The sequence below is a fragment of the Modestobacter sp. VKM Ac-2985 genome (assembly GCF_026967925.1).
Taxonomy (GTDB): Bacteria; Actinomycetota; Actinomycetes; order Mycobacteriales; family Geodermatophilaceae; genus Modestobacter.
In genome coordinates this window covers 402,087-456,274 of sequence record NZ_JAPVBI010000001.1, presented here as the reverse complement: position 1 = coordinate 456,274, position 54,188 = coordinate 402,087, and the positions used below count along the sequence as shown (strand labels likewise).

At 75.5% G+C, this 54,188-nt stretch carries 60 protein-coding genes and 1 riboswitch (2 of these 61 cut by a window edge); of the genes, 36 read left to right on the top strand and 24 right to left on the bottom strand.

Annotated elements, in window-relative coordinates; all coding sequences use genetic code 11:
- Both O2V61_RS02070 and O2V61_RS02065 read left to right on the top strand, forming a co-directional pair.
- Window positions 1–224, top strand: partial view of a penicillin acylase family protein gene (locus O2V61_RS02070; RefSeq protein ID WP_269181676.1) — the end only. Its footprint begins 1,915 nt before the window's first position; the window shows 224 of its 2,139 coding nt (coding positions 1,916–2,139); the start codon falls outside the window, past its left edge; it ends in the stop codon at window positions 222–224.
- Window positions 221–820 (top strand): GNAT family N-acetyltransferase, encoded by a 600-nt coding sequence (locus tag O2V61_RS02065; protein ID WP_269181675.1) that lies wholly within the window; start codon window positions 221–223, stop codon window positions 818–820. Before O2V61_RS02070 ends, O2V61_RS02065 begins: the two co-directional genes overlap by 4 nt.
- A 10-nt stretch (window positions 821–830) precedes the next feature.
- On the opposite strand, the gene O2V61_RS02060 is transcribed toward O2V61_RS02065, so the two are convergent.
- Both O2V61_RS02060 and O2V61_RS02055 read right to left on the bottom strand, forming a co-directional pair.
- On the bottom strand, window positions 831–1,187 hold the full coding sequence (locus O2V61_RS02060) for a VanZ family protein (RefSeq protein ID WP_331254213.1): 357 nt from the start codon (window positions 1,185–1,187) through the stop codon (window positions 831–833).
- A 71-nt stretch (window positions 1,188–1,258) separates the two neighbouring features.
- Window positions 1,259–1,771 carry an FKBP-type peptidyl-prolyl cis-trans isomerase gene (locus O2V61_RS02055; RefSeq protein WP_269181673.1) on the bottom strand — a complete coding sequence of 171 codons (513 nt, stop codon included), beginning with the start codon at window positions 1,769–1,771 and terminating at the stop codon, window positions 1,259–1,261.
- Between the two features lie 188 nt (window positions 1,772–1,959).
- Between O2V61_RS02055 and O2V61_RS02050 the strand changes: the two genes are divergently transcribed.
- Together O2V61_RS02050 and O2V61_RS02045 are read left to right on the top strand one after the other, a co-directional pair.
- Entirely contained in the window at window positions 1,960–2,397 is a 438-nt protein-coding gene (locus O2V61_RS02050) for a universal stress protein (protein ID WP_269159729.1), read from the top strand.
- A complete protein-coding gene (locus O2V61_RS02045) occupies window positions 2,394–3,986 on the top strand; it encodes an alanine/glycine:cation symporter family protein (RefSeq protein ID WP_269181672.1) in 1,593 nt (530 codons plus the stop codon). The genes O2V61_RS02050 and O2V61_RS02045 overlap by 4 nt, the downstream gene beginning before the upstream one ends.
- Window positions 3,987–4,052: 66 nt before the next feature.
- Here O2V61_RS02045 and O2V61_RS02040 read toward each other — a convergent pair whose 3' ends face one another.
- Window positions 4,053–4,382: a tetratricopeptide repeat protein gene (locus tag O2V61_RS02040; RefSeq protein ID WP_269181671.1), complete on the bottom strand. Its 330-nt coding sequence runs from the start codon at window positions 4,380–4,382 to the stop codon at window positions 4,053–4,055.
- A 132-nt stretch (window positions 4,383–4,514) separates the two neighbouring features.
- Between O2V61_RS02040 and O2V61_RS02035 the strand changes: the two genes are divergently transcribed.
- The 5 genes from O2V61_RS02035 (at window position 4,515) to O2V61_RS02015 (ending at window position 9,957) form a co-directional block, all read left to right on the top strand.
- Window positions 4,515–5,228, top strand: a complete 714-nt coding sequence (locus tag O2V61_RS02035) for a DUF4383 domain-containing protein (protein WP_269181670.1) — start codon at window positions 4,515–4,517, stop codon at window positions 5,226–5,228.
- Between the two features lie 65 nt (window positions 5,229–5,293).
- On the top strand, window positions 5,294–6,487 hold the full coding sequence (gene cobG / locus O2V61_RS02030; RefSeq protein WP_269181669.1) for a precorrin-3B synthase: 1,194 nt from the start codon (window positions 5,294–5,296) through the stop codon (window positions 6,485–6,487).
- On the top strand, window positions 6,487–7,107 hold the full coding sequence (locus tag O2V61_RS02025) for a precorrin-8X methylmutase (protein WP_269181668.1): 621 nt from the start codon (window positions 6,487–6,489) through the stop codon (window positions 7,105–7,107). The genes cobG and O2V61_RS02025 overlap by 1 nt, the downstream gene beginning before the upstream one ends.
- Window positions 7,104–8,639, top strand: coding sequence for a precorrin-2 C(20)-methyltransferase (locus O2V61_RS02020; RefSeq protein WP_269181667.1), 1,536 nt, complete (start codon window positions 7,104–7,106; stop codon window positions 8,637–8,639). The genes O2V61_RS02025 and O2V61_RS02020 overlap by 4 nt, the downstream gene beginning before the upstream one ends.
- 55 nt (window positions 8,640–8,694) lie before the next feature.
- The gene (locus O2V61_RS02015; RefSeq protein WP_269181666.1) at window positions 8,695–9,957 is read left to right on the top strand and encodes an MFS transporter; all 1,263 of its coding nucleotides are present in this window, start codon (window positions 8,695–8,697) and stop codon (window positions 9,955–9,957) included.
- 74 nt (window positions 9,958–10,031) lie between these two features.
- Here the strand turns inward: O2V61_RS02015 and O2V61_RS02010 are convergent, their stop codons facing one another.
- The 4 genes from O2V61_RS02010 to O2V61_RS01995 all read right to left on the bottom strand — a co-directional run bounded on the left by O2V61_RS02010 (window position 10,032) and on the right by O2V61_RS01995 (window position 14,558).
- The gene (locus tag O2V61_RS02010; RefSeq protein ID WP_269181665.1) at window positions 10,032–11,624 is read right to left on the bottom strand and encodes a YfjP family GTPase; all 1,593 of its coding nucleotides are present in this window, start codon (window positions 11,622–11,624) and stop codon (window positions 10,032–10,034) included.
- Window positions 11,621–13,321 carry an ABC transporter gene (locus O2V61_RS02005; RefSeq protein WP_269181664.1) on the bottom strand — a complete coding sequence of 567 codons (1,701 nt, stop codon included), beginning with the start codon at window positions 13,319–13,321 and terminating at the stop codon, window positions 11,621–11,623. Before O2V61_RS02005 ends, O2V61_RS02010 begins: the two co-directional genes overlap by 4 nt.
- 56 nt (window positions 13,322–13,377) lie before the next feature.
- Entirely contained in the window at window positions 13,378–13,839 is a 462-nt protein-coding gene (locus O2V61_RS02000) for a hypothetical protein (protein WP_269181663.1), read from the bottom strand.
- A gap of 86 nt (window positions 13,840–13,925) precedes the next feature.
- Window positions 13,926–14,558, bottom strand: a complete 633-nt coding sequence (locus O2V61_RS01995) for an HAD hydrolase-like protein (RefSeq protein ID WP_269181662.1) — start codon at window positions 14,556–14,558, stop codon at window positions 13,926–13,928.
- A gap of 84 nt (window positions 14,559–14,642) precedes the next feature.
- Here O2V61_RS01995 and O2V61_RS01990 point away from each other — a divergent pair, with 84 nt between their 5' ends.
- Complete coding sequence (locus O2V61_RS01990) at window positions 14,643–15,041, top strand: hypothetical protein (protein ID WP_269181661.1); 399 nt, start codon at window positions 14,643–14,645, stop codon at window positions 15,039–15,041.
- On the opposite strand, the gene O2V61_RS01985 is transcribed toward O2V61_RS01990, so the two are convergent.
- The gene (locus O2V61_RS01985; RefSeq protein WP_269181660.1) at window positions 15,004–15,771 is read right to left on the bottom strand and encodes a cobalt-precorrin-6A reductase; all 768 of its coding nucleotides are present in this window, start codon (window positions 15,769–15,771) and stop codon (window positions 15,004–15,006) included. The genes O2V61_RS01990 and O2V61_RS01985 overlap by 38 nt on opposite strands.
- Before the next feature lie 95 nt (window positions 15,772–15,866).
- Here O2V61_RS01985 and O2V61_RS01980 point away from each other — a divergent pair, with 95 nt between their 5' ends.
- Complete coding sequence (locus O2V61_RS01980; protein ID WP_269181659.1) at window positions 15,867–16,949, top strand: cobalt-precorrin-5B (C(1))-methyltransferase; 1,083 nt, start codon at window positions 15,867–15,869, stop codon at window positions 16,947–16,949.
- An 80-nt stretch (window positions 16,950–17,029) separates the two neighbouring features.
- Here the strand turns inward: O2V61_RS01980 and cobM are convergent, their stop codons facing one another.
- From cobM to def, 3 genes are all read right to left on the bottom strand, one after another.
- Window positions 17,030–17,770 (bottom strand): precorrin-4 C(11)-methyltransferase, encoded by a 741-nt coding sequence (gene cobM / locus O2V61_RS01975; RefSeq protein WP_269181658.1) that lies wholly within the window; start codon window positions 17,768–17,770, stop codon window positions 17,030–17,032.
- Window positions 17,767–18,978, bottom strand: a complete 1,212-nt coding sequence (gene cbiE / locus O2V61_RS01970) for a precorrin-6y C5,15-methyltransferase (decarboxylating) subunit CbiE (protein ID WP_269181657.1) — start codon at window positions 18,976–18,978, stop codon at window positions 17,767–17,769. The genes cobM and cbiE overlap by 4 nt, the downstream gene beginning before the upstream one ends.
- A 160-nt stretch (window positions 18,979–19,138) precedes the next feature.
- Complete coding sequence (def, locus tag O2V61_RS01965) at window positions 19,139–19,696, bottom strand: peptide deformylase (protein WP_269181656.1); 558 nt, start codon at window positions 19,694–19,696, stop codon at window positions 19,139–19,141.
- 44 nt (window positions 19,697–19,740) lie between these two features.
- On the opposite strand from def, the gene O2V61_RS01960 reads away from it, so the two are divergent.
- The 5 genes from O2V61_RS01960 (at window position 19,741) to O2V61_RS01940 (ending at window position 25,576) form a co-directional block, all read left to right on the top strand.
- Window positions 19,741–20,694 carry a cobalamin biosynthesis protein gene (locus O2V61_RS01960; protein WP_269181655.1) on the top strand — a complete coding sequence of 318 codons (954 nt, stop codon included), beginning with the start codon at window positions 19,741–19,743 and terminating at the stop codon, window positions 20,692–20,694.
- A 263-nt stretch (window positions 20,695–20,957) separates the two neighbouring features.
- Window positions 20,958–22,403: a MocR-like transcription factor YczR gene (gene yczR / locus O2V61_RS01955; protein ID WP_269181654.1), complete on the top strand. Its 1,446-nt coding sequence runs from the start codon at window positions 20,958–20,960 to the stop codon at window positions 22,401–22,403.
- Between the two features lie 206 nt (window positions 22,404–22,609).
- Window positions 22,610–23,335 (top strand): PAS and ANTAR domain-containing protein, encoded by a 726-nt coding sequence (locus tag O2V61_RS01950; protein ID WP_269181653.1) that lies wholly within the window; start codon window positions 22,610–22,612, stop codon window positions 23,333–23,335.
- Between the two features lie 88 nt (window positions 23,336–23,423).
- Window positions 23,424–24,080: a lysophospholipid acyltransferase family protein gene (locus O2V61_RS01945; protein WP_269181652.1), complete on the top strand. Its 657-nt coding sequence runs from the start codon at window positions 23,424–23,426 to the stop codon at window positions 24,078–24,080.
- On the top strand, window positions 24,062–25,576 hold the full coding sequence (locus tag O2V61_RS01940) for a cobyric acid synthase (protein WP_331254212.1): 1,515 nt from the start codon (window positions 24,062–24,064) through the stop codon (window positions 25,574–25,576). Before O2V61_RS01945 ends, O2V61_RS01940 begins: the two co-directional genes overlap by 19 nt.
- On the opposite strand, the gene O2V61_RS01935 is transcribed toward O2V61_RS01940, so the two are convergent.
- On the bottom strand, window positions 25,563–25,952 hold the full coding sequence (locus O2V61_RS01935) for an acyl-CoA thioesterase (RefSeq protein WP_269181651.1): 390 nt from the start codon (window positions 25,950–25,952) through the stop codon (window positions 25,563–25,565). The two genes, O2V61_RS01940 and O2V61_RS01935, sit on opposite strands and share 14 nt — an antisense overlap.
- 53 nt (window positions 25,953–26,005) lie before the next feature.
- Between O2V61_RS01935 and O2V61_RS01930 the strand changes: the two genes are divergently transcribed.
- Window positions 26,006–26,620: an MSMEG_1061 family FMN-dependent PPOX-type flavoprotein gene (locus O2V61_RS01930; RefSeq protein ID WP_269181650.1), complete on the top strand. Its 615-nt coding sequence runs from the start codon at window positions 26,006–26,008 to the stop codon at window positions 26,618–26,620.
- Window positions 26,621–26,653: 33 nt separating this feature from the next.
- Entirely contained in the window at window positions 26,654–27,079 is a 426-nt protein-coding gene (locus O2V61_RS01925) for a VOC family protein (RefSeq protein WP_269181649.1), read from the top strand.
- Window positions 27,080–27,124: 45 nt separating this feature from the next.
- Here O2V61_RS01925 and O2V61_RS01920 read toward each other — a convergent pair whose 3' ends face one another.
- Entirely contained in the window at window positions 27,125–27,325 is a 201-nt protein-coding gene (locus O2V61_RS01920; protein WP_269181648.1) for a hypothetical protein, read from the bottom strand.
- A 231-nt stretch (window positions 27,326–27,556) separates the two neighbouring features.
- Between O2V61_RS01920 and O2V61_RS01915 the strand changes: the two genes are divergently transcribed.
- Window positions 27,557–28,156 (top strand): type II toxin-antitoxin system PemK/MazF family toxin, encoded by a 600-nt coding sequence (locus O2V61_RS01915; protein WP_269181647.1) that lies wholly within the window; start codon window positions 27,557–27,559, stop codon window positions 28,154–28,156.
- Between the two features lie 10 nt (window positions 28,157–28,166).
- Here O2V61_RS01915 and O2V61_RS01910 read toward each other — a convergent pair whose 3' ends face one another.
- The 7 genes from O2V61_RS01910 to O2V61_RS01880 form a co-directional block, all read right to left on the bottom strand.
- Complete coding sequence (locus O2V61_RS01910; protein ID WP_269181646.1) at window positions 28,167–28,376, bottom strand: hypothetical protein; 210 nt, start codon at window positions 28,374–28,376, stop codon at window positions 28,167–28,169.
- A 168-nt stretch (window positions 28,377–28,544) separates the two neighbouring features.
- A complete protein-coding gene (locus O2V61_RS01905) occupies window positions 28,545–29,627 on the bottom strand; it encodes an AI-2E family transporter (protein WP_269181645.1) in 1,083 nt (360 codons plus the stop codon).
- A 57-nt stretch (window positions 29,628–29,684) separates the two neighbouring features.
- Window positions 29,685–30,749 (bottom strand): AbrB family transcriptional regulator, encoded by a 1,065-nt coding sequence (locus O2V61_RS01900; protein WP_269181644.1) that lies wholly within the window; start codon window positions 30,747–30,749, stop codon window positions 29,685–29,687.
- A 72-nt stretch (window positions 30,750–30,821) separates the two neighbouring features.
- Window positions 30,822–31,115 (bottom strand): transcriptional regulator, encoded by a 294-nt coding sequence (locus O2V61_RS01895; RefSeq protein ID WP_269181643.1) that lies wholly within the window; start codon window positions 31,113–31,115, stop codon window positions 30,822–30,824.
- A complete protein-coding gene (locus O2V61_RS01890; protein ID WP_269181642.1) occupies window positions 31,112–31,612 on the bottom strand; it encodes a hypothetical protein in 501 nt (166 codons plus the stop codon). The genes O2V61_RS01895 and O2V61_RS01890 overlap by 4 nt, the downstream gene beginning before the upstream one ends.
- Window positions 31,612–32,061: a hypothetical protein gene (locus O2V61_RS01885; protein WP_269181641.1), complete on the bottom strand. Its 450-nt coding sequence runs from the start codon at window positions 32,059–32,061 to the stop codon at window positions 31,612–31,614. The genes O2V61_RS01890 and O2V61_RS01885 overlap by 1 nt, the downstream gene beginning before the upstream one ends.
- A gap of 29 nt (window positions 32,062–32,090) precedes the next feature.
- Window positions 32,091–32,537, bottom strand: coding sequence for a hypothetical protein (locus tag O2V61_RS01880; protein WP_269181640.1), 447 nt, complete (start codon window positions 32,535–32,537; stop codon window positions 32,091–32,093).
- A 78-nt stretch (window positions 32,538–32,615) separates the two neighbouring features.
- Window positions 32,616–32,727, top strand: a riboswitch (adenosylcobalamin (AdoCbl) riboswitch).
- A gap of 46 nt (window positions 32,728–32,773) precedes the next feature.
- On the opposite strand from O2V61_RS01880, the gene O2V61_RS01875 reads away from it, so the two are divergent.
- From O2V61_RS01875 to O2V61_RS01825, 11 genes are all read left to right on the top strand, one after another.
- The gene (locus tag O2V61_RS01875; protein WP_269181639.1) at window positions 32,774–34,855 is read left to right on the top strand and encodes a putative cobaltochelatase; all 2,082 of its coding nucleotides are present in this window, start codon (window positions 32,774–32,776) and stop codon (window positions 34,853–34,855) included.
- Entirely contained in the window at window positions 34,855–35,469 is a 615-nt protein-coding gene (cobO, locus tag O2V61_RS01870; RefSeq protein ID WP_269181638.1) for a cob(I)yrinic acid a,c-diamide adenosyltransferase, read from the top strand. Before O2V61_RS01875 ends, cobO begins: the two co-directional genes overlap by 1 nt.
- A 106-nt stretch (window positions 35,470–35,575) precedes the next feature.
- Window positions 35,576–36,955 carry a cobyrinate a,c-diamide synthase gene (locus O2V61_RS01865; protein ID WP_269181637.1) on the top strand — a complete coding sequence of 460 codons (1,380 nt, stop codon included), beginning with the start codon at window positions 35,576–35,578 and terminating at the stop codon, window positions 36,953–36,955.
- Entirely contained in the window at window positions 36,942–37,658 is a 717-nt protein-coding gene (locus O2V61_RS01860) for an energy-coupling factor ABC transporter permease (protein ID WP_269181636.1), read from the top strand. Before O2V61_RS01865 ends, O2V61_RS01860 begins: the two co-directional genes overlap by 14 nt.
- Window positions 37,655–38,011 carry an energy-coupling factor ABC transporter substrate-binding protein gene (locus O2V61_RS01855; protein WP_269181635.1) on the top strand — a complete coding sequence of 119 codons (357 nt, stop codon included), beginning with the start codon at window positions 37,655–37,657 and terminating at the stop codon, window positions 38,009–38,011. The genes O2V61_RS01860 and O2V61_RS01855 overlap by 4 nt, the downstream gene beginning before the upstream one ends.
- Window positions 38,008–38,742: a cobalt ECF transporter T component CbiQ gene (gene cbiQ / locus O2V61_RS01850; protein WP_269181634.1), complete on the top strand. Its 735-nt coding sequence runs from the start codon at window positions 38,008–38,010 to the stop codon at window positions 38,740–38,742. The genes O2V61_RS01855 and cbiQ overlap by 4 nt, the downstream gene beginning before the upstream one ends.
- Window positions 38,739–39,584: an energy-coupling factor ABC transporter ATP-binding protein gene (locus O2V61_RS01845; RefSeq protein WP_269181633.1), complete on the top strand. Its 846-nt coding sequence runs from the start codon at window positions 38,739–38,741 to the stop codon at window positions 39,582–39,584. Before cbiQ ends, O2V61_RS01845 begins: the two co-directional genes overlap by 4 nt.
- Complete coding sequence (cobC, locus tag O2V61_RS01840) at window positions 39,581–41,053, top strand: Rv2231c family pyridoxal phosphate-dependent protein CobC (protein ID WP_269181632.1); 1,473 nt, start codon at window positions 39,581–39,583, stop codon at window positions 41,051–41,053. The genes O2V61_RS01845 and cobC overlap by 4 nt, the downstream gene beginning before the upstream one ends.
- Window positions 41,050–42,138 (top strand): nicotinate-nucleotide--dimethylbenzimidazole phosphoribosyltransferase, encoded by a 1,089-nt coding sequence (cobT, locus tag O2V61_RS01835; RefSeq protein ID WP_269182982.1) that lies wholly within the window; start codon window positions 41,050–41,052, stop codon window positions 42,136–42,138. Before cobC ends, cobT begins: the two co-directional genes overlap by 4 nt.
- On the top strand, window positions 42,135–43,367 hold the full coding sequence (gene cobA / locus O2V61_RS01830) for a uroporphyrinogen-III C-methyltransferase (protein WP_269181631.1): 1,233 nt from the start codon (window positions 42,135–42,137) through the stop codon (window positions 43,365–43,367). The genes cobT and cobA overlap by 4 nt, the downstream gene beginning before the upstream one ends.
- A 42-nt stretch (window positions 43,368–43,409) precedes the next feature.
- Entirely contained in the window at window positions 43,410–44,276 is an 867-nt protein-coding gene (locus tag O2V61_RS01825) for an alpha/beta fold hydrolase (protein WP_269181630.1), read from the top strand.
- Window positions 44,277–44,306: 30 nt separating this feature from the next.
- Here O2V61_RS01825 and O2V61_RS01820 read toward each other — a convergent pair whose 3' ends face one another.
- Entirely contained in the window at window positions 44,307–45,284 is a 978-nt protein-coding gene (locus O2V61_RS01820) for an EamA family transporter (protein ID WP_269181629.1), read from the bottom strand.
- A gap of 78 nt (window positions 45,285–45,362) precedes the next feature.
- Between O2V61_RS01820 and O2V61_RS01815 the strand changes: the two genes are divergently transcribed.
- Window positions 45,363–45,911: a CGNR zinc finger domain-containing protein gene (locus O2V61_RS01815; RefSeq protein WP_269181628.1), complete on the top strand. Its 549-nt coding sequence runs from the start codon at window positions 45,363–45,365 to the stop codon at window positions 45,909–45,911.
- Between the two features lie 59 nt (window positions 45,912–45,970).
- Entirely contained in the window at window positions 45,971–47,302 is a 1,332-nt protein-coding gene (locus tag O2V61_RS01810) for an esterase (RefSeq protein ID WP_269181627.1), read from the top strand.
- 55 nt (window positions 47,303–47,357) lie between these two features.
- Here O2V61_RS01810 and O2V61_RS01805 read toward each other — a convergent pair whose 3' ends face one another.
- Complete coding sequence (locus O2V61_RS01805; protein WP_269181626.1) at window positions 47,358–48,083, bottom strand: (2Fe-2S)-binding protein; 726 nt, start codon at window positions 48,081–48,083, stop codon at window positions 47,358–47,360.
- 128 nt (window positions 48,084–48,211) lie between these two features.
- On the opposite strand from O2V61_RS01805, the gene acs reads away from it, so the two are divergent.
- From acs to O2V61_RS01785, 4 genes are all read left to right on the top strand, one after another.
- Window positions 48,212–50,179 (top strand): acetate--CoA ligase, encoded by a 1,968-nt coding sequence (gene acs / locus O2V61_RS01800; RefSeq protein ID WP_269181625.1) that lies wholly within the window; start codon window positions 48,212–48,214, stop codon window positions 50,177–50,179.
- Between the two features lie 277 nt (window positions 50,180–50,456).
- Window positions 50,457–51,191: a helix-turn-helix domain-containing protein gene (locus O2V61_RS01795; RefSeq protein ID WP_269181624.1), complete on the top strand. Its 735-nt coding sequence runs from the start codon at window positions 50,457–50,459 to the stop codon at window positions 51,189–51,191.
- 37 nt (window positions 51,192–51,228) lie between these two features.
- Window positions 51,229–51,840, top strand: a complete 612-nt coding sequence (locus tag O2V61_RS01790) for a phage holin family protein (RefSeq protein WP_331254200.1) — start codon at window positions 51,229–51,231, stop codon at window positions 51,838–51,840.
- A gap of 74 nt (window positions 51,841–51,914) precedes the next feature.
- The gene (locus O2V61_RS01785; RefSeq protein ID WP_269181622.1) at window positions 51,915–52,838 is read left to right on the top strand and encodes an alpha/beta fold hydrolase; all 924 of its coding nucleotides are present in this window, start codon (window positions 51,915–51,917) and stop codon (window positions 52,836–52,838) included.
- Window positions 52,839–52,931: 93 nt separating this feature from the next.
- Here O2V61_RS01785 and O2V61_RS01780 read toward each other — a convergent pair whose 3' ends face one another.
- Both O2V61_RS01780 and O2V61_RS01775 read right to left on the bottom strand, forming a co-directional pair.
- On the bottom strand, window positions 52,932–54,113 hold the full coding sequence (locus O2V61_RS01780) for a MarP family serine protease (RefSeq protein ID WP_269181621.1): 1,182 nt from the start codon (window positions 54,111–54,113) through the stop codon (window positions 52,932–52,934).
- 47 nt (window positions 54,114–54,160) lie between these two features.
- A protein-coding gene (locus O2V61_RS01775; RefSeq protein ID WP_269181620.1) for a plastocyanin/azurin family copper-binding protein crosses the window boundary here: on the bottom strand, window positions 54,161–54,188 show its final stretch. 482 nt of this gene lie beyond the right edge of the window; only the last 28 of its 510 coding nucleotides appear in the window; the start codon falls outside the window, past its right edge; its stop codon occupies window positions 54,161–54,163.

Below are 54,188 nucleotides of genomic sequence, written 5' to 3'. Positions count from 1 at the left end.
TGCCCGGGCTCACCGACCGGTGCCTGCGCGGACCGGTGGCCCGCTACGTCTGGGACCTCGCCGACCGCGACGCCAGCCGCTGGGTCGTGCCGCTGGGTGCCGACGGTGTGCCCGGCCCGCACGCCGAGGACCAGACCCCGCTCTGGGCCCGCGGCTCCCTGATCCCCGTCCCGCCCGCCGACCTCGTCCCCGTCCCACCCGCCCGACCGGAGGAGATCCCGTGACCGATGCCCGCCTCGCCGAGGGCACCCACCCCTTCGGGGACGGCCGCACCCTCGAGGTGCGCCGCCTGGACCCCGACCGCGACGCCCCGCTCGTGCACTCCTGGGTGCGCGAGGACCGCGCCCGGTTCTGGGGGATGACCGACCACACCGAGGAGCAGGTGCGCGACATCTACGCCTACGTCGACTCGCTGGACACCCACCACGCCTGGCTGGTGTCCGTGGACGACCGGCCCGTCGGGCTGCTGCAGACCTACCAGCCGGCCGCCGACCCGGTGGGTGAGGTGTACGACGTCGAACCGGGTGACCTCGGTGTCCACGTGCTGCTGGCCCCCGCGACCACCCCGGAGCCGGGCTTCACCCTCCGGCTCGCCGCCGCCCTCGGCGCGGTCGCGCTCGCGGACCCGACCATCCGACGCGTCGTCGTCGAGCCCGACGCGGCCAACGAGGTCGCCCTGGAGCGGCTGCGCCGGACCGGCTTCGAGCTCGGTCCGGAGGTGGAGTTGCCGACCAAGCGCGCGCGGCTGGCGTTCCTGCGCCGGGAGGTCCTCGATGCGCTGCTGGCCGCGGTCGCTCCCGGGCACCAGCCGGCGTCCTGACGGCCGGGGCTCAGCGGCGGCGGGTGAGCAGCCAGTGCAGCCCGACGCCGATCGCGGCGCCGGTGCTGTTGGTTCCGATGTCGACCAGCGACGGGTACCGAGCCGGCAGGAACAGCGCCTGGACGACCTCGATGCCCACCGAGCCGGACACGCACAGCAGCCAGACCGCCCACCGCGGCCACCGGGGCAGCGACCAGCACAGCAGCAACGCCAGCGGCACGAACAGCAGCACGTTCCCGCCGCGCTCGACCAGCGGGAAGGCCACCGACCAGCGGAGGTCGGTGGCCTCGATCACCGCCCGGGTGATCGGGCCGGAGAACCGGCCCATCGGGGTGGGCCGCAACGTCACGAACGCACCGAGGGCCAGGTAGCCGACGAGCAGCCCGCGGGCCCACCACCGGCCGCGGCTGGGACGGCGGTCCGTCCCGGCGGTCGGGTTCAGTCGACCGAGACGAGGTCGACGACGAACACCAGGTCAGCGTCGACGGGGATGCCCGCCGGGGGCTGGTCGGCGTAGGCGAGGTCGCTGGGGATGGTGATGACCCGCCGGCCGCCGACCTGCATGCCCTCGATCCCCTGCTCGAAGCCGGGGATCACCAGGCCGGCGCCGAGGGGGACCGGCAGGGTCTCGTCCTCGCCCCGGTCCCAGGAGGCGTCGAACTCCTCGCCGGTCTCGTAGAAGGCGCCGACGTACTTGACCTGCGCAGTGCTGCCCTCGGTGGCCTCGGCGCCGTCCCCGACGACGACGTCCTCGGTCACGAGCTCGGTGGGCACCGGCGCGTCGGACGCCGGCACCTCGGGGCGCACGCTGAGGTCGGTGGAGATCTCGGCCGCCACCTCCCCGACCGCCGACCCGGCCGACTCCTCGTTCCCGCAGGCGGCGAGCGGGAGCGACAGGGCGATCGACAGCGGGAGGGCGAGCAGCGTACGACGGACGGTGCGGTGGTCCATGGGGTTCTCCTGGCCGAGCAGGTGCTCGAGTCGGGGCGGGCATCAGGCGCGGCGGGCCGGTCCAGGACGCCGGCCGCGCGGTCCCCAGCACATCACAGCTTGGACGGTGAAGCCCTCTTCCGTCTGGCGGTGGGCCGTTCCTTGCCACTAGCTTTCCCGAAACGTCCGCGACGGCTGGGGGTCACCCAATGTCCGCATCGATCATCGTGGGGCTCGACGGGAGCGAGGCGAGCGGGCGAGCGGCTGATGCCGCTGCCGACGCGGCGCGCAGGCACGACCTGCGCCTGGTGCTCGCCTGCGTCGTCCCCTGGTCGCCCTACTCGTTCTCCACGGCGGAGGAGAACGAACGCCGCACGATCGACAAGGAACGCGAGGCGAAGTCGGCCCGCGAGCGGGTGCTCGACCCCGCGGTCGCCCGGCTGTCGGCCGCCGGCGACCTGACCGTCGAGGGCGTCGTCCGGCACGGACACCCCGCCGAGACGCTCGTCTCCCTCGCCCGCGAGGAGGACGCCGCCTGGATCATCGTCGGCCGGGTCGGCCAGAGCCGGGTGCGCACGCTGCTGTTCGGGTCCACCCCGAGCAGCCTCATCCAACTGTCCCCGATCCCGGTCCTGGTGGTCCCGTGAACACGTCGCTCTCCTCCCTGCAGGCCGCCACGTTCGACGAGCAGGTCAACGACGTCTTCGCGCCGATCTCGGACTTCATCGTCGGGATCGTCTTCTACAGCGTCCCGCTGACCTTCATCGACGAGGGCGTCGTGCTGCCGTTGATCGTGGTCTGGCTGGTCCTGGCCGGGATCTTCTTCACGATCTACCTGAAGGGCTTCCAGTTCCGGGCCTTCGGTCACGCGATCCAGTTGATCAAGGGCAAGTACGACGACCCGAACGACGCCGGGGAGGTGACCCACTTCCAGGCGCTGGCGACCGCCGTCTCCGGGACGGTGGGCCTCGGGAACATCGCCGGGGTCGCGGTGGCGATCTCCCTCGGCGGACCGGGGGCGACCTTCTGGATGATCATCGCCGGCCTCGTCGGCATGTGCACCAAGGGCGTCGAGTGCACCCTCGGCGTCAAGTACCGCCGGGTGTACCCCGACGGCCGGGTCTCCGGTGGCCCCATGTACTACCTGAGCCAGGGGCTGAAGGAGAAGGGCAAGGGCACGCTGGGCAAGGTCCTCGCGGTCCTGTTCTGCATCTTCACCCTGGGCGGGGCCGTCGGTGGCGGGAACATGTTCCAGTCCAACCAGGCCTTCGCCCAGGCCCAGTCGGTGACCGGCGGTGAGGACGGCTGGCTCGGGTTCGGGGCGGCCGGCGCGGTCTTCGGCCTGGTGCTCGCGATCCTGGTCGGCGCGGTGATCATCGGCGGGATCCGGAGCATCGCCCGCGTCACCGACAAGCTCGTCCCGTTCATGGCCGTCTTCTACGTCATCGCCTGCCTCTCCGTGCTGTTCGCCAACTTCACCCAGATCCCCGATGCCCTCTGGGAGATCATCCGGACGGCGTTCAGCCCCGAGGCCGGGTTCGGCGGCGTCGTCGGCGTGCTCATCCAGGGCTTCCGGCGGGCGGCGTTCAGCAACGAGGCCGGGCTGGGATCGGCCGCGATCGCCCACTCCGCGGTGAAGACGAACGAGCCGGCGACCGAGGGCCACGTCGCCGTCCTGGAGCCGTTCATCGACACCGTCGTCATCTGCACGATGACCGCGCTGGCCATCGTGATCACCGGCACCTGGGCGGACGAGGCGAGTGCGCCGGGCGTGGAGACGACCTCGGCCGCCTTCGAGACGGTGGCGGGCTGGTTCCCGATCGTGCTGGCGATCGCGGTGATCCTCTTCGCCTACTCCACCATGCTGGCCTGGAGCTACTACGGGCTGAAGGCGTCGACCTACCTGTTCGGCGAGTCCATGTTCGTGGACCGGACCTGGAAGCTGATCTTCTGCATCTTCGTCGTCATCGGGGCCTCCTCGACCCTCGACGCGGTGATCGGCTTCTCCGACAGCATGATCTTCCTGATGTCGCTGCCGAACATCATCGGGCTCTACATCCTGAGCCGGGTGGTGAAGCGGGAGCTCTTCGGCTACCGCGAGCGGTTGGCCGACGGGGCGCTCCTGCCGGTCGCCGAGCGGGGCATCAAGCCCTCCCCGACCACCGGCAGCACCGCCGCCACCACGGGCGTCGACGGCAGCACCCCGAACCCGCCGCCCTCGGTCGAGGACCGCTGACCCGTCGCTCCGGCGGGTGCTCCTGACCGGGAGCACCCGCCGGACGACGAGCTCAGCGAGCGTCGGTCACGCGGCGCCGAGGGCGTCGGCGACGCGGTGGTGGACGGCGGCGTCCGCCCCGCGGTTCTGCCGCTCCAGGGTGCGGGCCAGTGCACGGCGGGCCCACCCGTTGGCCGGGGCCAGCTCCACCAGCCGGGCCAGCGCCTCCTCCGCGCGGCTCAGCTGGGCCGAACCGAAGTAGCTGCGAGCCAGCAGCTCCAGCGCGGCCTGGTTCTCCGGCTCGGCGGCGAGCACCGCCTCCAGGACGCGGGCGGCCTCCGCGGGCTGTCCCATCGCGAAGAAGAGGTCCGCGCGCAGGTACTCCGAGTGCAGGTCGATCTCGTACGGCTGGGTCATGACGCTCCTTCCACGGGCTGCCAACGGCGCCGTCCCCTGGACTCTTCCCGGCGTGTCGAGCACACCGCGCATCCGTCCGGGCCGTCGCCGACGAAGCACCGACGTCTGGTCATCCACACGACGGAGGCAACCATGGGCGTGCGCGAGAACCTGCGACACCGTCGGCCGAACCGGTCGGGCGACGCGAACCAGACCGACGAGGGCGGCGGGTCGGTGGTCTACACCGTGCAGCGCGTCGGCGCGGTGGTGGTCGCCCTGATCCTGCTCACCTTCGGCCTGCTCGGCTTCGCCGACGGGCTGGCCTACTTCTCCACCGACGGCGGCGAGGTGGCCGGCCTGTCCTCCAACGGCCTGCTCTCCACGATCTCGGTGGTCACCGCGCTGGTGCTGGTCGTCACCGCGTTCCTCGGGCCGCGCGCGGCGTCGAACACGATGCTGGTGCTCGGCATCCTGTTCCTGATCTCCGCGCTGGCCAACCTGGCCGTGCTGGAGACGGAGTACAACCTGCTGGCGTTCTCGATGGCCAACGTCATCTTCTCCATCGGCGCCGGCCTGGTGCTGCTGACGCTGGGCGCCTACGGCCGGGTCAGCGGCAACCTGCCGGACGACAGCCCGTACAAGGAGGACACCGGCCCGGAGGTCTCCCCCGAGGACCTCGACCCGCAGCTGCCGCAGACCCCGGAGGAGGCGGCGGCCGAGCACGACATGCGGGAGGCCGAGCTCGCCGTCGTCGAGCACCGCGCCACCGCCGAGCAGCAGCGCCGGGTGGACGCGATGGCGAAGGTGCGCACCCGGGCCGACCGCCGGCGCGTCTGGATGTCCTTCGACCGGACGTCGCTGACCTGAGCCGGTGGGGCGGGCTCGACGGCCCCGGTGCGGCGGGGCCGTCGGGAAGTAGCCTCGCGGTCGCCATGTCTTTCCCCGGGACCTCCCTCCCCGCTCCGCGCGAGCGCGCCGACGCCTGCCCCGGCGCGCTGCAGACCCACGCCGCCGCCGACGGCGGGCTGGCCCGCGTCCGGGTGCCGGGCGGGGCGATCGGCGCCGAGCAGCTGCAGACGCTCGCGGCGGCTGCCCGTGAGCTCGGGAACGGGCACCTGGAGCTGACCAGCCGGGGCAACGTGCAGCTGCGCGGGCTGCCGGCCGGCGCGGAGGCCGAGCTGGGCGACCGGCTGGCCGCCGCCGGCCTGCTGCCCAGCGCCACGCACGAGCGGGTGCGCAACGTGCTGGCCAGCACGCTGTCCGGGCGCACCCCCGGCGGGCACGTCGACGTCCGGCCGTGGGTCGGTGCCTTCGACGCCGGGCTGCGCGCCGACCCGGCGCTGGCCGAGCTGCCCGGCCGCTTCCTGCTGACCCTGGACGACGGGCGGGGCGACGTCGCCGGTCTCGGCGGGGACGTCGGCCTGCTGGCGCTGTCCGCCGACTCGGTGGCCCTGCTGCTCGGCGGCGCGGACTCCGGCCTGCGCTGTGCCCCGGACGACGCGGTCGCCCTCGCCCTGGACGCCACCCGCGCCTTCCTCGCCGAGCGCACCGTCCAGGGCTCGACCGCCTGGCGGCTGGCCGAGCTCGCCGACGGCCCCACCCGCGTCGCCACCCGCCTCAGGGGCCGAGGTCGCGACTCCGGCCCCTCGGTGGAGGTGCCGGGGGCGGCGGTGGTGGGGCCGGTCGGGGCGGCGACGCAGCTCGACGGCCGGACGGCGCTGATCGGCGTCGTCCCGCTGGGCCGGCTGACCGCCGACCAGGCCGACCTCCTCGCCCGGCTCGCCGACGAGGTGCAGCTGACCCCGTGGCGCAGCGTGGTCGTGCCCGACCTGGCCGAGGACGCCGTGGACGACGCCGCCGTCGACCTGTTCCGCACCGGCATGGTGTTCGACGAGGCGAGCCCCTGGCTGCAGGTGACCACCTGCGCCGGCCGCCCGGGCTGCGCCAAGTCGCTGGCCGACGTCCGCGCCGACGCCGTCACCGCCGTCTCCACCCGGACGCTGCCCGCCGGTGGCGCCCGACAGCACTGGGCCGGCTGCGAACGCCGCTGCGGCCGACCGCAGGGCGGGGTCGTCGACGTCGTCGCGACACCGTCCGGCTACGAACTCCGGATCGAAGAGGACTGATGTACTCCTACGAGCACGACGGCGCCGAGATCTACCGGCAGTCCTTCGCCATGATCCGGGCCGAGGCCGACCTGTCCGGCCTTCCCGAGGACGTCGCCCAGGTCGCGGTCCGGATGATCCACGCCTGCGGGCAGGTCGACCTGGCCGCCGACGTGGCCTTCTCCCCCGACGTCGTCCGGGTCGGCCGCAAGGCGCTGGAGTCCGGCGCCCCGGTGCTGTGCGACTCCCAGATGGTCGCCTCCGGGGTGACCCGCAAGCGACTGCCGGCGTTCAACGAGGTCGTCTGCACCCTCAACGACCCGCGCACCCCCGACCTGGCCCGGGAGATGGGCACCACCCGCACCGCAGCGGCGATGCACCTGTGGGGCGACCGGCTGGACGGCGCCGTCGTCGCGATCGGCAACGCCCCGACCGCGCTGTTCCACCTGCTGGAGATGGTCCGCGACGGCGCCCCGCGGCCGGCCGCCGTCATCGGCATCCCGGTGGGCTTCATCGGCGCGGTCGAGTCCAAGGAGGCGCTGGCCGCCGCCGACCTGGAGTTCCTCGCCGTCCGCGGCCGCCGGGGCGGCAGCGCGATCACCGCCGCCGCGGTCAACGCGCTCGCGAGCACCGCCGAATGACCACCAAGATGGCCATTCTGGTGGACGGGGGGGCACCGGTGACCGGGCGGCTGTACGGGGTCGGGCTGGGGCCCGGGGACCCGGAACTGGTGACGGTCAAGGCCGCCCGGCTGATCGGCGCGGCCGACGTCGTCGCCTTCCACGCCGCCCAGCACGGCCGCTCGGTCGCGCGCGGGCTGGCCGCGCCCTACCTGCGCGAGGGCCAGGTCGAGGAGCTGCTGGTCTACCCGGTGACCACCGAGACCACCGCGCACCCCGGCGGCTACCAGGGGGCGATCGACGAGTTCTACGAGGCCGCCGCCGCCCGGCTGGCAGCGCACCTGGACGCCGGCCGCGACGTCGTCGTCCTCGCCGAGGGCGACCCGTTCTTCTACGGGTCGTACATGCACATGCACAAGCGGCTGGCCCACCGGTACCCCACCGAGGTCGTCCCCGGTGTCACCAGCGTGAGCGGTGCGGCTGCGGTGCTCGGCCGGCCTCTGGTGGAGCGGGACGAGGTGCTCACCGTGCTGCCCGGCACGCTGCCCACCGACGAGCTCGCCGAGTGGCTGTCGACCACCGACTCGGCTGCGGTGATGAAGCTGGGCCGCACCTTCACCAACGTGCGCGAGGCGTTCGACGCCGCCGGCGTGCTGGACCGCGCCTGGTACGTGGAGCGGGCCACCACCGACCGGCAGCGGGTCGAGCCGCTCGCCGACGTCGACCCGGCCACCGTCCCGTACTTCTCGCTCGCCCTGCTGCCCAGCGAGCTCACCGGGCCGGGCAACCACCCCGAACGGGCCGAGGACGACGGGCCCCGACGCGGTGACGTCGTGGTCGTCGGCCTGGGCCCCGGGCAGCGCAGCTGGACGACACCGGAGGCCGCCGAGGCGCTGGCCCGCGCCGACGACCTGGTCGGCTACGGCCCCTACCTGGACCGGGTGGAGGTCAACCCCCGGCAGACCCGGCACCCCAGCGACAACCGGGTGGAGGCCGAGCGGGCGGCGGCGGCGCTGCGGCTGGCGCAGTCCGGACGGCGGGTGGCGGTCGTCTCCAGCGGCGACCCCGGCGTGTTCGCGATGGCCGCCGCGGTGCTCGAGGTGGCGGCGGAGGACTTCCCCGACGTGGAGGTGCGGGTGCTGCCCGGGCTCACCGCCGCGCAGGCGGTGGCCTCCCGCGTGGGGGCGCCGCTCGGGCACGACTTCGCGATCCTCTCGCTGTCCGACGTCCTCAAGCCGTGGGAGGTCGTGCTCGACCGGCTGCGGCACGCGGCCGCCGCCGACCTGGTGATCGCGCTCTACAACCCGCGCTCGAAGGCCCGGCCGCACCAGCTGGGCGAGGCGCACCAGGCGCTGCTGGAGGTCAGGAAGCCGGAGACCGTCGTCGTCATCGGCCGGGACGTCGGCGGTGCGGAGGAGTCGGTCACCGTGACCACCCTCGGCGAGTTCGACCCCGAGATGGTCGACATGCGCTGCCTGGTGATGATCGGCTCCACCCAGACCCGGGTGACGCCGTCCGGCCAGGTCTACACCTCCCGCCGCTACCCCGGGTGACGCCCGAGGGCAGAAATGGCCATTTCTGCCCTCGGTGGGAAGGGACGGGACGTCGATGGCCTTGACAACCGTCGTGCCACGTCGTGAGCTCGCGCGGCCCGCCGCCTTCTGGTCGGTGGCGGTGCTGCTGACCCTGATGCTCGCCGCCTCCGGGGTGCCCTCACCGCTCTACCGGGTCTACGCCGAGGAGTTCGGCTTCGGTTCGGGCCTGATCACCGTCGTCTTCGGCGTCTACGCCTTCGCCCTGCTGCTGTCGCTGCTGGTGGTCGGGGCGTTGTCGGACCACGTGGGCCGCCGCCCGGTGCTCGCCGCCGCGCTGCTGCTCGAGGCCGTCTCGATGGTGCTGTTCCTGACCGCCGACGGGGTGGGGTGGCTGCTGCTGGCCCGCATCGTCCAGGGGCTGGCCACCGGGGCGCTGACCGGCGCGTTCGGCGCGGCGCTGCTGGACCTGCAGCGCCCGGACCGGCCGCTGGGCGCCCTGGTCAACTCGGCGTCCCCCGCAGTGGGGCTCTCGGTCGGTGCGGTGAGCGCCGGGCTGGCGGTCGAGTTCCTGCCCGCACCGACCAGCTGGGTCTTCGGCGCGCTCACCGTGCTGTGCGTGGCCGCCGCCGCCGGGGTGTGGGTGTTCCTGCCGGAGTCCTCCCCCCGGCTGCCCGGCGCGGTGCGGTCGCTGCGGCCCAGCGTGCAGGTGCCCGCCTCGCAGCGCCGCGCGTTCGTCGTCGTCCTGCCCTGCCTGGTCGCCACCTGGGCGTTGGGCGGGCTCTACGCCTCGCTCGGCCCGTCGCTGGTGGCCGGCGTCTTCGGCGTGCAGGACCACGTGGTGGGCAGCCTGGTCATCCTCGCGCTCAACGGCACCGGCCTGGTCGGCTCGCTGTCGATGCGCACCGTGGCGCCGGCCCGGTCGATGGTCGCCGGCGCCCTGGTCTTCGCCGTCGGGGTGGCCGGCACCGTGGCCGCGCTGACCGCCGGCTCGCTGCCGCTGTTCTTCGTCGCCGCGGTCGTCTCCGGCTTCGGCTTCGGGGCGGCGTTCCTCGGCGCGATGGCCACCGTCACCCAGGGCGTCGCCCCCGGGCAGCGGGCCGCGCTGCTGTCCGCGGTCTTCACCGCCAGCTACCTGGCATTCAGCGTCCCGGCGATCGCCGCCGGGGTGGCGGCCGGGTTCGTCGGGCTGGAGCGGACGGCGCTGGTCTACGGCGTGACCGTCATCGTGCTGGCCCTGCTGGCGGTGGTCGGCCTGACCCTGCACGCCCGCCGTCCCGCCGCGCCCGTCCCGGAGTCCGTGCACCGGGCTCCCGCCGCCGCGCTCGACCAGCGGTGACCACCCTCCTGCGCAGCTTGTGCTCTGCTCACCAGGAGTGAGCAGAGCACGAGCTGCGTGGGAGAGACCTCGGTTCAGCTGCCGGCGCGGGTCACCGCCGCGCAGAACCGGGAGTGGTCCTCGCGCGCCTCGGTGAGCGGCCCGACCACCTCCTCGTCGGTCACCTCACCGACCCGGTCCAGCAGCCGCCGCCGCACCTGTCTGGCTCGTCTCCGCGCGCCGGCGTGCACCAGGGGCCGGGCCAGCAGCGCCAGCAACAGGCCGGCGAGCAGGCCGCCGGCCAGCAGCAGCGTCGGCAGCGGGATGCCCTCCACCCGGGGCAGCGGGACGACGTCGTCCAGCTGGAGCAGCCCCAGGCCGACGAGGCCGAGCAGCCACAGCGCCCCGGCCAGCGCGGCCAGCACGAGCAGCCACTGCAACCCGCCGACGGCCCGCTGCCACAGCGGTGTGCGGTCCGGGCCGAGGTCGGTGCCGGTGACCGCTCGGTCCAGCCGGTCGGCCAGCCGCTCCTCGGAGAACTCGGCGGTGCGGCGCAGCTCGTCCCGCCAGGCCTGCGGCAGCCCCTGCCCCGCGGCGTCCCGTGCCCGGCGCAGCGCCGCGACGAGCGCGGCCTGCTGCACCGCGCCGGCCGGGGGCAGCGAGCTGCGCGCCGCCTCGTTGCCCAGGTGCAGCCGGCCCAGCGGGTCGGCCCGGAGCTTGCCCATCCAGCGCAGCACCGGCCACCCGGTGTGCGCGGCACCGCGGCGGCGGGCCGAGCGCTCCACGGCGCCGACCACGGCCGGCACCCCGGCTGCGTCGGCGAGCGCCTCGGTCAGCCCGGCCCACTCGTCGGGGTCCCGGCTGCGGTCGGGGCCGGCGTCGGGCGCGCAGTGCTGGGCGAGCGCACCCGCCGCGGCACGGGCGTCGGCGGCCAGCCGATCGGTCGCCGCCCGACGGGCGGCCACCCGGCGGCCCAGCTCGGCCCGCAGCTCGGGCAGGCCGGCACCGGTACGGGCCGCAGTGGGCAGCACCGGGGTCGCCGAGAGGCCCTCCCGGTCCAGCAGCCCCCGCAGGTCGGCCAGGCAGGCGCGGGCGGCCGGCTCATCGAGCCGGTCCACCTGGTTCAGCACCACGACCAGCACGCCCGCGTGCCCGGCCAGCGGCGCCAGGTACTGCGAGTGCACCGCGGCGTCGGCGTACTTCTGCGGGTCGAGCACCCACACCAGCACGTCGACCAGCTCCACCAGCCGGTCGACCTCCAGCCGGTTCTCCAGCCGGACGCTGTCGTGGTCGGGCAGGTCGAGCAGCACCAGCCCGTCCAGCGCTGGGTCACCCGCCTCGACCCGGTGCCGGCGGGGCACCTGCAGCCAGTCCAGCAGCCGGTCGGACCCGTGGTCCCCCCAGACGCTGGCGTGCGCCACCCCGGTCGTCGGCCGGCGCACGCCCGGGGTGCTCACCTCGCTGCCGCTGAGCGCGTTGAACAAGGTGGACTTCCCGCTGCCGGTCGCCCCGGCGAGCGCCACGACGGTGGCGTCACCGAGCGCCTCCCGGGCGCCGGCCTTGGCCAGCAGGGCACGGGCGTCACCGACCTCGGGCACCTCCAGCCGCTCCTCGGCGACCTCGACGGCCTCGCGCAGTGCGGCCAGCCGATCGGTCAGGGACAGGTCGCTGCGCCGTCCGAGCCTCACGCGCCGGCCCCACGAGCGGCAGCCAGCGCCTGGGCGGCCGACCGCAGCTCGACGTCGGCCCCGGGCGCCGGGGCGACGTCGGCGAGGAGCGCGTCGAAGCGGCGCTGCTCGGCGCGCAGCAGCCGGTCGGCGCGGGCGTCCAGGTCGGCCCGTGCCCGGGCGGCCAGCTCGCGCACGGCCGCGTCCCCGAACACCGCCTCCAGCACCCGCTGGCCGACCGCGGTCGTGCCGCCGGCGACAGCCAGCTCCGCGCCGGAGAGCCCTGCGGTGGACGCGAAGACGGCGACCATCACCACCGCGCCCGCGCCGTTCACGCCCCAGGACAGCAGCCGCGCCCGCGACCGCTTGCCCGCCCCCTCGTTGCGCACCAGCTCGAGCACGGCACCCTGCCAGTCCCGGACCTCGTCGGCCGAGGCACCGGCGAACGACGGCGAGACGCCGTCCAGCTCGGTCTCCCGGCCGTCGAGCAGGTCGATCCCACCGGGGAGGGTCCGCCAGCTGGTGACCGTCTTCTCCGCGGCCCGGTCCGCCTCGGCCCGCAGCAGCAGCTCGACGCCCGACTCCAGGGCCCCGGCAAGGTCGTCGGCCGGGTTGCTCCTGCCGGTGAACGCGGCGGTGACCCGGTCGCGCAGTCGGCCCACGTGGCCCTGCAGGGTGCGCATCCACTCGCCGGTGCCGACGAACTCCTGCCAGCGGGCCAGCACCTCGCCGCGGAGCAGGCTGCCGTTGCCGACCCCCTCGTCGATCGCCGCCCGCGCCCGGGCGTAGGAGGCGTCCGCGGCGGCCTGCAGCGCCTCGGCGGCGGCTGCCTGGTCGACGACACCGGCGACGACGACGTCCACCCGGTCGTGCAGGCTCTCCAGCGCCCCGGCCAGGGTCTGCCGGATGACCGCGGCCCGCTGCTCGGCGTCGGCGGCGAGCGCGTGCAGCCACTCACGCAGTGGCGCGACCTGCTCCTCGGGCAGGAAGCCGTCGGCCAGCGGCCGCTCCTCGACCACGAACAGCCGGGCGCTCTCCAACCGGGCCCGGCGCAGCATCCCGGCCAGGTCGTCGGCGACCTCGACCACCGCCTCGGGCGGCACCCGGTCCAGCACGATGGCCAGCGCCGTCCCCCGCTCCTGGGCCGTGCGCAGCAGGTCCCAGGGGACGGCGTCGGCGTAGCGGGCCGCCGTCGTCACGAAGACCCACAGGTCGGCAGCGGCCAGCAGCTGCCCGGCCAGGTCGCGGTTGGCCTCCACCACCGAGTCGACGTCCGGGGCGTCGACCAGGGCGAGCCCGGCCGGCAGCGACTCGGAGACGACGAGCTGCAGCCCGCCGGGCCCGGCCTCCCCGCCGGTGGTGCGGGTCAGCCCGGGCAGCACCCGGTCACCGGCGAACGCGGCCCGGTCGGCGGGGGCGCAGACCAGCACCGGGGCGCGGGTCGTCGGGCGGAGCACGCCGGGGGTGGTGACCCGGGCGCCGAGCACGCTGTTGACCAGGGTGGACTTGCCGGCGCCCGTCGAGCCACCGACCACGGTGAGCAGCGGGGCGTCCAGGTCGCGCAGGCGGGGCAGCAGGTAGTCGTCGACCTGGTCGACGACCGAGCGGGCGGTGCGGGCGGCGGTGTCCCGGCCGGGGACGGCCAGGCCGAGCGGTGCCGAGGCGACCTGATCGCGCAGCTGCTGCAGGGCGTCGGGCAGCCCGGGCGGGGAGGTCATGCCGGGGATCTTGCCCGGGACGCCGACCGCCCACCCCTCGGCAGGGTCGGGTCCGGTCAGTCGCGCAGCGGCCAGGGCACGACCGGGCCGGCCGAGGCGCCGTCACCGTCGTCGTGCTCGTGGCTGCCGGCCGCGTGGGACAGCGCCGCCAGCAGGAGGACCAGCTCCTCGCGGTCGAGCCCCGCGGTCAGGTCGGCCAGGTCGAGCGGCTGGCCCTCAGCCAGGCTCGCCGCCGCCCGCAGCAGCCGCAACTGCCCACCGCTGCCACCGATCACGCCCGACCGGAGGGCGCCGTCCAGGTCGGCCCACTGGACGGCCGCCCACGGCCCACCGTCGGTCGCGTCCGCGTCGAGCGCGATGGTGATCAGGCCGGCCACCTGCAACCGGGGCAGCCAGTGGCCGGAGTCGGCCAGCAGCAGCACCGCCGCCTCGGCCGCATAGTCACCGACCGCCGCGCGCAGCAGCGCGCTCTCCAGGTCGAGCGGGTCGAGGTCGACCGCCCGCGGTTCGCCCAGCACTGCACACCACCTCCGTCGTCCCCCACTCTGCACCGTGGGTCCGACGGTCCGCGGCCGGGACACCGCGTCATACCAGCCGTCGGCGCTCAGACCTCGGTAAGCGCCGCCCGGACGTCGGCCGGGGTCGTCGCGACCGCGGCGGCCCCGGCGGCGGCCAGCTCACCGGGCGGTGCCGGACCCCAGCCGGCGCCGATGCAGGGCAGGCCGTGCACCCGGGCGCCCAGCACGTCGTGCGACCGGTCGCCGATCAACACCGGCCGGTCGCCGTCCGGGTGGGCGGCCAGCGCCGCGGCGACCACCTGCTCCTTGTGCCGGACGGCGCCGTCCAGCGTGGCGCCGTGCACGCTGGCGAACTCCGGCAACAGCCCCACGTGCGCCAGGATGCGCAGCGCGAAAGGCTCGGGCTTGCTGGTCGCCACGGCCAGCGTGGCGCCGTCGGCCCGGAGCGCGGACAGCAGCTCCGCGATGCCCGGGTAGACCGGCGCTGCCAGCATCGCCCCGGCCGTGTAGTGCGCGCGGTAGGCGGCCACCGCCCGGTCGACGTCGTCCCCACCGATGCCGAAGGCGCCGGCGAACCCCTCCCACAGCGGCGGCCCGACCATCGACCGCAGCTGGTCGGTGGTCGGCTCGCGCAGGCCCAGCTCGGCGACCGCGACCCGGATCGAGGCCCAGATGCCCGGGGACGAGTCGACCAGGGTGCCGTCGAGGTCGAAGAGCACCAGTCGCCGACCACCCCCTTCCCCATCTCCACCGGACCTGCTTGTATGAGATTTCAAGTAGTTCTCCTCTGGAGGGACCTCGCGATGACCCGGACCCAGCCCGTGCCCCCCGCCGCGCGTGAGGCCGGGTCGATCCGAACCGTCCAGGCCACGGCGGTCCTCTCCGTGGTCGTGCTGCTCTGGCAGTTCGCGACGGCCGGGCAGCTGATGTCCGAGGCCGACGCGATGGACTCGCACGGCGCCGGCGCGATCGCGCTGCACGTGGTCGGCGGCCTGCTGGTGGTGGCGACGCTGCTGCACGCCCGCGCCGGCGGGGCGCGGTGGCCGGTGGTCGTGGCCGCCGCCGTGTTCGTCGCCGGCTTCGTGCAGGCCTGGATCGGCGACGCCGGGAACATGGCCGCCCACGTCCCCGGGTCGCTCGTCCTGGCGGTCGGCACCGTCTGGCTCACGGCCTGGGCGTTCCAGCGGAGCCCGCGGGCCTGAGCCGCTCCTCCAGCCAGGCCACCGCCTCCTCGACGGTCCCCACGGTCGGCACTCCCGCCGGCAGCGGTGGCCGGCGCACCAGCACGACCGGCAGGCCGAGCTGGCGGGCGGCGACGAGCTTGGCCTCGGTCAGAGCGCCGCCGGAGTCCTTGGTGACGACGACGTCCACGTCGTGCTCGTGCAGCAGCGCCAGCTCGTCGGCCAGGCTGAACGGCCCGCGGTCCAGCAGCAGGGTCGCCCCGGCCGGCAGCGGCTCGTCCGGCGGGTCGACCGAGCGCACCAGCACCCGGCCAGGGAGGGCGGCGAACGCGCCGACGCCCTGCCGGCCGGTGGTGAGGAAGACGCTGCGGTACCCGGCCACCGCCTCGGCCGCGGCGGCCAGCGAGTCGACATGTCGCCAGGTGTCCCCGGGCTGCGGCGTCCAGCCCGGCCGCTGCAGCCGCAGCAGCGGGGTGCCGTGCGCGGCCGCGGCGGCCGCTGCGGCCGCGGTGATCTGTGCGGCGAACGGATGGGTGGCGTCGACCACCGCCCGCGGCCGGTGCTCGGCCAGCCAGGCGGCCAGCCCGTCGGCGCCGCCGAACCCACCGATCCGCACGGCGCCCGGCGGCAGCACCGGGTCGGCGACCCGTCCCGCCAGCGAGGACAGCACGTCGACACCCGCAGCGACCAGCGCCGCAGCCAGCCGCCGGGCCTCCCCCGTGCCCCCGAGGAGGAGCACCTGACCGGTCACGTCGTCCCCCCGTCGCCGAGTGTCGGGTGGTGCACGCCTGCCCGGCGAGCGAGGCGTCGACGGGTCGTCGGTCGATCGCGGTGGAGGATGGTCCCGTGAGCAGGGACGGCAGCGCAGGGCTGCGGCACGGCTGGACGACGGGCGCCTGCGCGACCGCGGCCACCACCGCGGCCTACACCGCGCTGCTGACCGGCGAGTTCCCGGACCCGGTCTCGATCGACCTGCCCAACGACAGGCACCCGGCCTTCGCGCTCGCGAAGGAGCACCTGGCCGGCGACGAGGCGAGCGCGAGCATCGTGAAGGACGCCGGCGACGACCCCGACGTCACCCACGGCGCGCTGGTCTCCGCCCGGGTGTGCGTCGGCGCGCCCGGCAGCGGCGTGGTCTTCCGGGCCGGCGAGGGCGTGGGCACGGTGACCAAGCCCGGTCTCCCGCTGGCCGTCGGCGAGCCGGCGATCAACCCGATGCCGCGCCAGTTCATCCGCGAGCACGTGACCGCGGTCGCGCGGCGGCACGGCGGCAGCGGCGACGTCCTCGTCGAGGTGTCGGTGGAGAACGGCGCCGAGCTGGCCCGCAAGACCTGGAACCCGCGGCTGGGCATCCTCGGCGGCCTGTCGATCCTCGGGACGACGGGGGTCGTCGTCCCCTACTCGTGCTCGTCGTGGATCGACTCGATCCGCCGCGGCATCGACGTGGCCCGCGCCGCCGGGCGGGAGCACGTCGCCGGGTGCACCGGCTCGACCAGCGAGCGGGTGGCCCAGGAGCTGCACGGCCTGCCCGAGGACGCACTGCTGGACATGGGGGACTTCGCCGGCGCGGTGCTGAAGTACCTGCGCCGCCACCCCGTGCCCCGGCTGACCGTGGCCGGCGGCATCGGCAAGCTGGCCAAGCTCGCCGAGGGGCACCTGGACCTGCACTCGGCCCGGTCGCAGGTGTCGTTCACCGCGCTGGCCGCCCTGGTCGCCGAGGCCGGCGCCGCACCGGCGCTGGTCGAGGGCGTGCGGGAGGCGAACACCGCGCTGGACGCGCTGCACCAGTGCACCGCCGCCGGGTTCCCGCTGGGCGACCTGGTCGCCGCCGGAGCGCGCCGCACCGCGGAGGGCGTGCTGCTCGGCGCCCCGGTCGAGGTCGACGTCGTGGTGATCGACCGCGCCGGCACCATCGTCGGCCGCGCCTAGTAGAAGGACCCCGCTGCCCCCCACCACTCGCGAGCTCGCGGCGGGCCCCTGCAGCGGGGCCGCCAGGAGGTCCTTCGGCATCAGCGTTGGCGCGTCGTCGAGTAGAGGTGGCTGTCCAGGAACTGCTCGGCGGCCAGCACCCGGCCGACGACCACCACCGCCGTCCGCCGCACCCCGGCGTCGCTGACCTGCTGGGCGATGTCGGCGAGCGTGCCGCGCAGCACCAGCTCGTCGTCCCGGCTTGCCTTGGCGACCACCGCGACCGGGCAGTCCGCGCCGTAGTGCACGGCGAGCTCCGGGGCGAGGACGTCCATCCGCTGCACGGCCAGGTGCAGCACCAGGGTCGCGCCGGTCGCCGCGTAGGCGGCGAGGGTCTCCCCCGGTGGCATCGGCGTCGACCGCGCCGACGTCCGGGTGAGGACGACGGTCTGCGCCACCCCCGGCACCGTCAGCTCGCGCTTCAGCGACGCGGCCGCCGCGGCGAACGCCGGCACCCCGGGGACGACGTCGTAGGGCACCCCGGCGGCGTCCAGCCGGCGCATCTGCTCGGCCATGGCGCTGTACACCGAGGGGTCACCGGAGTGCAGCCGGGCGACGTCCAGCCCGGCCTCGTGCGCGGCGAGGAGCTCGGCGGTGATCAGGTCCAGGTCCAGGTCGGCGGTGTCGACCAGCCGGGCACCCGCCGGTGCGGTGTCCAGCAGCTCGCGGGGCACGAGTGCGCCGGCGTAGAGGCAGACCGGCGAGGTGGCGATCAGCCGCGCGGCCCGCACCGTGACGAGATCGGCGGCACCGGGCCCGGCGCCGATGAAGTGGACGGTCATCGGGTCACGCTCCAGATCGTCACGGGCATGGCGGACCTCCAGCCGGTGAAGCCGCCGACCGGTTCGGCCTGGGCGACCGACAGCCGGGTGAGCGAGCCGCCGCAGCGGCCGTGCCACTCGGCGAGCACCGCCTCGCTCTGCACCGTGACCGCGTTGACCACCAGCCGGCCGCCCGGGGCGAGGGCCTCCCAGACGGTGTCCAGCAGCAGCGGCGTGGTCGCCCCGCCCCCGACGAAGACGGCGTCCGGCTGCGGCAGCCCGAGCAGCGCGTCCGGCGCCCGGCCCTGGACCACCTGCAGGTCGGGCACCCCGAGCCGGCCGGCGTTCCGGCCGATCCGCTGGGCGCGCACCGGGTCGGACTCCACCGCGATCGCCCGGCAGGAGGGGTGCACCCGCATCCACTCGATGCCGACCGAGCCGGCGCCCGCGCCGACGTCCCAGAGCAGCCGGCCGGGCAGCGGGGCCAGCCGGGAGAGCGTCACCGCCCGCACGTCGCGCTTGGTCAGCTGCCCGTCGGCGGAGTAGGCGTCGTCCGGCAGGCCCGGCACCGTCGGCAGCGGCACGGTGCCGGGGTCGGCGACCACCTCGACGGCGGTGAGCACCAGCGGGTCGGTCTCCGGGTGGGGCCAGTCGGCCGCGGTGCCGGTGAACCGGCGCTCGGCGGGGCCGCCGAGCTCGGCGAGCGCGGTGAGCCGGCTGGCGCCGTACCCGGCTCCGGCGAGCAGGGCGGCGAGCTCCGCCGGCGTCCGGGTGTCCGAGCCCAGCACCAGCAGCCGCCGGCCGGGCGTGGCGTGCGGGAGGACCAGCGACACCGGCCGGCCGACCACGGAGACCACCGTCGCCTCTTCCACCGCCCAGCCCAGCCGGGCGCAGGCCAGGGTGACCGACGACGGGTGCGGCACGACCTGGACGGCGTCGGCGCCGAACAGCCGGACCAGCGAGGTGCCGACGCCGGAGAGCATCGGGTCGCCGCTGGCGAGCACGGCCACCCGCCGGCCCGGGTGCGCCTCGGGCAAGGCGGCCAGGGCGGGCGCCATCGGCGAGGGCCAGGGCACCCGCTCGGCGGCGACGTCCGCGGGCACCAGCGCCAGCTGGCGAGCGCTCCCCCGCAGCACCTCGGCCCCCGAGATCAGCCGGCGGGCGACCGGGGAGAGGCCGTCCCAGCCGTCGGCGCCGACGCCGACGACGGAGACGGAGAAGCCGCTCATGCCCAGCTGCCCAGGGCGTGAGGACCGGCCTCGATCCGCTCCTCGCTCGCTGGCGCTCGCTGCGATGCTCCCTCGGCCGTCACGGTGCCCCCGAGAGCGTGATGACGGACCTCGGTCCGCTCCTCGGTCGCTGGCGCTCCCTGCGATGCTCCCTCGGCCCTCACGCGGGCAGGTCCCCCTCGGGCCCGGCGGCCTCCGCCAGCAGTCGCTCCCGCAGTTCCGCCGGCAGCCGGTCGACGTAGACGGTGCCCTCGAGGTGGTCCACCTCGTGCTGGAGGCAGCGCGCGGCCATGCCGGTCGCCTCGATCGCGGTGGGCTGGCCGTGCACGTCGACGCCGTCGACCCGGGCACGGAAGGCACGCTCCAGCTCCGCGTAGGGGCCCGGCACCGACAGGCAGCCCTCCTCGGTCAGCTCGACGGCCGGCTCGTCGCCGACCGGGTCGAGCACCGTCAGCACCGGGTTCACCACGTAGCCGACGACGTCCTCCCCGTCGGCGTCCGGGCAGTCGATGACGAACACCCGCGCGTCGACGCCGATCTGGTTGGCCGCCAGCCCGACGCCGTCGGCGGCGGACATGCTCGCGAACATGTCCAGCAGCAGGTGCCGCAGCTCCCGGTCGAACTCGGTCACCGGCGCGCACGGCCGGTGCAGCACCGGGTTGCTGCCGTAGGTGACGATCGGCCGGGCGACGCCGTCGTAACGGCCGGGCAGGCGCATGACCGTCGATCCTAGGGACTCACCCGCTGCCTACAGTGACCGCGATGCGCACCCGGCCCGCTCCGACCGCCGCCGGGCTCGCGCTCGGCGCCCTCGCCGACCTGCTGCTGGCCGATCCGCGAAGGGGGCACCCGGTCGCCGGCTTCGGGCGGGCGGCCGCCGCGCTGGAGCGCTCGGTCTGGCGGGACTCACGGGTGGCGGGCGCCGGCCACACCGCGGTGTGCGTCGGGGCGGCGGCCGCCCTGGGCGCCGGCCTGCACCGGGTGACCGCGGCGCGGCCGATCGCCCGGACGGTGGTGACCGCGGGGGCCACCTGGGCCGTGCTGGGCGGCACCTCACTCGGCCGGGCGGCGGACACCATGGCCGGGCACCTCGCCGCCGGGGACCTGCCGGCCGCCCGGGCGCACCTGCCGACCCTGGCCGGCCGGGACCCGAGTGGTCTGGGCGAGCCGGAGCTGGTGCGGGCCACCGTGGAGTCGGTCGCGGAGAACACCTCCGACGCCGCCGTCGCCCCGCTGTTCTGGGGTGCGGTCGCCGGCCTGCCGGGGCTGCTGGCCTACCGCGCGGCCAACACCCTCGATGCGATGGTCGGGTACCGGTCGCCGCGGTACGCCCGCTTCGGCTGGGCCGCGGCCCGCGTCGACGACGTGCTGAACTGGCTGCCGGCCCGGCTCACCGCCGCGCTGACCGTGGCGGTCGCGCCGGTGGCCGGCGGGTCGCCCGCCGGCGCCTGGCGGGCCTGGCAGCGGGACGGCGCTGCCCACCCGAGCCCGAACGCCGGGCGGTGCGAGGCCGCGCTGGCCGGCGCCCTCGGGCTGCGGCTGGGCGGCCGGAACGTCTACGGCGCCCGGGTGGAGGAGCGACCGACGCTGGGCGACGGTCAGCCTCCCGCGCGGGGGGACATCCGCCGGGCGGTCCGGCTCTCGCGCGCGGTGTGGACGGCGGCCGCCGCCCTCGCCGCAGCGAGCGGGCTGTGGCGCCGGGGCCGCTCCGCCTGACGGGCCGGCCGGGGACGGCGGCGCAGCGCACCCCGCGGCTCCGACGGCGTCGGGAAGCCGGCCGGGTCGACCCGCGGGTGACTGGCCGGCGGATCGGCGGGCCCCAGCCCACCGCGCACGGTCACCAGCAGGGTGCGACCGACGAGGCCACCCAGGGCCAGGAACAGTCCGATGAGCACGAGGAAACCGGTTCCAGCTGTCATGAGGCGACACTGGCACCGCGAGCAGCGCCACGGAGCAGGCCAATCCGGCACAGTGGACCCATGCCAGTCGTCGCAGCCCGGACCACGTCGGCGCGCGAGGTCGCCGCGCTCATCGGGCCGGTCGCCGCCCTGCCGGGTCCGCGGTACGCCGGGCTGGCCCGACGGGTCCGCGAGCTGGTGCTGGCCGGTCAGCTCCCGGCGGGCACCCGGCTGCCCGCCGAGCGCGACCTCGCCACGGCCCTGGCCACCAGCCGGGTCACCATCGCCTCGGCCTACCGGGTGCTGCGCGAGGAGGGGTGGGCGCGCACCCGGCAGGGGTCGGGCACGGTGGTCGAGGTGCCCGGCGGGGACGCGTCCTCGGCCGGCTGGCTGCCCCGCGACGTCCCCGGTCTGATCGACCTCGCACACGCGGCACCCTCCGCGGCACCGCAGCTGGAGCCGGCCTACCAGCAGGCTGTACGCCGGCTCCCGGCGTACACCACCGGCCACGGGTACGCGCCGGGCGGCCTGCCCGAGCTGCGCGCCGCGATCGCCGACCGGTTCACCGCTCGCGGCCTGCCGACCGACCCCGACCAGGTCGTCGTCACCTCCGGCGTCGGCGACGCCTCGGCGGTGGTCGCCGAGGCGCTGCTGGAGCCGGGTGACCGGGTGCTCGTCGAGCACCCCAGCTACCCCGGCGCGCTGCGGCTGGTGGAGAGCGTGGGCGCCCGGCTGGTGCCGGTCCCGGTCGACGAGCGCCACCCCGACGACCTCGTCGAGGCGGCGCACCTCGCCGCGCGGCAGAGCGGCGCGCGGATGGCCGTGCTCATCCCCGACTTCACCAACCCGACCGGCGCCCGGCTGTCGGCCGCCGGGCGCCGGCGGCTGGCCGCGACGCTGTGGCAGCAGGGCGTGCTGACGCTGGTGGACGAGTCGTGCGCCGAGCTCCACCTGGACGACGGCCCGCTGCCGCCGTACGCCGCCGGGCTGCCGGACGCAGCGACGGTGACCGTCGGCGGGCTGGCCAAGCCGGTCTGGGGCGGGTTGCGGATCGGCTGGCTGCGCACCGACGCCGCCCTGGCCGCACGGCTGAGCGCGGTGCTGGGACGCCGCCAGCTCTCCGTCGGCCTCCTGGACCAGCTCGCGGCCACCGCCCTGGTGCAGGACCTCGACGCCGTGCTGAGCTGGCGCCGCGAGCAGCTCCGCACCCAGCGCGGTGCCCTGCTGGGCGACCTGGCCGCCCGGCTGCCGGAGTGGCGGGTGCACCCGCCGTCGGGCGGGCTCTCCCTGTGGTGCGCCCTGCCCCCGGGGCTGAGCTCGGCCGCCCTGGTCGCCGGTGCGGCCCCGCAGGGCCTCCTGCTGGCCGAGGGCCGGGTCTTCGGCACCGGACGGGCCTTCGACGACCACCTGCGGCTGCCCTTCACCCGACCGGTCGAGGAGCTGCGCGCCGCGGTCGACGTGCTCGCCTCCCTCGCCGGGACCCTGGGTGGCGGGCACCCGGCGACACCGACATCCACCGTCGTCTGAGTGATCGGTCCATCACGCCTGGTCAGACCCGCCCGTGGCCGCTCCGCCACGTCGCCGCACGTCTGCGAGGGGTCAGTGCACGCGGTAACTTCGCGAGCACTGGAGCGGTCGAGTCTGCGTACTCGATGGACCGCTGGGTCAAACCACGGGCTCGGCGGTCACCACCGAAGAAACCCGGTGCGCCAGCAGAGAAATCGGCTGAGTCCATGCCCACGCCCTCCGCACTCCATCGCCACCCCGGCCCCGACGCCCCGCCGGTGCACGAGACCGGCCGCGCCGAGCGCAGCCTCCGCGCCGTCGAGTCCGCCGCCCCCCGTCCGGCCGGTCGCTTCCGCGGCGACCTGACCACCGAACGGTGGTGGTGGTCCCCGGAGCTCCACGCCCTGTACGGGGTCCCGGACGGCTCGACGGAGCCCTCCGGCCAACTCCTCCTGGCCCACGTGCACGAGACCGACCGCCCCGCCGTGCGGGAGGCCCTCGCCGTCGCCGGCACCCTCGGCACCGCGGTCACCCGTGAGCACCGGATCGTGCGCGCCGACGGCCAGCAGCGGACGGCGGTGCTGGTCTGCGAGCCGGAGACCGACGCCTCGGGCACCGTGGTGGCGCTCACCGGCCTGGTCGTCGACATCACCCAGGCGCACCCGCCCCAGGACGACGAGCACGTGCGCCACCTGGAGACCGAGGTCGAGCAGCTGCGGAACGCCATGGCGAGCCGCGCGGCGATCGAACAGGCCAAGGGCATCCTCATGCTGCTGATGAGCTGCGGTGACCAGGTCGCCTTCGACCTCCTGGCGCACATCTCCAGCCACACGCACCGCAAGGTGCGCGACGTGGCGGTGGCGATCATCGACTCGGCCAGCGGTCGCCATCCGCTGCCCGACGACGTCCGCGAGATCCTGCACGACGCGTCCCCACCCGGCCGCTCGGTCTGAGCGCCCCGCTCGTCCCGGCCCGGCGGTCACAGGGGAAGATGCCGGGACCCGTGCCACGCAGGCCGGGACGAGGAAGGGGGACGGTGGCGTGTTCTACCTGCTCGTCCGGTTCGTGCTCCGACCGCTCTTCATCCTCGTCTTCCGACCCAAGGTGACCGGCCGGGCCAACGTGCCCCTCACCGGCCCGGTCATCCTGGCCAGCAACCACCTGTCCTTCATCGACAGCTTCGCCATCCCGCTGGTGGCGCCGCGCAAGGTCGGGTACCTGGCCAAGGCCGAGTACTGGCACGGGTCCGGCATCGGCGGGTGGCTCACCCGCACGCTGTTCACCGCGCTGGGGGCGCTCCCGGTCGAGCGGCAGGAGGCCCGGGCCGCCCAGGCGACGCTGGACACCGCGCTGGGGGTGCTGTGTGCCGGGGAGGCGTTCGGCGTCTACCCCGAGGGCACGCGTTCCCGCGACGGCCGGCTCGGCCGCGGCAAGACCGGCGTCGCGTGGCTCGCGCTCACCGCCGACTGCCCCGTGGTCCCGGTGGCGGTGCACGGCACCGACAAGGTCCAGCCGGTCGGCGCGAAGTGGCCGCGCCCGCACCGGGTGCGGGTGACCTTCGGGGAGCCGCTGACCTTCCCCGAGCACCGGGGCCTGGCAGGCAAGGGCAGGGCGCGGCGCCAGGTCACCGACCAGGTGATGGAGGCGATCGCGGCGCTGTCCGGGCAGGAGAAGGCCGGCTGGGGAGGACGGCCCTGAGCGGCGCACTCCTCGTCGCCGGCACCACCTCCGACGCGGGCAAGTCCGTGGTGACCGCCGGCATCTGCCGCTGGCTGGTCCGCCAGGGCGTGTCCGTCGCGCCGTTCAAGGCGCAGAACATGAGCAACAACTCGGGTGTCACCGCCGACGGCGCCGAGATCGGCCGCGCCCAGGTGATGCAGGCGGCGGCCGCCCGGGTGGAGCCCGAGGCCGCGATGAACCCGGTGCTGCTCAAGCCGGGTGGGGAGAACGCCAGCCAGGTCGTCGTCCTCGGGCGGGCCGTCGCCGACGTCACCGCCCTGTCCTACCGGCCGATGAAGGCCGCGCTGCTGGAGCAGGCGCTGGCCTGCCTGGCCGACCTGCGCTCCCGTTTCGACGTGGTGGTCTGCGAGGGCGCCGGCTCCCCCACCGAGATCAACCTGCGTGCCGACGACATCGCCAACATGGGCCTGGCCACCGCCGCCGGGCTGCCGGTGGTCGTGGTGGGCGACATCGACCGCGGCGGGGTCTTCGCCGCCCTCTACGGCACCGTCGCGCTGATGCCCCCGGCCGACCAGGCTCTGGTCGCCGGCTTCCTGGTCAACAAGTTCCGCGGCGACGCCCGGCTGCTGGCCCCGGGCCTGGACCAGCTGGCCGCGCTCACCGGCCGGCCGACCCTGGGCGTGCTCCCCTGGCGCACCGGGCTGGAGATGGACGTCGAGGACTCCCTGGGCGTCGACGCCGTCCGCGCGCCCGCCGGCCCGCCGCACGGGGAGGACGTCCTCCGGGTGTCGGTCGCCCGGCTGCCCCGGCTGTCCAACTTCACCGACCTGGACGCACTGGCCACCGAGCCCGGGGTGCTGCTGCGCTACGCCACCCGCCCCGAGGAGCTCGCGGACGCCGACCTGGTGGTCCTGCCCGGCACCCGGTCCACCGTCGCCGACCTGCAGTGGCTGCGGGAGACCGGGCTGGCCGACGCCGTCGCCCGGCGGGCCGCCGAGGGCCGCCCGGTGCTGGGCATCTGCGGCGGCCACCAGATGCTGGCCCGCACGATCAGCGACGACGTCGAGTCCCGGGCCGGCGTCGTCCCCGGGCTCGGGCTGCTGCCCGCCGAGGTGACCTTCGCGCGGGAGAAGACCCTGGGCCGGCCCTCCGGTTCCGCCCTGGGGCAGCCGGTCCGCGGCTACGAGATCCACCACGGCGTGGTGCGCCTGGACGACGGTGCCGAGCCCTTCCTGGACGGCGCCCGCGCCGGCTCGGTGTTCGGGACGACGTGGCACGGGGCGCTGGAGTCCGACGGCTTCCGCCGGGCCTTCCTCACCGAGGTCGCCCGGATCGCCGGCCGGCGGTTCACCGTGGCCCCCGACACCGACTTCGCGCACCAACGCGAGACCCGGCTCGACGCGCTCGGCGACCTGATCGCCGAGCACGCGGACACCGACGCGCTGTGGCGGCTGGTCGAGGCCGGCCCGCCGGTGGGGCTGCCGGTGCTGGCCAGCGGGTTCAGCGCGCGCTGATCCGGGCCCGCACCTCGTCCGGCCACGGCACCGGGCGGCCGTCGGCGGTCGCCACGTAGGTGGTCCGCACGGTGCAGCAGGTCCGCTCGCCCACCCGCACGGTGAGCAGCAGCGTCAGGCTGGTGCGGCCCAGCTCCGTCAGCTCGGCGTCGACCGCGACCGTGTCGCCGTACCGGGCCGAGGAGCTCCAGTCCAGCGCGGTGGCCTTGACGAGGTACTCGACGCCCCAGGCGTCCAGCGCCCCGTGCGGGACGCCGACCGTGCCCCACCAGGCGGTGACCGCCTCGTCGGCCCAGGTCAGGTAGTGCGCGTTGAACACCACGCCCTGCTGGTCGCACTCGACGAACCGGACCGGAGCACTCCACACCGCAGGCACGAGCGGGCAGGCTACCGACCGGGCCGGCGGCCCCGGCCGCTACCGTCGGAGCCGTGACTGCCGACACCGCCACTGCCGACCTCGAGGTGCTGGCCGGCTACCGGCCGCCCTCCCAGCTGGTCCTCGACAAGGTCATCGACCGGGTCGACGAGCACTGCCGCGCCTTCATCGGCCGCTCGCCCTTCGCCACGCTCGCGACCGCGGACGCCGAGGGCTGGCCCGACGTCTCCCCGCGCGGCGGTGAGCCGGGCTTCGTGCACGTGCTGGACGAGCACCGGCTGGCGCTGCCCGACCGGCAGGGCAACAACCGGGTCGACGGACTGCGCAACCTGGCCGCCAACCCGCGGGCGGCGCTGCTGTTCTTCGTGCCCGGCTGCGAGGAGACGCTGAAGGTCTTCGGGACGACGTCGCTCGTCGGCGCCGGTGACCTGGGCGTCGACTTCACCGAGTTCGGCCGCGAGCCCCGCTCCGTGCTGGTCGTCCACGTGGAGCGGGCCTACTTCCAGTGCGGCAAGGCGCTGATGCGCTCGCGACTGTGGGACCCCGAGGCCCAGGTCGACCGCTCGACGATGACGCCGTTCGGCCAGGTGCTCAAGGACCACTGCGCCCTGGAGACCCCGCTGCCCGACGACGCGACGATCCGCGCGGACCTCGCCCGGGAGCTCTAGCTCCTGTCGGTGGCCGGGTGCAGCATGCCTGCCATGGCACACACCTTCCAGGTCACCGTCGACTCGGTCGCGCCCCACCCGCTCGCCGACTGGTGGGCCGAGGCGCTGGGCTGGGATCGAGAACCCACCGACGAGGCCTTCATCCGCCGCATGGTCGACGAGGGCTTCGCCACCGAGGCCGAGACCATGCGGCACGACGGCCAGCTCGTCTGGCGGGCCGGCGCGGCGATCAACCACCCCACCGGCGGTGCGCCGAGGGTGCTGTTCCAGCTCGTCCCCGAGCCCAAGACGGTCAAGAACCGGGTGCACCTGGACGTGGTCGTGGGCGCGGAGGCGGTGGACGCCGAGGTGGCGCGGCTGACCGAGCGCGGGGCCACGGTGCTGCACGAGGGGCACCAGGGCCCGCACCGCTGGGTGACGATCGCCGACCCCGAGGGCAACGAGCTCTGCCTCACCTGACCGCCGTCCCGCGCTGAGCTCTCGCGGCGCGCGGACCGAACCCGGTCAGCCGAGGGGGTGTTCTCGCTCGGCCTTGCGGTCGGCCACGGCGCGCTGGGCCAGCAGGCGCCGCCGCTCGTTGCGACGCTGCCGGTCCGGCGTCCGGTAGCGGGCGTCCTCGACCAGTTGCCAGGCAGCGAGTGCGCTCGCGCGCACCGCCGGCGGCACGAGCACCTCCGCCGGGTGGACCGGCTCGACCATGGTCATCTCGCGACCCTCTCCCCCGTGGCGACCGCGATCAGGTCGCCGCCACGAGTGTGACCCCGGCGAGCCCGACCGATCCGATGTCGTGACCAATTCGATGACGTTCACGCACCAGCTGTCACGAGGATCACACGCGTGTCGTTCTCCTGGCGACGCGCGCGCCGGACCGCCGACGCGCGGCCCGGCGTGTCCTCGTCCGGCGCGTCGCGGGGGCCATCGCCTACCGTGCCGAGGGTGGCGGGCAGCAACTGGCGGAGAGCACTCGAGCAGCTGGTGGGCGTCGTCGTCCGGGAGGGCAGTCGGAGCCTCCGGCGGAGCAGCCGCAGGCGTCCCGGCGACCGGTCGGCGTCCCTCCCCGAGTGGGCCGCCCCCGGCTCGGCGCCCCCCGCGCGGGCTCCCCTGCCCCCGGCGGCGCCGCCGCGGCGGATCCACCTGGCGACCGACTACACCGGCCCACTGGAACTGGACTACGCACCGCGGGCCGACGGCCGTCCCGATCCGGGCGAGGTCGTCTGGACCTGGGTGCCGTTCGACGAGGGCGACGGCCGGGGCAAGGACCGGCCGGTGCTGGTCGTCGGGCGGGACGGCGATGCCCTCCTCGGCCTCATGCTGACCAGCAAGGACCACGACCGGGACGCGAGCGACGAGGCCCGGCACGGCCGGCACTGGGTCGACGTGGGCGTCGGCGGCTGGGACCGGCAGGGCCGGCCCAGCGAGGTGCGGATCGACCGGGTGCTGCGGATCGACCCGGACGACGTCCGGCGCGAGGGCGCTGTCCTCGGCCGGGACCGGTTCGACCAGGTCGCCGTCGAGGTGCGGCGCCTGCGGGGCTGACGCCGGGCCGTCAGCCGGTGGCGCCGTCGGCGTCCCGCGAGGTCCGGGGGCGCAGGTGGTAGACGCCGGCCGAGTCGGTCAGCGACCGCAGGTCGTACCGGTGCACCACCTTCGGCCCGCCGTGCAGGTGGGTGTGGGTGATCGTCGGCAGCGGCTCACCGTGCCGGGCCTCGCGGACCTCCACCCGGCCGTCCAGCGGCCCGCCCACGAACAGCAGCACGGCAGCCTGGCCGTCGGCGGTGCCGGTGCCGGTGGCGGTGCCGGTGCCGGTGGCGGTCGTGTCGTCCTCGGACAGCGCGGTCCTCCTCGGTCGGTGCCGGTGCCGCGCCGGGTGGCGGCCCCGACCAGGGTAGGCACCGAGGAGCCGTTCGTCCCGCAGCGGCGACGGTCAGCCGCCGGCGATCGGGCGAGATCCGTGCCGGGTCCAGACCTCGTGACCGGCCGCGGAGACCGCCGCGAGCAGCGGCACGAACAGCAGCGCGCCCGCCAGGCCCCACAGCAGCCCGCCCGCGGTCACGGCGATCAGGACCATGGCCGCGTTGATCGGCAGCCGGTTCTTCATCACGTAGGGCTCGACCACGTCGTTGCCGAGCTGCTGGACGACCACGACCAGCCCGAGCACCAGCGCGGCGGTGCCCAGGCCCGAGGTCCCGTAGGCGACCAGCACGGCGACCGCGCCGGCCACGAAGGCGCCGATGGTGGGGATGTAGGAGGCGACGAACTGCAGTGCGGCGAGGGTCAGCGCCAGCGGGACGCCGAGCAGCAGCAGCCCGACCCCGATGCCGACCGCGTCGAACAGGGCCACGATCGTCAGCCCCCGCACGTAGGCGCCGACCGTGCCCCACGCCGCCCGCCCGCCGGCGTCGACGTCCTCCCGGAGCGTGCCGCCGAACTTGTCGACCAGCCAGCGCCACATGCCCGGGCCGCTGGTCAGGAAGAGGAAGGCCAGCGCCAGGGCGAGGAAGACACCGAGGACGATCTCGAGGAGGGTCCGGGCCGGCCCGATCAGCTCGGCGACACCGGAGCCGCCCTGCCCCCCGCCACCCATCAGGTCGCCGAGGGAGGGCATCGAGATGCCGAACCGCTCGGAGAGCTGGGTGGAGACCCGGTCCAGGGCGTCGCGGAGCTGGGGCAGCTGGGAGGCGATGCGGGCGGCCAGGCCGAGCCCCGCGCCGGCCAGCAGCACCAGGAGCAGCAGCACGGCCGCGCCCGCGGAGACCCACCGTGGCACGCCTCTGCTGCTCGCCCAGCGCACCGCCGGCGCCGCCACCCCGGCGAGCAGCAGCGCGGTCAGCACGGCCACGAGCACCAGGGTGAGCTTCACGGCCAGGCCGGCGAGCAACCAGACGAGGACGGCGAGCACCAGCAGCCGCCCGCCGACGGCGGCGGCGCGCACCAGCCAGTCGGGCGCTGCCCGGCCGTCCAGGTCTGCTCGGGGCTCGCGGTCCGATCGGGGTTCGTCAGCTGCCATGTCCAGGTGATGCCACGGCAGCGCCGCCTGACACATGCCGATCGGGGATCGTCACGTTCAGGCCGGCTGCTGCCCCCGGCCCAGCCAGCGGGCCAGCAGCGGGGCGGAGAACAGCATCACGAACAGCCGGAGCACCTGGACCGCGAGCACGAACGTCGCGTCGGCGCCGCTGCCGGTCGCCGTGGCCAGCACCGCGTAGAGCCCGCCGGGCGTGGTGGCCAGGTACCCGTCGAGCGCGCTCACCCCGGCGGTCCGGGACAGCAGCACCCCCAGCCCGGCGCAGGCCGCGACCGCACCGACGATGAGCACCACGGCCAGGGGCAGCGCCCGCCTGACCAGCCGCAGGCTGGCCCGGGTGAAGCCGAGGCCCACCTGCAGCCCGATCGCCAGGAAGCCGGCCGCCTCCACCAGCGGCGGGACGGTGGCCCCCTGCGACAGCCCGGTGACGTCCAGGACGGCGGCCACCGTCAGCGGACCCAGCAGCGCACCCACCGGCAGCCGGCTCACCCGGCCGAGCAGCACCCCGACGACCAGGCAGACCACGGTGAACAGCAGCCCCGCCGGCCACCCGGGACCGTCGTCGGCCGGCGCCGCGACCCCGCTGCCCGAGGCGCCGTAGACGGTGGTGGCCACGATCGGCATCGCAGTCACGATCAACAGCACCCGCAGGTACTGCAGGACGGCGACCACCTGGGCGTCGGCGCCCAGGTCCCGGGCCATCGCGGTGATCCCGGAGGCACCGCCGGCGATCATCGAGAACGCGCCGGTCACCGGGCTGATGCCGGGCTGCAGCCGCATCAGCTGCCCGGCGAGGAGGCTGACGCCCAGGGTGGCGACCGTGATCAGCAGCACCGGCAGCCAGTGCTCGGCGACCGTGCGCAGGGTGTCGGCCTGGATCAGCGCACCGATCGAGACGCCGATGACCGCCTGCGCGCCGATGCCGGCCGGGCGTGGGAGCGCGAGAGGTGTCGAGCCGAGCAGCGCCCGGCCCAGCCCGGCCACCAGGCCGCCGAACAACGCGGCGGAGGGCACGGCGAGGAGGTCGAGCGCCAGGGTGGCGCCGACCCCGACGAGGAGGACGACGACCCAGTCGAGCGCCCGCCGTCCTCGCCCCCGTGCCACGCCGGGCACTCTGCCCCACCTCGTCGGCACCCTTCCCGAGGCCCGGCTGAGCACGTGGCGGTGGGTCCTCCCTCAGAGGCCGGCGATGCGGCGGAGTTCGGCGACGTGGGCGTCGAACGCCGCCCGCCCCGCCTTGGTGAGCGCCAGGCTGGTGCGCTGGCGGGAGGCGATCGTCGACTTCCGCACCTGCACGTAGCCCGCCTCCTCCAGCTGCTTGACGTGCTTGGACAGCACCGAGTCGCTGACCTGCACCGCGTCCCGGACGGAGGCGAACTCCATCGTGTCGACGGCGGCCAGCAGCCCGCAGATCTGCAGCCGTGGTGGGGCGTGCACGACGGCGTCGAACCGCGGTTCGAGGGCGGTCACCGCCCGGCCCGCAGACCTGCGACGTAGATCCGGGTCACCCACCGGCTGAGCAGCCCCGCCGACGCCCCCAGCACCGCGCCCACCACGACCATCGCGCCCCGCACGTCGAGCAGGAACTCGGCTGCGCCGCCCAGGGCGAACAGCACGACGTAGCCGACCGCCCACTGGCGGAGGGCTCGCTGGACGCGGTCCTGGACCGGCCCCACCTTCCGGGCGTCCCACCAGACCCCGGTGATCCGCTGGTACGCCGACACCAGCCCGGCGATCCCGGCGAGGAAGAGCACCAGTGCCCCGGCGATCACCCAGATGCTGTGGGACGAGTAGCTGCTGAAGAAACCGAAGAGGAGCAGCCCCAGGGCGACGTCGTACCACCACGGCTGGACGATCCGCTCGGCGAGCGCCACCTGGTCGGCCTCGAGCGCGGCGAGCTGGGCCGTGGCGGCGTCCCGCTCGGTGGCCGACGGGATGGGGTACGCCCGGGCGCCGTCCTCACCCATCACAGCTCACCCCGCAGCTCGGCGATGTAGATCCGGGACCACCACCGGCTGATGAACGCGATGCCGACCCCGAGGACCACGCCGGCCACCGCCATCGCGCCGCGGACGTCCAGGAGCAGCTCCAGCACCACGGCCGGCGCCAGGACCACCAGGCTGCAGACGATCCACACCCGCCACGCACGCCGGGTCGGACCGGGCCGGTCGCCGCTGACCCACGTGCCGGTGAGGCGCCGGTACACCGACATCAGCCAGAGCGTGCCCGCGCCGAAGAGGGGGATGGCCACCAGCGGACCCCAGGGGAACCACAGCGAGTAGGACGCGAAGAAGGCGAAGGTCATCAGCCCCAGCAGCGCGTCATACCACCAGGGCTGCATCGCCCGGTCGGCCAGCGCAGCCCGGTCCGACCGCAGCGCCGCGAGCTGCGCGGCCGCCGCCTCTCGGTCGGCCACCGGTCCCTCCGCCCGGGACTCGCCGCCGGTCACAGCTCGCCCCGGAGCTCGGCGATCCAACGACGGGTCCACCAGCGGCTCAGCACGGCCAGCGCGAGGCCGAGGACGGCGCCGGCGACCGGCATCGCCCACCGCTGGCCGTGGTCCTCCGCCAGCACCATCGCCGGCACCAAGACGACCAGGGCCAGCGGCACCCAGGTGAGCCAGGCCTTGCTGTCCGGGTACACCCAGACGCCGGTACGCCGCTGGTAGCTCCACGCCAACGCGCAGAGGCCCAGCGCGAAGACGAGCACGGCCACCGCGCGCACCCAGGGGGTCTCGATCACGGAGGATGCGAGGAAGCCGAAGAGCAGCAGCCCCGACGCCACGTCGTGCCACCAGGGCTGCATCACGCGATCAGCCAGCGCCGCCCGGTCGGCCTGCAGGGCGACCAGCTGGGCGGCGGCGTCCCCACGGTCGATCTCGTCGCTTTCCATACCGGAAAGAGTGCCGCACCACTTTCCACTTCGTCAAGAGACATGCCACTGTCCCTGCCGGGGGTGCGCGTGGTCGAATGGCGCTCCAACTGCGACGGCAGTGGAGGAAGCCCGGTGGAACTCCGGCGCGGTCCCGCCACTGTGACCCGGTCCCGGCCGGGGAGTCAGGAACTCCCGCCGTCGCTTCCTGCCACCTCCGGGCGTGGACACCCGGGGAGAGGACCTGTGGTCTCTTCATGACCTATCCCTTCGGCGCCGTCGTCGGCATGGACGACATGCGACTGGCGCTGCTGCTCAACGCCGTCTCCCCTGCCGTCGGCGGGGTGCTTGTGCGCGGCGAGAAGGGCACGGCGAAGTCCACGACGGTGCGCGCTCTGGCCGCCGTCCTGCCCCCGGTCGACGTCGTCGCCGGCTGCCGCTTCGCCTGCGACCCCGCCGCCCCCGACCCGGAGTGCCCCGACGGCCCGCACTCCGCCGACGACCGCCCGGTCACCCGCCCGGCCCGCCTCGTCGAGCTGCCCGTCGGCGCCTCGGAGGACCGGCTGGTCGGCTCGCTGGACCTGGAGCGGGCGCTGACCGAGGGCGTGAAGTCCTTCGAGCCCGGGCTGCTGGCCGGGGCGCACCGCGGCGTCCTGTACGTCGACGAGGTCAACCTGCTGCACGACCACCTGGTCGACCTGCTGCTGGACGCCGCCGCCCTGGGCCGGGCCTACGTCGAACGCGAGGGCGTCTCGGTGCGGCACGCCGCCCGCTTCCTGCTGGTCGGCACCATGAACCCCGAGGAGGGCGAGCTCCGCCCCCAGCTGCTGGACCGGTTCGGGCTCACCGTCGAGGTGGCCGCCCCCCGGGACGCCGACCTGCGCGCCGAGGTGGTCCGGCGGCGCTTCGGCTACGACGCCGACCCGGCCGGCTTCACTGCCGCCTGGGCCGCCTCCGAACGGGAGCTGGCGGACCAGATCGCCGCGGCCCGCGCGCTGCTGCCCAGCGTGGTGCTGAGCGACGCCGCCCTCCGCCAGGTCACCAGCGTCTGCGCCGCCTTCGACGTCGACGGCCTGCGCGCCGACCTGGTCACCGCCCGCGCCGCCATCGCGCACGCGGCCTGGTGCGGGCGCACCGACGTCACCGAGGACGACGTCCGGGTCGCCGCCCGGCTCGCCCTCCCGCACCGCCGCCGGCGCAACCCCTTCGACGCCCCCGGCCTGGACGACGACACCCTCGACCAGGCGCTGGAGGACTCCCGCCCCGACTCCCCGCCGGACGACGACCCCACCCCACCCGAGGGCACCGACCCCACCGACGGCCCGGGCTCTCCCCCCGACGGCGGCGGCACCCCTCCCCCGGGCGACGCCTCCCCCGACCACCGAAATGGCCATTCTGGTGGTGCGGAGGGTGAGTCGGGGCCGGCTCCACAGGACGGCGCGGCGGCGGAGGAGCAGCCGACGACGGCGCCGCGGGGCGAGGGCGGCGGACACACCGACGCCGCGCCCGCCCCGGAGAAGGCCGCCGTCGCCCCGGACGCCGCGTTCCGGGTGCAGCGGCTGGAGGTGCCCGGCATCGGCGCGGGCGCGGCCGGCCGGCGGTCCCGGGCCCGCAGCGAGCGCGGGCGGGTGGTCGGCTCCCGCCGTCCCGAGGGCAGCGTGACGAAGCTCCACCTGGTCGACACCGTGCTCGCCGCGGCACCGCACCAGCGGGCCCGTGGGCGCACCGGCACCGGCCTGCGGGTCGAGCGGGACGACCTGCGCCAGGCGACCCTGGAGGGCCGCGAGGGCAACCTGGTCCTCTTCGTCGTCGACGCCAGCGGCTCGATGGGCGCCCGCTCCCGGATGGCCGCGGTGAAGGGCGCCGTCCTCTCGCTGCTGATGGACGCCTACCAGCGCCGGGACAAGGTCGGCCTGATCACCTTCCGCGGCGGCGACGCCGAGCTCACCCTGCCGCCGACCTGGTCGGTGGAGGCCGCGGCCGCCCGGCTGACCAGCCTGCCCACCGGCGGGCGCACGCCGCTGGCCGCCGGGCTGCTGCGGGCGCACGAGACGCTGCGGCTGGAACGGGTGCGTGACCCGCAGCGCCGTCCGCTGCTCGTCGTCGTCACCGACGGCCGGGCGACCGGGCCCCGCGGCGGCGACCACCTCTCCGACGCCCGCCGGGCCGCCGGGCTGCTGGCCGCGGCCGGGACGGCGAGCGTCGTCGTGGACTGCGAGTCCGGGCCGGTGCGACTCGGCCTGGCCGCGTCGCTGGGCACGGCACTGGGTGCGCAGACGATGCGGCTCGAGGAACTCGGCGCGGAGTCCTTGGTCCGCACGGTGCGAGAGGCCGCCTGATGCCGCAGGGACAGGTCACCGCGGTCCCGGTCGACGGGCTGACCACCCGGCAGCGCCGCAACCGGCCGCTGCTGGCGGTGCACACCGGCGAGATGAAGGGCAAGTCCACCGCCGCCTTCGGGATGGCGATGCGCGCGTGGAACCAGGGGTGGTCGATCGCGGTCTACCAGTTCGTCAAGAGCGCCAAGTGGAAGGTCGGCGAGGAGAACGCGCTGACCGCCCTGGGCCGGGTGCACGAGACCACCGGCGAGGGCGGCCCGGTGGTCTGGCACAAGATGGGCTCGGGCTGGTCGTGGTCGCGCAAGCACGGCGACGAGACCGACCACGCCGGTGACGCCGCCGAGGGCTGGGCGCAGATCAAGCGCGACCTGGCCGCCGAGGCGCACCGCTTCTACGTGCTCGACGAGTTCACCTACCCGCTGAAGTGGGGCTGGGTGGACGTCGAGGACGTCGTGGAGACCCTGACGAACCGGCCGGGCAACCAGCACGTCGTCATCACCGGGCGCGACGCCCCGCCGGCGCTGATCGCGGCCGCCGACCTGGTCGTGGAGATGACCAAGGTCAAGCACCCGATGGACGCCGGCCAGAAGGGCCAACGGGGGATCGAGTGGTGACCCCCCTCCCCCGGGCAGAAATGGCCATTTCTGCCCCTTCGTGCCGACCGTCACCTCCCGTTCGTGCGGCAGAAATGGCCATTTCTGCCCCCCAGGGGGTCGGGCGATGAGGATCCCGCGGATCGTGGTCGCGGCGCCGTCGTCGAACGCGGGGAAGACGTCGATCACCACCGGGCTGATCGCGGCGCTCACCAACCGCGGGCTCACCGTGAGCCCGCACAAGGTCGGGCCGGACTACATCGACCCCGGCTACCACGGCCTCGCCGCCGGCCGGCCGGGCCGCAACCTGGACAAGTGGCTGGTCGGCGACGACCGGATCACCCCGCTGTTCCTGCACGGCGCCCGCGGCGCCGACGTGGCGGTCGTCGAGGGCGTGATGGGGCTGTTCGACGGCGCCGCGCACGCCAGCGTCGAACCCGGCTACGGCTCCACCGCCCAGGTCGCCGCGCACCTGCAGGCGCCGGTGGTGCTCGTGGTCGACGCCGCGTCGCAGGCCCGCAGCGTCGCCGCGCTGGTGCACGGGTTCGCCACCTTCGACCCGACGGTGCGGATCGGCGGCGTCGTCCTCAACCGGGTCGGCTCCGACCGGCACGAGGCGATCCTGCGCGAGGCGCTGGGCACGGCGGGGGTGCCGGTGCTCGGTGCGGTGCGCCGGATCGCGGAGCTGCAGACGCCGTCCCGGCACCTGGGGCTGGTGCCGGCGGCCGAGCGGTCGGCGGAGGCGGTCCGCACGGTGCGCGCGCTGGGGGCGGTGGTCGAGTCGAGCATCGACCTGGACGCCGTCCTGCGGCTGGCCCGCACCGCGCCGGACCTGGCCGGCGAGCCGTGGGACCCGGCTGCCGAAGTGACCCGGGTCGAGGGCCGGCCGGTGATCGCCGTGGCCGGCGGCCCGGCCTTCACCTTCGGCTACGCCGAGACCGCCGAGCTGCTCACCGCCGCCGGCGCCGAGGTGGTGACCGTCGACCCGCTGCGGGACGACGCACTCCCCGAGGGCACCCGGGCGCTGGTCGTCGGCGGCGGCTTCCCCGAGGTGCACGCCAGCGCGCTGAGCGCGAACGTCGGCCTGCGGACGGCGATCGCCGACCTGGCCGCCCGCGGGGGCCCGATCGCCGCGGAGTGCGCCGGGCTGCTGTACCTCTCCCAGGAGCTGGACGGCGAACCCATGTGCGGCGTGCTGCCCACGACGACGGCGATGCACCCCAAGCTCACCCTCGGCTACCGGGCCGCGGTGGCGCTCACCGACAGCGTGCTGGCCCCGGCCGGCACCCGGGTGCGCGGGCACGAGTTCCACCGGACCGCTGCCGGCCCCGCCGCCGGGGCCACCCCCGCCTGGCAGTGGAACGCCGACGGGCCAGAGGGCTTCGTGGCCGGCACCGTGCACGCCTCCTACCTGCACCTGAACTGGGCCGGGTCCCCCGGGATGGCCACCCGCTTCGTCGCCGCCGCCGCGCGGCTCCCCCAGGAGGTCGGCCGTGCACATCGCTGAGGGGTTCCTGCCGCCCGCGCACGCCATCGGCTGGACGATCGCCGCCGCCCCGTTCGTCGTCCACGGCGCCCGGGCGGTGGCCAAGGAGGTGCGGGAGAACCCCGAGTCGACCCTGCTGCTCGGCGCCGCCGGGGCGTTCACCTTCGTGCTGAGCGCGATTAAGCTGCCCTCCATCACCGGCAGCTCCAGCCACCCGACCGGCACCGGGCTGGGCGCCGTCCTGTTCCGGCCCCCGGTGATGGCGCTGCTCGGCACGGTGGTGCTGCTGTTCCAGGCGCTGCTGCTGGCCCACGGCGGGCTGACCACCCTGGGCGCCAACGCCTTCTCCATGGCGGTGATCGGTCCCTGGGCCGGCTACGCCGCCTACCGGCTGGTCCGGCGCAGCGGGGGCGGACTGCTCCCCGGGGTGTTCGCCGCGATGGCGGTCGCCGACCTGGCCACCTACGTGACCACGGCGCTGCAGCTGGCCTGGGCACACCCCGACGCGGCCAGCGGCTTCGGCGGGGCGGCGGCGAAGTTCCTGTCCGTCTTCGCGTTCACCCAGGTGCCGCTGGCGATCGGTGAGGGCCTGCTCGGCGTCCTGCTGTTCCGGGTGCTGGTCGTCAACGCCCGCCCCGAGCTGGAGCGCCTCGGGGTCCTCCGCCGCACACCGGAGCCCGATCAGGCCCCGGTGCCCGAGGCCACCCCCGGAGCTGAGCGGTGAGGCGGCACCTGGTCACCGCGCTGCTGGTGCTGGCCGTGGTCGCGCTGTTCGCCACGCCGCTGCTGCTCGACGGCGCCAGCGAGTACGCCGGCACGGACAGCCAGGCCACCGAGCTGATCGAGGAGTCCGACGCCGGCTACGAGCCGTGGTTCGAGTCGGTCTTCTCCCCGGGCTCCTCGGAGATCGAGTCCGGCCTGTTCGCGCTGCAAGCGGCGCTGGGCGGCGGGGTGCTGGGCTACGTGCTCGGTCGGCTGAAGGGCCGGCGGACGGCGGAGCAGACGGCCCGGCGGACGGCGGAGCGCACCGGCCGGCAGGCGGCGGAGACAGCAGCCACGCCCCCCGCGACGCCGTGACCGGGCTGGCGATCGACGACGCCGCCTGGGCCAGTGCCTGGCGGCTGCGCTCGCCCGCCGACAAGCTGCTGCTCAGCGGCGGACTGGTGCTCGCCGCGCTGGTGCTCCCGGCGTGGCCCGGCAGCGTGCTCGTCGGGCTGGCCGCCGTCGTCCTGGCGCTGGGCCCGGCCCGGGTGCCGGCGCGCACGTTCGGCCGGGCGGTCCGGGTGCCGCTGGCGTTCATCCTGATCGGGGCGCTGACCGCCGTCGTCCAGGTCGGGGACGGCGGCCTCGGCTGGGCTCCGGACGCCGCCACCCAGGCGGGCGGGCTGGTCGCGCACGCGGTGGCCGGCAGCGCGGCCGTGCTGCTGCTGGCGACGACGACGCCGATGTCGGACCTGCTGCCCGCGCTGCACCGGCTGCGGGTGCCCGACGCCGTCGTCGAGGTGGCCTCGGTGACCTACCGGATGCTGTTCGTGCTGCTCACCAGCCTGTCGACCATCCGCGAGGCGCAGGCCGCCCGGATGGGGCACGCGGGCATCCGCAACTCCTACCGCTCGTCGGGGATGCTGGCCGCCGCGGTGCTCACCCGCTCCTGGGACCGGGCCCGGCGGCTGTCCGACGGGCTGGCCGGGCGCGGCATGGAGACCGGGCTGCGGGTGCTGCCGGAGGTGCTGCCCTCCTCCCCCCGCTTCGTCGCGAGCACCCTCGCCGGCCTGGCGGCTCTGGTCACCGTCAGCGCACTCGCATGAGCCACCGGACGCTGGCCGCGGAGGGCGTGGTCGCCGGGTACGAGCGCGGCGCCCGGGTGCTCGACGGCGCGTCGCTGACCGTGCCGCCCGGCCGCCGGCTCGCGCTGCTGGGCGCGAACGGTTCGGGCAAGACGACGCTGCTGCGCTGCCTGTCCGGGGCGCTGCCGCCCACCCGCGGCCGGATCACCCTGGACGGCGCCGAGCTGCACGCCACCCGGACGGGCCTGCGCGCCCACCGGCAGGCAGTGCAGCTGGTGCTGCAGGACCCCGACGACCAGCTGTTCAGCGCCTCGGTCGCGCAGGACGTCTCCTTCGGGCCGGTCAACCTCGGCCTGCCCGAGGAGGAGGTCCGCGCCCGGGTGGCCGAGGCCCTGGAGCTGCTCGCCGTGGCGCACCTGGCCGGCCGCCCGACGCACCAGCTCTCCTACGGCGAACGCAAGCGGGTGGCGATCGCCGGCGCGGTCGCCATGCGGCCCTGCGTGCTGATGCTCGACGAGCCGACCGCCGGGCTCGACCCGACCGCGGTCGGCGAGGCGCTGGCCGCACTGGCCCGGCTGCAGGAGGCCGACTCGACGATCGTGATGAGCACCCACGACGTGGACCTGGCGCTGCGCTGGGCCGACGAGGTCGCCGTCGTGGTGGACGGCGGGGTGGTGCAGGGCCCGCCGGACGTCGTCCTGGGCGACGACGCGCTGCTGGCCCGCGCCCGACTGGACCGCCCCTGGGCGCTCAGCGTCGGCGCCCGGCTGCAGGCCCTCGGGCTGCTGCCCGACGGCGCCCTCCCCCGGGACGCCGACGCACTGCTGGCCGCCCTCCCCGACCGCCCCGGGGTGCGCACGTGACCGGCCCGGGGACCACCGTCGGCGTGGGCGTCTCCACCGGGGCGACCGCTGCGGAGGTGCTGGCCGCCGTCGACGCCGTGCTGCCGGCCCCGGAGGGCCCGGTCCGGCTGGCCACGCTGGACGTCCGGGCCGCCGAGCCGGGGGTGCGCGAGGCGGCCGCGCGCCGCGGCTGGCTGCTGACCGGGCACCCGGCCGCCGCCCTGGCCGCCGTCCCGGTGCCCACCCCGTCGGCGCGGGTCGCCGCCGCCGTCGGCACGGCGTCGGTGGCCGAGGCGGCGGCCCTGCTCGGGGGTGGCCGGCTCGTCGTCAGCAAGCGGGTGCACGGCCGGGTCACGGTGGCGGTGGCCGTCTCCCCGGACGTCCAGGGCAACGACCTCCAGGACGGCGACGTCGACCTCCGGCACGACGACGTCGACCTCCGGCACGGCGGCGTCGACCTCCGGCATCACGGCGACGCCGAGGTCGGCCCCGGCCTGGTCGACCTCGCGGTCAACGTCCGCGCGGGCGCCCTCCCGGCCTGGCTGCGCGCCGTCCTGGTCGACGCCCTCGACGCGAGCGCCGCCTACCCCGACCCGCGCCCGGCCCGCGCCGCGGTCGCCGCCGCGCACCACCGCGACCCCGCCGAGGTGCTGCTCACCGCCGGCGCGGCCGAGACGTTCACGCTGGTCGCCCGGGCGCTGCGCCCCCGCCGCGCAGTCGTCGTCCACCCCTCCTTCACCGAGCCGGAGGCCGCGCTGCGCGCCGCCGGCCACCCCGTCGAGCGGCTGCTGCTGACCGGGCCCGGGTACCGGCTGGACCCGGCGGCGGTCCCGGCGGACGCCGACCTCGTGGTCGTCGGCAACCCGACCAACCCGACGTCGGTGCTGCACCCCGCCGCCGACCTGGCCGCGCTGGCCCGCCCGGGGCGGGTGCTGCTGGTGGACGAGGCGTTCGCCGACACCGTGCCCGGGGAGCCGGAGTCGCTGGCCGACCGCACCGACCTCCCCGGACTGCTGGTGGTGCGCAGCCTGACCAAGACCTGGGGCCTGGCCGGGCTGCGGGTCGGCTACGCGCTGGGCCCGGCCGACCTGGTCGCCGCACTGGCCGCACAGCAACCGCACTGGCCGGTCTCCACCCCCGCGCTCGCCGCGCTGGCCGCCTGCGCCACCCCGACCGCCCGGGCCGAGGCCGAGGAGGTGGCGCACCGGCTCACCGAGCACCGGGCCGCGCTGCTCGCCGCGCTGCCACCGGCGGTCGAGGTGGTCGCCGAGCCGCGGTCGTCCTTCGTGCTGCTGCGCGTGCCGGGGGGTGCCCGGGTGCGCGAGCGGCTCCGGGCACGGGGCTGGGCGGTGCGCCGGGGCGACACGTTCCCCGGCCTGACCAGCGACCACCTGCGGGTCGCCGTCCGGGACCCGGAGACCTCCCGTGCGTTCGCGTCGGCGCTGACTGAGACCCTTGACCCGATCGACACGACCGAGGAGGTCCGCTGAGCACCGACCCGACCCCCTTCGCCGGCACGCTGCTGGGTGCGACCATCGCCGCCATCGCCCCGCGGGACAGCACCGCCGAGCGGGCCGCCCGGGAGCGGCTGGACCGGATGACCAAGCCCCCCGGCTCCCTCGGGGTGCTCGAGGACGTCGCCGCCCAGCTGGCCGGCATCGCGGGCGTGTGCCCGCCCCCGCTGCCCGAGCCGGCCGCGGTCGCGGTCTTCGCCGGCGACCACGGCGTGCACGCCCAGGGCGTCACCCCGTGGCCGCAGGAGGTCACCGCGCAGATGGTGGCGAACCTCGCCGCCGGCGGCGCCGTGGTCAACGCCTTCGCCGCCCAGCTGGGTGCCGAGGTGGTCGTGGTCGACGTCGGCGTGGCCACCCCGGTCGGCCCCGCCGCGGGACTGCTGGAGCGCAACGTCCGCCGCGGCACCGCCGACCTCTCCCTCGGTCCGGCGATGACCCTCGCCGAGGCCCGGCAGGCCGTCGAGGTCGGCATCGAGGTGGCGACGACGCTCGCCGCCGGCTCCCGGTGCCTGGTCACCGGCGACATGGGGATCGGCAACACCACCGCTGCCGCCGCCCTGGTCTGCGCCTTCACCGGTGCCGCCCCGGCCGCGGCGACCGGCCGCGGCACCGGCATCGACGACCCCACGCTGGAGCGCAAGATCGCGGTGGTCACCCGCGCGGTGGCCCGGGTGCCGTCCCGCCCGGCCACGCCGGAGGCCGCTCTCGCCGCGCTGGCCGAGCTGGGTGGCCTCGAGCACGCGGCGCTGGCCGGCTTCGTGCTGGGCGCCGCGGCCGCCCGGGTGCCGGTGCTGCTGGACGGCGTGATCGCCGGCTCGGCCGCCCTCGTCGCCGCGGCGCTGTGCCCCACGGCCCTGGCGCACGCCCTGGCCGGGCACACCTCGGCCGAGCCGGGCGCCGGCCTGGCCCTGCGCGCGCTGGGCCTGCGCCCGCTGCTCGGGCTCGACCTGCGTCTCGGCGAGGGCACCGGGGCGCTGCTGAGCCTGCCCCTGGTGGCCAGCGCGGCCCGCGCGCTGCGCGACGTCGCCACCTTCGACTCCGCCGGTGTGACCGAGAAGTGACCGCCGCTCCGGATCCGGGCACCGTCTACCCGGTGGGCCTGCGGCTGACCGGGCGCCGCGTCGTCGTCGTCGGCGGCGGCCAGGTCGCGCACCGCCGGGTGGCCGGGCTGCTGGAGGCCCGCGCGCAGGTCACCGTGGTCAGCCCCGAGCTCACCCCGGCCCTGGAGGCCCTGGTCGCACCCGGCTCGGTCACCTGGCACCCGCGGCGCTGGGTCGCAGGCGACCTGGCCGGGGCGTGGTACGCCGTGGCCGCCACCGACGACCCCGACGTGAACGCCGCCGTCGCCGCCGAGGCCGAGCGCGACCGCGTCTTCTGCGCCCGCGCCGACGACCGTTCGGTCTCCACCGTCTGGACCCCGGCGGTCGGCCGGCAGGGCGACCTCGTCATCGGCGTGCACGGGGGCGGTGACCCGCAGCGGGCCATCGGCGTACGGGACGCGGTGCTGAACGGGTTGACCGACGGCTCCATCGCCGACCGCGCCGCCCGCACGCCCTCGGTGGCCGCCGGCAGCGTCGTCCTGGTGGGTGGCGGACCGGGTGACCCCGGGCTGGTCACGGTGCGCGGCCGGCAGGCGGTCGCCACCGCCGACGTCGTCGTCGCCGACCACCTCGCCCCGCAGGGACTGCTGGCCTCACTGCCCGCCGACGTGCTGGTCATCGACGCCTCCAAGCTGCCGCGCGGGCGCTCGATGGCGCAGGAGCAGATCAACGAGCTGCTGGTGTCCCACGCCCTGGCCGGCCGCCGGGTGGTGCGCCTCAAGGGCGGCGACCCGTTCGTCTTCGGTCGCGGCTACGAGGAGCTCGAGGCCTGCGCCGCAGCCGGCGTGCCGGTCGAGGTCGTGCCCGGCGTGACCAGCGCGATCGCCGTCCCGGGCCTGGCCGGCATCCCGGTGACCCACCGCGGGCTGACCCACGAGTTCGTCGTGGTCTCCGGCCACGTGCCGCCGGGACACCCGGCGTCGCTGGTCGACTGGGCCGCGCTGGGCCGGCTGCGCGGCACCGTCGTGGTGCTGATGGGCGTCGACACGGCCCCGGCGATCTCCGCTGCCCTCATCGAGCACGGGCGGGCGCCGGAGACGCCGGTCGCCGTGGTGAGCGACGGCGCCAGCCCCTCGCAGCGGACCCTGCGCACCACCCTCGCCGGGCTGGCGACGACGATCGCCGACGAGGGCGTCCGGCCGCCCGCCGTGTGGGTCGTCGGCGACGTGGTGGCCCTCGGCGCCGGCTGATCCGGAGGGCAGGCACGGCAGAGCCGACGTACCGTTTCCCCGATGTCCCACGTCGTCTCCTCGGATGCCACCGTCCTGACCTACAGCGCCCAGGGCCCGGCCGCGGGCCCGGTCGTCGTCCTGGTCAACGGCCTGGGCATGACCACGGGCTCCTGGGGCCGCGTCCCCGACCTGCTGGCCGACCGCCACCGGGTGGTGCAGTACGACCTGCGCGGCCACGGGCGCAGCGGGAACGCCCCGGCCGACGACTACAGCCTGGAGGCGCACGCCCAGGACCTGGCCGCCGTGCTCGCCGAGGTGGTGCCCGAGGGCGAGCGGGCGGTCGTCGTCGGCAGCAGCCTCGGTGGCGGCATCACCGTCGTCCATGCCCGCGACCTCGGACTGGACCGCATCGGTGGGGTCGTGTTCGTCGGCTCGGGCGGCACTGGGATCACCTTCCCCGGGCTCGCCCGCGACCTGCCGCCGGTGGTCCACCGCCTGCTCCGCCGGGGCTGGCTCTCCGCGCTGCGCCTGGTGGCCGTGGTCGCCAACCGGGTCCGGCCGATCGAGCCGCTGGCCGACTGGCTGGTGCGGAAGTACGCCTTCGAGCCGGGTGCGCCGAAGGCCGCCGTCGCCCAGGTGCGCGAGGACTTCATGGGCAGCCGGCGGGTGCCGCTGGCCCGGACGACGCTGGCCAGCGTCAGCACCAACGGCACCCGGTACGCCTCGGCGCTGACCGTCCCCACCCTGGTGTTGCACGGTGAGCACGACCCCGCCGTGTCACAGGAGGAGATCGACGAGCTGATGCCCGAGCTGCCCGACGGGGAGTTCGTCCACGTGCCCGGCGCCGGGCACATGATCGCCCTGACCCGCACCGAGGAGACCGCCGAGCAGATCGCCCGGTGGGTCCGCCGGGTCCGGGGCAGCTGACACCCGAGGGCCGGTGATGCAGCGGCCGGGTCACCGCCCGGGCGTCTGCGGCTCCGCGACAGCCGGCACCGGGTCCACGTCGGCCGTGTCGGCCGGCGGGCGGTCCTCCCCCAGCCGGACCAGCACGATCCCCACCAGGACGACGACCCCGCCGACCAGCTGTACGACGCTCGGCTGCTGCCCCAGCGCCAGCCAGGCCGCCACCACCGCGAACAGCACCTCGCTCAGACCGACGAACGAGCTGAGCCGCGAGCCGAGCCGCCGGACGGCGGCGATCCCGGTGGCGTAGGCGAGCGCCGCCGACACCAATGCCACGCCGAGCACCGGCACCAGCCAGCTGGTCGACCGGCCGGCCAGCTCGACGTCCACGGCGGTGGTGCGCCACGGGAGGACGCCGACGAGAGCCGCCGCCCCGAGCGTCAGGGCACCCACCCCGAGCCCGGCCCAGGCGCTGACCAGCGGCGGCAGCGCGTCGTCGGAGTGCGCGGAGAGGACGAAGTAGGAGGCAAGCCCCACCGCTGCGATCAGCCCCCACATCACGCCCAGCGGGTCGATCTGCGCGCCGCTGAGCACGTCGAGGACCAGCACCAGACCGCCGACGGCCACCACGACCCCGGCGCCGGTGACCCGGCTCGGCCGTTGCCCGAGCCGCGCCCAGGTCCACAGCACGACGAGCAGCACCCCGGAGTACTCCAGCAGCAGCGCCACGCCCACCGACAGCCGGGAGACGGCGTAGAAGTAGGCCAGTTGGGGCAGCGCGACGGCCAGCGCGCCGAAGGCCAGGACGGCGCCGGCGTTGGCCCGCAGCAGCGACCACCTGCCCCGCAGCTGGACCAGGGCCGGGACGGCCAGCGCCACCGACGCCACCCCGACCCGCACGGTCACGGCAGAGCCGGCGGTCCAGCCGGCGTCCAGCAGGGCGGTGGCGAACACCCCCGAGGTGCCGAACGCGGCCGCGGAGACCACGGCCAGCAGCAGTCCGATCAGCCCGGTCCGGCGGTCCAGCACGGCAGACACCTCCTCGTCAGGAGCCAACCGACGTACGCTCCTGTACAGCGGACGCTAGCAGAGGAGTACAGGAGTCACATGCTCTTTGCCCATGACACCGAGATGGGGCTCGCCAGCGCCGCCGCGCTGGTGAACACCACCGGGGACGGCGAGGAGCGACTGCCCGACCCGCCGGCGCTGGCCGCGTTCCTGGACGAGTGGCAGTTCACCGGCAGCCGGGCCGGCGACGCCGCCGAGCTGGCCGCAGTGCACGAGCTGCGGTCGGTGTTGGCCCGGGTCTGGGACGCCGACGAGGACGGCGTGGTGGCGATCGTCAACCGGTTGCTGCGCGAGGGGAACGCCCTGCCGCAGCTGGTCCGGCACGACGACTGGGGCTACCACGTGCACGCCACCGAGCCGGACGCCTCGGTCGCCCACCGGTGGGGCGTGGAGGCCGCCATGGCAGTGGCCGACGTGGTGCGCGCCGGTGCACTCGACCGGTTGCGCCGGTGCGCCGCCTCCGGCTGCGACGACGTCCTGGTCGACCTCACCAAGAACGCCAGCCGGCGGTTCTGTGACAGCACGTGCGCCAACCGTGAGCACGTGGCCGCCTACCGGGCCCGCCGCGCGGCCGACCCGCCCATGTGATCCACACCACGCGGGGCTAGCGTCCGGTCACCGTCAACGACGACGTCCCGGAGGTCCCGATGCGCCACCCCACCCGACTGCTGCTCGCGCCGATGGCGCTGGCCCTGGTCAGCACCGTGTTCACCGGCCCGGCCACGGCCCAGCCGACGCACCAGCCCGCCCCCCAGTACCCGCAGTCGCCCGAGGTCGAGTACGTCGTCGACGAGGCGGCGCTGCCGTTCGAGGCGCTGCCGGGCACCACCACCACCCGCACCTGGGGCGTGCTGAAGGACGCCGGCTACCGGATCGAGGTGCCGGCGGACTGGAACGGCGACCTGGTCATGTGGGCGCACGGGTACCGCGGCACCGGCCCGACCCTGACGGTCGACTCCCCACCCGACGGCCTCCGGCAGCACCTGGTCGACGAGGGCTACGCCTGGGCCGCCTCCAGCTACACCGAGAACGGTTACGACGTCGTCTCCGGGGTGAAGAGCACCCACCGGCTGCTGAAGTACTTCGAGAAGACCGTGGGCAAGGCCGACCTCACCTACCTGTCCGGGGTCTCGATGGGCGGGCACGTCACCGGGGTGAGCATCGAGCAGTACCCGAACGCCTACGACGGCGCGCTGCCGGCCTGCGGCGTGATGGGCGACCGACGGCTGTTCGACACGTTCCTGGACTACAACGCCGCCGCCCAGGCGCTCACCGACACCCCGCCGGTCTACCCGGCGCCGGCGGACTACCTGACCACCACCGTGCCGCAGATGAAGGCCGAGCTCGGGACCCCCTACCCCTCCGTCCTCACCGAGGCCGGCGAGGACCTGCGGGCGCTCACCGAGCAGCGGACCGGCGGCGACCGGCCGCTGTTCGAGCTGGGTTTCAGCGCCTTCGCCGACTTCCTGTTCACCGTCTACCCGGTCTACCCGGGCCTCGGCGAGGAGCGCGGCGCGGTCGGCGGCAACGCGGACACCGTCTACCAGCTGGACGGCGACCCGGAGCTGACGGCCGAGGAGCAGGCGCTGAACGAGGAGGTCCTGCGGGTGCGGGCCGACCGCGGCAGCCGCGGCCTCTCCGGCGTGCCCACCATCGACGGACGCTTCGACGTGCCCGTCCTGTCGCTGCACGGCCTGGGCGACCTGTTCGTGCCGTTCAGCATGGAGCAGGAGTACGCCCGGGACGCCGCCGCCCGCGGCAACAGCGACCTCCTCGTGCAGCGGGCCATCCGTGCCGTCGCGCACTGCGACTTCAGCGCGCAGGAGTACCAGCAGGCGTTCACCGACCTCGTCGCCTGGGTCGAGGACGGCGTGCGGCCGGCCGGCGACGACGTGCTCGACGCCGCGGTCGTCGCCGACCCGCAGTACGGCTGCCGCTTCACGGTGCCGCTGCGGGCCTACGACGTCGGCGCCTGCTGATCGGTCGGTACGGGGGCGCCGCGTGGCGCCCCCGTACCGGTCACATCCGCTCGGCTCACATCCGTTCAGCGAGGTCCTCCAGCAGCACCTGGCGCTCCCCGGGGTCCCGGCGCGGGCACGAGGTGCAGAGCACCTCGTGCGGCACCCGGTAGAGCAGGCAGCAGGAGGCGCGCCGGGTGAACCGGGCCGTACCGCCGCCGGGCCGGCCGACGTCGACGTAGCGCGGCGCGGGCAACGGCTCCCCGATCGCGGCGGCCAGCGGCCCGGCCAGCGCGGTCACCGCGCCCTCGTCCCCGACCGCACGTCCGAGGGCGAGCAGCCGGTTGGCGAGGGAGTCGGTGGCGATCGCCCACAGCGGCCGTTCCCGGGTCCCGCCGGCCTCGGCCACCGCGGCGACGACCGAGCCGATCGTCGTCCGCAGGTCGCCCACCACGTCGCGACCACCGCTCCGGCGAGTGGTCGCCGCCACCGGCACGCCACCGGCCAGGGCGTGCACGGTGGTGTCCGCCAGCCGTGCCGACAGGGACACCCCGGTCACCAGCCCGGCCAGCACCGGGGTGAGGAGCACGCTGGACACCGAGTACCACCACACGGTGGCCAGCACCCGCCGGTCATCGGTCCGCTGCCGGACGGCACGGGCGGCCAGCACCTCCGCCGTCCACGCCGGGTCGGCCAGCAGCGGCCCCGGGACGGCGACCGCCGACGGCGGGGCGAGCAGCCCGAGGGCGGCGGCCCCGGGCAGCCGGGACACCACCAGCGCCTGGGCACCGTCGTCGCTCACCCGCCCAGTCTGCCCACCTCGTGCCGACCGCGTGCGGCACGGACCTGACGACAGGGTGACCGGGGCCATAGGTTGTGCACTGAGGCAGCGCCGCGGAGTCCAGGCGGCGCCCGACCACGGAGGTGCGCATGAGCGAGACCACTGATCAGGCCCTGTCCGACCACCTGCCCGAGGGCGGCTTCCCGCCCCCGCCGGAGCTGGCCGCGTCCGCCAACGCGGGACCCGACGTCCTCGAGCGTGCAGCCGCCGACCGGATCGGCTTCTGGGAGGACGCCGCCCGTCGACTGGACTGGGCAGAGCCCTGGGAGCAGGCGCTGGACTGGAGCAACCCGCCGTTCGCCAAGTGGTTCGTCGGCGGGAAGCTCAACGTCGCGGTGAACTGCGTCGACCGGCACGTCGAGGCCGGCCACGGCGACCAGGTCGCCTACCACTGGGTCGGGGAGCCCGGCGACACCCGCACGCTGACCTACGCCGAGCTCAAGGACGAGGTCTGCCGCGCGGCGAACGCGCTCACCGAGCTCGGCGTGACCGCCGGCGACCGGGTCACGATCTACCTGCCGATGATCCCCGAGGCGGTGATCTCCATGCTGGCCTGCGCCCGCATCGGCGCCGTCCACATGGTCGTCTTCGGCGGCTTCTCCCCCGACGCCCTCGCCAGCCGGATCACCGACGCCGGCGCGAAGGTGGTCATCACCGCCGACGGCGGCTACCGGCGGGGTGCACCGAGCCCGCTGAAGCCGAACGTCGACGAGGCGCTGACCAAGACCGAGGGCGTGCACAGCGTGCTGGTGGTCAAGCGCACCGAGACCGACGTCGAGTGGACGGAGGGCCGCGACGTCTGGTGGCACGAGCTGGTCGCCGGACAGTCGGCCGAGCACGAGGCGCAGGCCTTCGACGCCGAGCACCCGCTCTACATCATGTACACCTCGGGCACGACGGCGAAGCCCAAGGGGATCCTGCACACCTCCGGCGGCTACCTCACCCAGGTCTCCTACACCCACTGGGCGACCTTCGACCTCAAGCCCGACACCGACGTCTTCTGGACCGCGGCCGACGTCGGCTGGGTCACCGGGCACAGCTACATCGTCTACGGGCCGCTGGCCAACCGGGCCACCTCGGTGATGTACGAGGGCACCCCGGAGACCCCGCACCGGGGCCGCTGGTGGGAGATCGTGCAGCAGTACGGGGTCACGATCCTGTACACCGCCCCGACCACGATCCGCACGTTCATGAAGTGGGGCGACGACGTCCCGGCCGGCTTCGACCTCTCCTCGCTGCGGCTGCTCGGCTCGGTCGGCGAGCCGATCAACCCCGAGGCCTGGCTCTGGTACCACAAGAACATCGGCGGCGGCCGCTGCCCGATCGTGGACACCTGGTGGCAGACCGAGACCGGCGCCCACATGATCACGCCGCTGCCGGGCACGACCACCCTGAAGCCCGGCTCCGCGCAGCGCCCGTTCCCGGGCATCGCGGCCAGCGTGGTCGACGAGGAGGGCAAGCCGATCGAGCCCGGCGCCACCGGCTACCTGGTGCTCACCGAGCCCTGGCCGGCGATGCTGCGCACGATCTGGGGGGACGACGAGCGGTACAAGGACACGTACTGGAGCCGCTACGGCGAGGGCGTCTACTTCGCCGGCGACGGCGCCAAGCTCGACGAGGACGGCGACATCTGGCTGCTCGGCCGGGTCGACGACGTCATGAACGTCTCCGGGCACCGGATCTCCACCACCGAGGTCGAGTCCGCGCTGGTCAGCCACCCGACGGTGGCCGAGGCCGCGGTCGTCGGCGCGACCGACCCCACCACCGGCCAGGGCATCGTCGCCTTCGTGATCCTGCGCGGGGACGCCGTCGACTCCGGCGAGGACCTGGTGAAGGTGCTGCGCCAGCACGTCCGCAAGGAGATCGGGCCGATCGCCAGCCCGCGCCAGATCATGGTCGTCGCCGAGCTCCCCAAGACCCGCTCGGGGAAGATCATGCGCCGGCTGCTGCGGGACATCGCGGAGAACCGGGAACTGGGCGACGTCAGCACCCTGACCGACTCCTCGGTGATGGAGCTGATCAGCTCCAAGCTCCCTGCCGCCCCCAGCGAGGACTGAGGAGACACCCCGAGCTCCGACGGCCACCGGGTTCGACGGCCACCGGGTTCGACGCAGCGACCCGGGCGCCCCCAGGCCCCGCTGCCATGCGTCAGGCGGACGGGGGCTGCGAGGGGCATCGGCGGAGCTTGTGCTCTGCTCACCACCAGTGAGCAGAGCACAAGCTCCGCCAGCACCTGACCCGGTCGGGCTCCGCGCCGGCCAGCAGGCTCTTGCCCGTCCACAGGCGCGCCTGTCTGCGCCGCGTCGCCATGGCCGAGACGGCACCATCGGACGGGTGACGGACGACGTACCCGGCGAGCCCGTGCCGGGTACGGGCTCGCCGGGTACGGGCGTGCTGGCCGATGGCGCGCCCCTCCCCGTCGGATCGCTGCTGCGCCGCATCCGCCGCACCGCCGACCTCTCTCAACGGGAGCTCGCGGGGGCGCTCGGCGTCGCCGCCTCCACGGTCGCCCAGGTCGAGACCGGCGCCCGGGACCTCCCGGCAGGCGTGCTGGCCCGGGCGGCAACGCTGGCCGGGCTCCGGCTGGGGCTCCTCGATGCGTCCGGCCGGGAGGTGCCCGGCATGACGCCCGACGCCGTCCGGGACGGTCGCGGTCGTCTCTTCCCGGCGCATCTGGACGTCCGCCACGGGGACGAGGGCTGGTGGCACGGCGAGGAGCGCTACAGCCGGACCCCACCCTGGTACACCTTCGACCGGGGGCGACGGCTGCGAGACCGGTTCCGGGCAGCCACCGGCACACCTGCCGACCACCAGCTGCCCCGGCCTGGAGACAGCCTGGACGACCGGGCCCGCGCCCGGCGCCGCGCCGCCGTCGCCCGGCAGCGGGAGCGGGAGCGGGAGCGACGAGTCCTCCGCGGCACCGAGCAGCGCTCCCTCGGCCTCCCGGTGCTGACCTGCAGCTGCCCGGCAGCGTGTGACGAGCTCCTCTTCGGTGACGCGGCGCTCTCCGCGGAAGGACGGGCGGTCCCGCACGTGGTCGACTGCCGGTGCCGCTGCGACATCGCCTGAGCGGCGCCGTGGCCCGCCCGGGTGACCCCGGACAGCGATGAACCCCGGCATGCGGCACGATCACCCGGACAGCACGTGCCGCGTCGTCCGATCGGCACCGACCAGGGAGGAGCCATCCGTGGCCCACAGTGTCTCGACGACTCCGCCGGCGGGTCGACCCGCCGGAGCGACTCCGCTCGCGGGGCGTCCCACCGGGCCTGCCGAGCCCTCGGTCGGCACGCTCGCCAAGAGCGCGATGGCCGACGTGTCCACCCTCGTGCGCAGCGAGATCGAGCTGGCCAAGGCCGAGATCGGCACGTCGGTCAAGCGCGGGGGGGCCGGCGCCGCCGCCTTCGCCGCCGCGGGCGCGATGCTGGCCTTCGCCGGCTTCTTCTTCTTCTTCTTCCTCGCCGAACTGCTCGCCGTCTGGCTCCCCCGGTGGGCGGCGTTCCTCATCGTCTTCGCGCTGCTGGTCCTGGTGGCTGCGATCGTCGGCTTCATCGGCTGGCGACTGGTCAAGAAGATCAAGAAGCCCGAGCGCACCATCGAGACGCTGCAGGACCTCCCCGACGTCATGCGTCGCGAGGCCCCCGGCAAGCGGACCCACGACCTGCCGACCGTGCGGGACGGCCAGGTCGTCCGCCAGGACGCGCACGCCCCCCTGCGCTGAAGCCGGGAGACGGGGCCCGCCGGTTCACCCGACGCGGGACGCCCCGAGCCGAGGAGCCCCGACCGGGCGTCGCCGTGACGGTGCCCGAGGAGCGGCCCGACGCCACCAGCGTCCTGCTCCCGGGGCCGTGGGCACACCGGGACGTCTCGGCCAACGGCGTCCGGCTGCACGCGGCCGAGGCCGGCAGCGGCCCGCTGGTGCTGCTGCTGCACGGGTTCCCGCAGTTCTGGTGGTCCTGGCGTGCCCAGCTGACCGGCCTGGCCGCCGCCGGGTTCCGGGTGGTCGCTCCCGACCTGCGGGGCTACGGCGCCAGTGACAAGCCGCCCCGCGGGTACGACCTGCCGACCGCCGCCGCCGACGCCGCCGCGGTGGTCCGCGCGCTCGGCGAGGAGGAGGCGGTCGTCGTCGGCTCCGACTGGGGTGGCCTGGTCGCCTGGACGATGGCCGCGCTGCACCCCCGGAGCGTGCGCGGTCTCGTGGTCGTCTCGGCTGCACACCCCCGGCGGCTGCGCAGCTCGGTCGGTGATCCCCGGCAGCGGCGGGCCCTGGCCTACGCGCTGCCCTTCCAGCTCCCCCGGCTGCCCGAACGGCGCCTGACCCGGCCCGACGACGACCCGGTGGCCGAGCTGATGCGCCGCTGGGCCGGCCCCTCCTGGGTGCACACCGCCGACTTCGCCGAGGCCGTGACCCGGTACCGATCGGCCAGCCGCATCCCACAGGCGGCCTACGGGGCGATGGAGTACTACCGCTGGGCCGGTCGCTCGCAGCTGCGCCCGGACGGATGGCGGTTCGCCCGGCGGATGGCCGCGCCCGTCACCGCACCCACCCTGCAGCTGCACGGGGCACTGGACCCCGCGGTGCTGCCCGCGACCGCCCGCGGGTCCGGGCGCTACGTGGCCGGCGCCTACGAGTGGCGGGAGCTGCCCGGCGTGGGGCACTTCCCGCACGAGGAGGCCCCCGACGAGGTCACCGCCGCCATCGCCGCCTGGGCAAGGTAGCCCGATGGAACGGCCCCACTGCAGGGTCCCGCGCCGTGGCCCCGTCCAGAGGCTCGTCCCGAGCTCGCGAGGGATGAGGGGGACGGGGTCCTTTCACTCGCAGGCGCCGGTGCCGACCTCGGTGACCGCCGCGCCGCCGATGGTCACGGCATCGGACACCTCGGCGGCGGTGAGCGCATAGCCGGTGTCGGGATCGTCGATCGCCGAGGCGAAGACGACGCCGAGCACCGACCCGTCGGGAGCCAGCAGCGGGCCGCCGGAGTTGCCCGCCCGCACCTGCCCGTAGAGGGCGTAGACGTCGCGCTGCACGGTGCGGGTGGCCCGGAAGTCCGGGCCGCTGATGTCCCCGCGGTCGCGCACCCGGGCCGGTCCGACGTAGAACGGCCCGCCGCCGGGGTAGCCCATGACGATCGCGTCGGCGCCGGTCTCGACGGGGAGGTCGGAGAAGCCCAGCGGTTCCTGCGGGAGCCCCGGGACGGCCAGCACGGCGACGTCGATGGCCTCGTCGACGTACACCGTCACGGCGTCGTAGGCCTCGCCCTCGGCGATGACCGTCGGGTCGGTGACCCCGGCCAGCACATGGGCGTTGGTCATCACCCGGTCGTCGGCGAAGACGAAGCCGGAGCCGTCGATCTGCCGGGAGCAGGACGCCGCGACCCCGCGGATCTGCACCACCGATCCCCGGACCTGCTCCACCACCGGGCTGGCCAGCAGGGCCTGGTCCGGTGCCGGCACGTCACGTGACTGGGTGGGGGTCAGCGGGTCCAGGACGTCGGGCAGTCCCTGCCGGTCGATCGCCTCGCGCAGCGAGTCGTAGAGCGTGCGCACCTGGTTGGGGACGGTGCGGTCGACGGCCTGGACGAGCGAGGACTGGCGCACCTGACCGGCCACGCCGGGGAACGGCGAGCTGGCCAGCGGGATCGCCACCATCCACGCCACGAGCAGGACGGCGAGGGCCGAGACCACCGCCCCGGCCACCGAGTCGACGACCTTGGCCGGCTCCCAGGTGATCCACCTGCGCACGGCCCGGCCGATCAGGCCCGCCAGCAGCTGGCCGATCAGCGCGCCGGCCAGCACCACGACCAGGGCGATGAACACCCGGGTCACCGAGGAGTTGGCCAGGTCGTCGGCGATCGGGCCGGAGAGCTGCGCGCCGACGACGGCCCCGCCGAAGAACCCCACGAAGGAGGTGGCGGAGATGATCAGGCCCTGCCGGAACCCCGACAGCGCGAAGACGAGCGCGAGCACGATGAGGGTCAGGTCGACCAGGGACACCGTTCAGCACCCCCCGTCGATCGCGAGCCCGGCTGCTCCCCGAACCGTCATCCCGGAGAGCTCACCGTCATCGTG

What these genes read in the sequence shown, in the direction of transcription:
- O2V61_RS01950 (WP_269181653.1), top strand. Translation starts at nt 22,610, where the DNA reads ATGCCCACGCCCTCCGCACTCCATCGCCACCCCGGCCCCGACGCCCCG.
- O2V61_RS02040 (WP_269181671.1), bottom strand. Translation starts at nt 4,382, where the DNA reads ATGACCCAGCCGTACGAGATCGACCTGCACTCGGAGTACCTGCGCGCG.
- O2V61_RS02055 (WP_269181673.1), bottom strand. Translation starts at nt 1,771, where the DNA reads ATGGACCACCGCACCGTCCGTCGTACGCTGCTCGCCCTCCCGCTGTCG.
- cobG (WP_269181669.1), top strand. Translation starts at nt 5,294, where the DNA reads ATGTCTTTCCCCGGGACCTCCCTCCCCGCTCCGCGCGAGCGCGCCGAC.
- cobO (WP_269181638.1), top strand. Translation starts at nt 34,855, where the DNA reads ATGCCGCAGGGACAGGTCACCGCGGTCCCGGTCGACGGGCTGACCACC.
- O2V61_RS02020 (WP_269181667.1), top strand. Translation starts at nt 7,104, where the DNA reads ATGACCACCAAGATGGCCATTCTGGTGGACGGGGGGGCACCGGTGACC.
- O2V61_RS01890 (WP_269181642.1), bottom strand. Translation starts at nt 31,612, where the DNA reads ATGGGTGAGGACGGCGCCCGGGCGTACCCCATCCCGTCGGCCACCGAG.
- O2V61_RS01880 (WP_269181640.1), bottom strand. Translation starts at nt 32,537, where the DNA reads ATGGAAAGCGACGAGATCGACCGTGGGGACGCCGCCGCCCAGCTGGTC.
- O2V61_RS01825 (WP_269181630.1), top strand. Translation starts at nt 43,410, where the DNA reads ATGTCCCACGTCGTCTCCTCGGATGCCACCGTCCTGACCTACAGCGCC.
- O2V61_RS02035 (WP_269181670.1), top strand. Translation starts at nt 4,515, where the DNA reads ATGGGCGTGCGCGAGAACCTGCGACACCGTCGGCCGAACCGGTCGGGC.
- O2V61_RS01875 (WP_269181639.1), top strand. Translation starts at nt 32,774, where the DNA reads ATGACCTATCCCTTCGGCGCCGTCGTCGGCATGGACGACATGCGACTG.
- O2V61_RS01920 (WP_269181648.1), bottom strand. Translation starts at nt 27,325, where the DNA reads ATGACCATGGTCGAGCCGGTCCACCCGGCGGAGGTGCTCGTGCCGCCG.
- acs (WP_269181625.1), top strand. Translation starts at nt 48,212, where the DNA reads ATGAGCGAGACCACTGATCAGGCCCTGTCCGACCACCTGCCCGAGGGC.
- cobM (WP_269181658.1), bottom strand. Translation starts at nt 17,770, where the DNA reads ATGACCGTCCACTTCATCGGCGCCGGGCCCGGTGCCGCCGATCTCGTC.
- O2V61_RS01815 (WP_269181628.1), top strand. Translation starts at nt 45,363, where the DNA reads ATGCTCTTTGCCCATGACACCGAGATGGGGCTCGCCAGCGCCGCCGCG.
- O2V61_RS02005 (WP_269181664.1), bottom strand. Translation starts at nt 13,321, where the DNA reads ATGACCTCCCCGCCCGGGCTGCCCGACGCCCTGCAGCAGCTGCGCGAT.
- O2V61_RS01810 (WP_269181627.1), top strand. Translation starts at nt 45,971, where the DNA reads ATGCGCCACCCCACCCGACTGCTGCTCGCGCCGATGGCGCTGGCCCTG.
- O2V61_RS02015 (WP_269181666.1), top strand. Translation starts at nt 8,695, where the DNA reads ATGGCCTTGACAACCGTCGTGCCACGTCGTGAGCTCGCGCGGCCCGCC.
- O2V61_RS01790 (WP_331254200.1), top strand. Translation starts at nt 51,229, where the DNA reads ATGAACCCCGGCATGCGGCACGATCACCCGGACAGCACGTGCCGCGTC.
- O2V61_RS01960 (WP_269181655.1), top strand. Translation starts at nt 19,741, where the DNA reads ATGCGCACCCGGCCCGCTCCGACCGCCGCCGGGCTCGCGCTCGGCGCC.
- cbiE (WP_269181657.1), bottom strand. Translation starts at nt 18,978, where the DNA reads ATGAGCGGCTTCTCCGTCTCCGTCGTCGGCGTCGGCGCCGACGGCTGG.
- O2V61_RS01905 (WP_269181645.1), bottom strand. Translation starts at nt 29,627, where the DNA reads ATGGCAGCTGACGAACCCCGATCGGACCGCGAGCCCCGAGCAGACCTG.
- O2V61_RS02025 (WP_269181668.1), top strand. Translation starts at nt 6,487, where the DNA reads ATGTACTCCTACGAGCACGACGGCGCCGAGATCTACCGGCAGTCCTTC.
- O2V61_RS02050 (WP_269159729.1), top strand. Translation starts at nt 1,960, where the DNA reads ATGTCCGCATCGATCATCGTGGGGCTCGACGGGAGCGAGGCGAGCGGG.
- yczR (WP_269181654.1), top strand. Translation starts at nt 20,958, where the DNA reads ATGCCAGTCGTCGCAGCCCGGACCACGTCGGCGCGCGAGGTCGCCGCG.
- def (WP_269181656.1), bottom strand. Translation starts at nt 19,696, where the DNA reads ATGCGCCTGCCCGGCCGTTACGACGGCGTCGCCCGGCCGATCGTCACC.
- O2V61_RS01990 (WP_269181661.1), top strand. Translation starts at nt 14,643, where the DNA reads ATGACCCGGACCCAGCCCGTGCCCCCCGCCGCGCGTGAGGCCGGGTCG.
- O2V61_RS01925 (WP_269181649.1), top strand. Translation starts at nt 26,654, where the DNA reads ATGGCACACACCTTCCAGGTCACCGTCGACTCGGTCGCGCCCCACCCG.
- O2V61_RS01845 (WP_269181633.1), top strand. Translation starts at nt 38,739, where the DNA reads ATGAGCCACCGGACGCTGGCCGCGGAGGGCGTGGTCGCCGGGTACGAG.
- O2V61_RS01865 (WP_269181637.1), top strand. Translation starts at nt 35,576, where the DNA reads ATGAGGATCCCGCGGATCGTGGTCGCGGCGCCGTCGTCGAACGCGGGG.